This is a genomic window from Cupriavidus phytohabitans (genome assembly GCF_000426345.1).
In the GTDB taxonomy this organism is placed as follows: domain Bacteria; phylum Pseudomonadota; class Gammaproteobacteria; order Burkholderiales; family Burkholderiaceae; genus Cupriavidus.
In genome coordinates this window covers 1-54,916 of record NZ_AUFE01000043.1, presented here as the reverse complement: position 1 = coordinate 54,916, position 54,916 = coordinate 1, and the positions used below count along the sequence as shown (strand labels likewise).

Here is a 54,916-nt window from a genome sequence, read left to right as displayed (position 1 = left end):
GAAGCCGGCGCGAGCCGCTTTACCGATGCCGCCATCGACGCCACCAGCTTCCGCGACGCCTTGTCGCGTGCGGTCACCGCCGTGACCGTCATTGCCACCGACGGCGCAGGCGGCCGCGCCGGCGTCACGTGCTCGGCTGTCTGTTCAGTGAGCGATGCGCCGCCCACCGTGCTTTTCTGCATCAATCGCCGCAGCGCGGCAAACAGCGTGATCAAGTCCAACGGCGTGGCCAGCATCAACTGGCTCCACGCCAGCCAGACCGCGGTGTCCCAATTGTTTGCCGGAGCCGGAGCGGTGCCGATGGCGCAGCGCTTTGACGGTGACAGCTGGGGCGTGTTCGCCACCGGCGCGCCATACAGCAAATCCGCCATCGTCGCGCTCGACTGCAAGGTCGTCGACCAGTTCGAGATCGGCACCCACAGCGTCTTCGTCGCGCAGGTGCTCGGCAGTTCCGGCGCCGAAAGCAGCAACGACACGCCGCTGGTCTACTGCCGGCGCAGCTACGCCACCACGCAGCCAGTCGCGGCGTAAGGCGGGCTTCAGGCCGGCTTCAGGCGGGATTAAGGCGGGCTTAAGTCCGCATACGGCGGCCTGGCGCGCGCCAGGCGGCACCCGAAATTCCTATCCGCGTCCATATGCCCTTCCCCCGGGCAGGGACTGTCACACCCCGAAAATACCACCAAGGAGACCTCGCGATGATTCGCACTGGCAAGCAGTACCTGGAATCGCTCAACGACGGCCGCAACGTATGGGTCGGCAATGAGAAGATCGACAACGTCGCGACGCACCCCAAGACGCGGGACTACGCGCAGCGTCACGCTGACTTCTACGACCTGCACCATCGTCCCGACCTGCAGGACGTGATGACCTTCATCGACACCGACGGCGAACGCCGCACCATGCAGTGGTTCGGCCACTTCGACAAGGAACAGCTGCGCCGCAAGCGCAAGTACCACGAGACGATCATGCGCGAGATGGCCGGCGCTTCGTTTCCGCGCACACCGGACGTCAACAACTACGTACTGCAGACCTACATTGACGACCCGTCGCCGTGGGAAACGCAGACGATCGGCGCCGAGGGCAAGGTCAAGGCAAAGAATATTGTCGACTTCGTCGACTTCGCCAGGAAGCACGATCTGAACTGCGCGCCGCAGTTCGTCGACCCGCAGATGGACCGCTCGAGCCCGGATGCCCAGCAGCGCTCGCCCGGCCTGCGCGTCATCGAGAAGAACGACAAGGGCATCATCGTGTCAGGGGTCAAGGCTATCGGCACTGGCGTCGCCTTTGCGGACTGGATCCATATCGGCGTGTTCTTCCGCCCTGGTATCCCGGGCGACCAGGTCATCTTCGCTGCCACGCCGGTCAACACCCCGGGCGTGACCATCGTCTGTCGTGAGAGCGTGGTCAAGGACGACCCCATCGAGCACCCTCTGGCCGCGCAGGGCGACGAACTGGACGGCATGACGGTATTTGAGAACGTCTTCATCCCATGGTCGCATGTGTTCCACCTGGGCAATCCCGAGCACGCCAAGCTCTACCCGCAGCGTGTGTTCGACTGGCTGCACTATCACGCCCTCATCCGCCAGTCGGTGCGCGCCGAGCTGATGGCCGGCCTGGCGATCCTGATCACCGAGCATATCGGTACCAGCAAGATCCCGGCAGTGCAGACTCGCGTGGCCAAGCTGATCGGCTTCCACCAGGCCATGCTCGCGCACATCGTCGCCAGCGAAGAGCTGGGCTTCCATACGCCGGGTGGTGCCTACAAGCCGAACATCCTAATCTACGACTTCGGCCGGGCGCTCTACCTCGAGAACTTCTCGCAGATGATCTATGAGCTGGTCGATCTCTCCGGACGCAGCGCGCTCATCTTCGCGAGCGAAGACCAGTGGAACGATCAGGCGCTCAACAGCTGGTTCGAACGCATGAACAACGGTCCGGTGGGCAAGCCGCACGACCGCGTGAAGATCGGCCGCGTGATCCGCGATCTGTTCCTGACCGACTGGGGCAACCGCCTGTTCGTCTTCGAGAACTTCAACGGCACCCCGCTGCAGGCGATCCGCATGCTGACCATGCAACGCGCCGAGTTCTCGGGCGCGGGCCCCTACGGCACCCTGGCTCGCAAGGTCTGCGGCATCGAACTGAGCGAAGGCAACGAGAGCGAATACAAGGCCACCGCCGGCTACGCCAAGGCGCTGGATTCGGCGCGCCACCAGGAAAAGCTGGCCCTGAGCGGCACGATGACTGTGTGACCGCCTGACCGCCTGACCCTCCGGCCAGCGCTGCCTGGCCGGAACACCAGAAACATGCAAGGAGTGAAAGATGCAAACGAATGATCTGCTCGACAAGATTTTCCGCGGCGCACGCAGCCAGAACGGCTGGCTGCCCACGCCGGTATCCGACAGCAAACTGCGGGAGCTCTATGACCTGATGAAGTTCGGCCCTACCTCGGTCAACTGCTCGCCGGCCCGGCTGGTGTTCGTGCGGACGGAGGAGGGCAGGGCGAAGCTGCGTCCGGCACTGGCGCCGGGCAATGTCGAGAAGACCATGGCTGCGCCGGTCGTCGCGATCGTCGGCTACGACACCCGCTTCTACGAGCAGTTGCAGGATCTGTTTCCGCACAACCCGGCGGTCAAGGCGTGGTTCGAGGGGGACGAAAAGGTCGATTTCGCCAACACCACGGCGTTTCGCAACGGCACGCTGCAAGGCGGCTATCTCATCGCCGCGGCGCGCGCGCTGGGACTGGATTGCGGCCCCATGTCCGGCTTCAACAACCAGGCCGTCGACCAGGCCTTCTTCGCAGGCACCAGCATCCGCTCGAACTTCATCTGCGGCCTTGGGCACGGCGACCCCGAAAAGGTGTTCGCCCGCAGTCCGCGCCTGTCGTTCGAGCAGGCCTGCCAACTTGCCTAGTGGCCGGGAGTCCAGCGATGCAAGAGTATGACCAGCATAACCTGACCAAGGCCGTCATTGCACGGCTGGCGGATACGCCCAAGGCGCGCACGAAGGAGATCATGACCAGCCTGGTGCGGCACCTGCACGACTTCGCGCGTGAGGTACGGCTGACCGAGATCGAATGGAAGCAGGGGATCGACTACCTGACCGCCACCGGCCAGATGTGCGACGACAAGCGCCAGGAGTTCATCCTGCTCAGCGACGTGCTGGGCCTGTCGATGCTGACCGTGGCAATGAACCAGGAGAAGCCGGAAGGCTGCACGGAGGCTACCGTGTTCGGTCCTTTCCACGTCGAAGGCGCGCCGCATTACGAGCATGGCGCGGATGTGGCGAACGGCGCAAAGGGCGAGCCCTGCATGGTCTATGGACGGGTCACGGATGTGGACGGCCATCCGGTTGCCGATGCCGTGGTGGAAACCTGGCAGGCGGACGCTGACGGCCACTATGACGTGCAGTACGAAGGGCTTGAAGTGGCCCAAGGTCGCGGCGTGCTGAAGTCGGGCGCTGATGGCCGCTTCCATTTCCGCTCCATCGTCGCGCAGGCCTATCCGATTCCTGACGATGGTCCCGTCGGCCAGCTGCTGCGCGCCACCGGCCGCCATCCATGGCGGCCTGCGCACCTGCACTTCAGGATCAAGGCGCCTGGCTACGAGACGCTGGTCACGCACGTCTTCAGGCGCGGCGACAAGTATCTCGACTCCGACGCCGTGTTCGGCGTGCGCAAGTCCCTGATCGGCGACTGGGTCCGCCTGACCGACGGCACCCACCGGCTCGACTTCGACTTCGTGCTCAATCCGGCCCGCTAGCACCGGAACCCGGCGCGCCGCCTTCGCGGGCGGCGCGGCTGCAACCACGCACCGTGCCAGCCGGCCCGGTGTTTCGCGCGGTCAGGTGGCGCCTGGGGTAACTGGAAATCGGCAGATACAAGATGTGGAAGATTCCAAAGGAGTACAGCCATTTTGCGTTTGGCGCGATACAGGTTGGCGTAACGTGTGCGGTGGCATCAGCGATCGCAAGCATGCAGTTCGTCGCGGAGGGAACGTTTATTTCGCACTGGCTGCGTGCGTATTTCCTTTCCTGGGCGGCAGTGCTGCCCGTCGTCATCGTCGCGGCACCGCTCATTCACTGGCTCGCAAACCGGATCACACGTTGAACGCAGGCGGATCGCCAAAAGCCCTGGGATTCGAAGGACCTGCCCGCAATTTTGTGTGCGAGGCGGTTTTGAATCCTTGTTAGCCTCGGGCGGCGGTAAATCGCTCGCCAAACAGAATGACGAGCTGGTGCATGGCGGACTTCCAGTCATGGTTCGTGGGAACGGACTTGGCCAGCACGTCGTGCAACCAGCCACACATCTGAAAATCGCGTTGAACCTGCGGATCCGCCGACGCCCCCGTTGCAGGCGGCGTCGGCGGCATGTTTCGCACCTGCCGGACTAGTGCTCGACCAGGTGCTCGATGCGTATCGGCAGCTCCCGCACGCGCTTTCCGGTCGCGTGAAACACGGCATTGGCCACGGCCGGGGCCACGCCCACCAGTGCGATTTCACCTAATCCCTTGACGCCGAGCTCGTTCACATGGGGATCGACCTCGTCGACAAAATGCGCCTCCAGCCCCTGGATATCCAGGTTGACGGGCACGAGGTAATCCGCCATGTGCGCATTCACTGGTCGGCCATCGCGCGGATCCAGCGCAGTTCGCTCCATCAGCGCCATGCCGATGCCGCCGACCATCCCCCCCGTGCATTGGCTGGCTGCCAACCGCGGATTCACGATACGACCCGCACCATAGGCGCCGACGACGCGCCGGACACGGATCGTGCCGACATCGGGATCGATGGCGACTTCGACGAACACCGCACCGAAGGCATGCATGGAAAACCGGCTGCGCACCTCGGCATCGGGGCCAGCCGTGGCGCTGGCTTCGATGGCGCCATCCGTGCCATCCGCGCGTGCCTGGCGCTGGTCCAGCGCGGCCAGGCAGGCCGAACGCACCGCTGAGCCCACCGACGCGAGCGTCATCGAGCCGCCATGTGGCGGGGTCGGCGGGAAATCCGAACGGCCCAGGCTGAAGCGCACGCTGGCCATCGGCAGTCCCAGCGTCTCGGCGGCAATCTGGGTGATCGAGGTGTAGGTGCCTGGGCCCATGTCGCTGGCGGCGGCTTCCACTTCGGCCGTTCCGTCGGCAAGCAGACGCACGCGGGCGCTGGCCTGGCCATGGAACACGGGGTAGCTGGCACAGGCCATCCCCCAGCCGATACGCAGCCGGCCATCCCGCATCGAGCCCGGCTCGCGCGTGCGGCGCGACCAGCCGAACGCGTCGGCGCCGCGCGCATAGCAGGCCAGCATGGAGCGGCTGGAGAACGGCAATTGCATCCCTTCGTCGAGCTCGGGTTCATTGCGCCGTCGCAGTTCCAGCGGATCCATCTCGAGAGCGTGGGCCAGTTCGTCCATCGCGCATTCCAGCGCAAAGACGCCGGTAGCCTCGCCCGGACCCCGCATATAGGTCGGCGTGCCGATGTCCAGCGGCACCAGCCGGTAGCGGGTGCGCACATTGGGGCAGCGATAGAGGAACGGCGTCACCGAAGTGAGTGCCTCGGTGAACTGCTCGTACCGACTGGTTTCGCCGGTGCCTTCGTGCACGATGCCGGTCAGCCTGCCGTCGGGCGTCGCCGACAGCGCGATGCGCTGCACGGTGCGCGGCCGGTGTCCCGTCAGATGGAACATCTGTCGCCGCGACAGCACCAGCTTGACAGGCCTGCCTGCTTCGCGGGCGGCGAGCGCCGCCAGCGTGACGTGCGGCCAGGTGCGCAGGCTGGTGCCGAAAGCGCCACCGATGAACGGGCAGACGACGTGGACGTTCTCAGCGGGGATGCCGAAGATCGCCGCGATCTCGGCCTGCTCGTTCACCACGAACTGGCTCTTGCTCCAGAGCGTCAGCCGGTCGCCTTCCCAGGCGGCAACGGTGGCGTTGGGCTCGATCGGGAAGTGATTTTCGCGCGCGGCATCGTAGGTGACGTCGATGCTGACGGCCGCCGCGGCCAGCGCGGCCAGTGCGGCCTCTGGGTCGCCGCGGACCCGGTCCGCCGAATGAGGACCGGGCTCGCGTCCCGCCTCGGGCACCACGGCCTCGGCGCGCTGGTCCAGCGGGTCGGAGACCGGCCTCTCTTCTGCATAGCGAATCTGCAGCAGCCGAGCCGCGTGTTCGGCCTGGTCCACCGTCTGCGCCACGACTACGGCAACCGGCTGCCCGTAGAAGCGGACGCGATCGTCCTGCAGGACATGCAGACGTTCGCCGTGTTCAGGGTCGATAAAACCCTTGTGCGGGGCGTACGCCAGTTTCGGCGCGTTGTCGTGGGTCAGTACCGCCAATACCCCTGGCAGCCGGCGCGCGGCTTCGGCGTCGAGTGCGGTCACGCGACCCAGTCCGATCGAAGCGCCCACGATCACCGCGTAGGCCTGCCCGGGCTGGTTGAAGTCGGCGGCATACCGCGCGCTGCCGGTCACCTTGGCGCGCCCGTCGACGCGGGCATGCGGCTGGCCGATATGGTTTGCGTTCATCTGCCTTCTCCTGCGAGTTCGAGGGCTCGTACCACGGTTCGCTGCAGCAGCGCGACCTTGTAGCGGTTGCCTGGCAGCGGCGTGGCGCCTGCAATCGTGGCAAGCGCTGCCGCCTCGAAGCTGGCGCGCGTCGGCGGCTTGCCTTGCAGTGCGAGTTCGGCGGCGCGCATGCGCCACGGGCGGGTGCCAACGCCACCGCAAGCGAGGCGAGCGGCCTGGATCGCTCCATCCCTGACCTCGTATGCCGCCGCCGCCGATACCAGTGCGAATTCATAGGAGGCGCGGTCCCGCACCTTCAGGTAGCGCGCTGTCCGTGCATAAGCGAGCGGTGGAATCCGGACCTCGACGATCAGTTCGCCGGGCCGCAATGTGTGTTCGAGATGCGGCGTGGTGCCGGGCAGCAGGTAAAGGTCTTCCACGGCGAAGTGGCGCGCGCCGTGCGGTCCCCGTACATGGACCACCGCGTCCAGTGCGACCAGCGCGACCGCAAGGTCGGACGGATGCGTGGCGGAGCAATGGTCGCTGACGCCCAGAATGGCATTGCCCGCGTGCAGGCCGTCAATGGCGGCGCAGCCGCTGTCCGGTGAGCGCTTGTTGCAGGCGGCATCGAGCATGCGGAAATAAGGACAGCGTACGCGCTGGAGCAGGTTGCCGCCGATGCTGGCCATGTTGCGCAACTGGGGTGAGGCGCCCTCGACCAGCGACTCGGCGATCAACGGGTGTAGCCGGCAAACGTCGGCATGCGCGGCGACATCGGACATGCGGGCCAGCGCACCGATGACCAGCTCGTCGCCCTCCACGCGGATATGGTTCAGCGGCAGCGCGTTGATGTCGACCAGCTGCGCGGGCTGTTCCACGTGCTCGCGCATCAGGTCGACCAGCGTGGTGCCGCCGGCGATGAAGCGGGCCCCGGCCGCGGCCGCCGCCAACGCCTCGGCTTCCGAGCCGGCTTTCTGCAGTGTGAAGGGGATCATGGCAGCTTCCTCCCACCAACCTCTGCGATCGCCGCGACAACCCCCGGGTAAGCCCCGCAACGGCAGATATTGCCGCTCATCCAGAAGCGCACATCCTCGGCGGAGGTGGCATGACCCTCATTGATGCAGGCGACGCCGGACATGATCTGGCCTGCCGTACAGAATCCGCATTGGAAGCCATCGTGCGCGATAAACGCGGCCTGCAGCGGATGCAGGTCGCCGTCGGCCGATGACAGGCCTTCGATCGTGCTCACGTGGGCGCCGTCATACATGGCGGCCAAAGCCAGGCAGGCGTTGATCCTGCGCCCGTCCACCAGCACCGTGCAGGCCCCGCACGCGCCCTGGTTGCATCCCTTCTTCGTGCCCGTGAGGTCCAGGCGCTCGCGCAGTACGTCAAGCAGGGATTCGCGCGGATCGATATCGAGGCGATGCAGCATGCCGTTGACTGTCAGGCGCAGCGGCATGGTTGAGCCGCAACAATCACCAGAATGTGGTTGGCTACCGTCGGAACGAACAGAACTAGACATAGTCGACATTCCTCTTCTCATAGCCCAACGACTTGGGCGGTTAGGGACAGGGCCCGCATGGGAACCGAAAGGTGTGTGGCGACCTCGGACTGGTGGGACAGTCGTCGAAACGCTACAGGCACCGGCGGTCATCGCAATAGAACATCCTTGCGCTGCGGTGGACGATTCTTGCGCTGACGCGTTGGATGATAGGTTTGAAAAAGGGGACCGGCCGGCCTGGCTTGCGTCAGGTCCGGCGGATTGTGCAGGCCGGTTTACTTCGACCGGATTAATTCATATGCTTCGATGCGCGGCGGGGACCTGGCCCTTCCCCCGACGCAGCCGCCGTGGGCCCATCAGATAGGAAACTGCGTCGTCGATAGCACCTGCTTGAGCACCATGAATGACCGGATCTGCCTCACGCCCGGCAGGTAGAGCAATTGTTCCGCATGGAGGCGGTTGAAGCTCTCACTGTCCCTTGTGCGCACCAGCATGAAGTAATCGAATTCGCCGGTCACGACATGGCATTCCATGCAGCCGGATACCTTTTGCGCGGCAGACTCGAACAGCGCGAAGGATTCGGGCGTGGAGCGATCCAGCACCACGCCGATCATCACAAGCATTCCCGCATCCAGCGCAGCGGGGTTCAGCAGCGCCACGATGCCACGGATCAGCCCCATTTCCTTGAGTCGTTCCACGCGCCGCAGGCAGGCCGGCGGGCTCAGGTTGACCTTGGCGGCCAAGGCCACGTTGGAGATCGAGGCGTCCTGCTGCAGGGCGCGCAGGATCGCCTTGTCGGCGCGGTCGAGCGTGTCCACATGGGGTGCGGATGGGGGCGTTTGCGACGCAGCCCGAACTGGTGCATCGGGGGCGGATTTGGTGCGAAATTTTGTTTCTTTCATTTGATCTGTAAAAGAATTTTCGAAGGCTTAAACTTAGATCTGCATATTAATGGTGTTCAAAAGAACGCTTCTTTGCAAGCACGTTTCGTGGCTTTTTTTCTAGGATAGAGTCCGTCGCCGCATCGCCGGGTTGCTGTGAGGCACACCGATGACGGGACAACACCCTAACCCTGGAGTCGCCACCATGAATCTCAAGCGTTTCGCCCGCTATCCCCTGACGTTCGGCCCCACGCCCATCCAGCCGCTCAAGCGTCTCTCTGCCCATCTTGGCGGCAAGGTCGAGCTGTACGCCAAGCGCGAGGATTGCAACAGCGGCCTGGCCTTTGGCGGCAACAAGACCCGCAAGCTCGAATACCTGATCCCGGACGCGCTCGCGCAAGGCTGCGACACGCTGGTCTCGATCGGCGGCATCCAGTCGAACCAGACGCGCCAGGTGGCCGCCGTGGCCGCGCACCTGGGACTCAAGTGCGTGCTCGTCCAGGAAAACTGGGTCAATTACTCCGACGCGGTCTATGACCGGGTCGGCAACATCCAGATGTCCCGGATGATGGGTGCCGACGTGCGCCTGGTGGCCGACGGCTTCGACATCGGCATCCGCAAGAGCTGGGAAGAGGCCATGGAGAGCGTGCGTCAGGAGGGCGGCAAGCCGTATCCGATCCCGGCCGGCTGCTCGGAGCACCCGCTGGGCGGCCTGGGCTTCGTCGGTTTTGCCGAGGAAGTGCGCGCGCAGGAGGCCGAGCTGGGCTTCAGGTTCGACTACATCGTTGTGTGTTCGGTCACGGGCAGCACGCAGGCGGGCATGGTGGTGGGCTTTGCCGCCGACGGCCGGGCTGATCGCGTGATCGGTATCGATGCCTCCGCCAAGCCCGCCCAGACCCGCGCGCAGATCCTGCGCATCGCCAAGCATACTGCGGGGCTGGTGGAACTGGATCGCGACATCGTCGACGCCGACGTGGTGCTCGACGAGCGCTATGGCGGCCCCGAATATGGCCTGCCGTCCGAAGGCACGCTCGAGGCTATCCGCCTGAGCGCCAAGTACGAAGGCATGATGACCGACCCGGTCTACGAGGGGAAATCGATGCAGGGGATGATCGACATGGTCCGGCGCGGCGAATTCCCCGAAGGCTCGCGCGTGCTGTATGCCCATCTCGGCGGAGCACCGGCCCTGAACGCCTACAGCTTCCTGTTCCGCAACGGCTGACCGACGCACGGAGGTGCTGCGATGAATCCCACTCTACATTCGTCCCTGCGCAGAGCCTTCGTGGCGGCCCGGGCGCTGGCGCTGCCAGCGCTGGCGGTTGCCGCCGTCGGGGCCCACGCGGCATCGGCGTTTCCAGTCCGGCCCGTCACGCTGGTGGTGCCTTTCCCGGCGGGCGGGGCGGTCGACATGATCGGCCGGCTCGTCGGCAAGAGCCTTGGCGATGCGCTGGGCCAGCCGGTGGTGATCGAGAACCGCGCCGGTGCCGGCACCATCGTCGGGGCCGGCTACGTGGCCAAGGCCGCAGCCGATGGCTACACACTGCTGATCAGTTCGGGCTCGACATTCACCGTCAATCCCGCCATCAACGCGAGCCTGCCGTATGACCCCGTGAAAAGCTTCGAGCCCGTGGGGCTGGTGGCGCGCGTCCCGCTGATCGTGCTGGCGAACAAGGTGGTGCCAGTGGATACGCTGCCGCAGATGGTTGCGGCGGTCAACGCTGCGCCGGGCAAGTACGTCTATGGGTCCTTCGGTACCGGCACCACCGGGCATTTCGCAGGCGAGCTGCTGCTGGGCGCCACGGGCATGAAGCTGCAGCACATCCCGTACAAGGGCAGTGCGCCGGCTGTGGCCGACCTGATCGGCGGGCAGATTCCGTTCTCGGTCGATACGGTCGCCGCGTCGCTGCCCCATATCCGCAGCGGCAAGATCAAGCCGGTCGCGGTCATGGGCGCCCGCCGCGCCACGCTGCTGCCTGACGTGCCCACCGTCGCGGAAGCGGGTTATCCGGGCTTCGACGCCGACTCGTGGGTAGCCATTGCGGCGCCGCGCGGCTTGCCGGCCGACGTCAGGGCCCGGCTCGAAAAAGCGGTAGCGCAGGCGATGAAAGACCATGAGGTCCAGCAGAAGCTGCTGGCCAACGGGCTGGAGCCGAACTACGCGGGCCCGGGGCAGGTCAGTGCCATGATCAGCAAGGAACTGCCGCTGATGCGCGCCACTGCTCAGCGTGCGAACATCACGCCGAATTAGTGGTTTCCATGGTCTTACCTGGAGACAGCAGCATCCAAACGGGGACGACCCGAATCTTCGCGAATCAAGGGATTTCCTTGTTGGAGGTGCCCCAGCCGATTCGATGCCGCTCCTGTGTCGCCTCGTGCCGCGCATCCTCCTCGCTGTGCAGGTAGCCGCTGGTCGTGGAGATCGACGAATGCCCAAAATTATCCCTGACATAGCGCAGATCCACCTGCCGGTCGGTCATGTGCGAGCCGGCGGTATGGCGCAGCCAGTGGGCCGAGGCGCTCGCCAGGACATCGGCCTGCGCCGCCCATTCCGGCCCGCGCGCGCGCAGGCGCGCGGCCGCCAGGCCGAACACTTCCTTCAGGATCAGGTGTAGCGCCCCGCGTGACAGGCCTTTGTCATGGTGCTCGCGGCCCGCGCGTCCGATCACCGGCAGCAGCAGCGGGCGCGTTTCGCCGGGGTGCGGGGTGGGTGCCAGCCCGTGGGCGCGGCGGTAGCGCGCGAGTTCGGCGATCAGCTCGTCGGTGGTCGGCACCAGCCGGGTCTTGTTTCCCTTTCCGGTGACCTCGAGCCACCAGCGCTCGATGCCCTGGGCATCGCGCCGGCAGAAGAACGCCCCCATGGTGGTGCCGGTGACTTCCGCCGCGCGCAGTCCGCCCAGATAGAGCACGCTCAACAGCCAGCGGCAGCGCGCCGCATGCAGGCGCTCACGCGCGGTTTCCGTTGGCATGGCCTCGACCGTGTCCTTGACGGTTTCCCACAGTTCGTGGCTCAGGTACCGGGTGATGCGGGGCTGCGTCGGCGCGCGCCGCCGGCGCGCCAGCGCGAGCGGATTGCCGGCCAGGTAGCCGGCCTCGGTCAGCCAGGCGAAGAGGGCGTTCAGGATCACCAGCGCGTGGCGCACGCTCGCCGGCGACAGCGGCCCGGCAAACGGGCGCCAGTCCGGATGGCCGCGGCCGAGCTTCTTGCTGCCGGCGAGCACCCAGCGCGCGGCGGGCTGGGGGGCGGCCAGGAAGCGTTCATAGACCAGCAGGTCCTCGTGCGTCAGTGACGACAGCGGCTTGCCCAGTTGCAGCACGGCCCACAGCAGCAGCCGCTCGACCTCGCGGCGGTAGGCGTTCACGGTCGCCGCGCTGTCGGCATAGCGCGCGAGCCAGGCGGTGACGGCGGCCAGGTCGTCGGCCGCGGCGATGCGGGCGGCGGTGGCGGGCGCGCGGTTGCTGCCGTCGCGTCCGGACAGCGCCGCCGGCAGGTGCAACTGCTCCAGCGGCGTCGGCTGGGTGGCGAGGAGGCCGGAAGCGGGTGTGGCGGGCGGCGAGGCAGGAAGGTCCAAGTTCGGGAGCAGTGGCTGAGGTTAGTCTAGGTCGATATTATAGACATAAGCGTAATTATGTCTAAAATCTATCCCGCTATGTTGGATAGATGACGAATTACGTAGTAATATTTTCCGTCAAAATTCACTTTTTTATCCGATGGCCACTGCCGATCTGGAGTTGACCGACGCTGCGCTGCAGGCCGCCATGGCCGACGATATTGCCGAGCTGCGCGGCCGTTTCCCCGAGACCCGCGCGCTGTACCGCGAGGTCTGCGGCCTGCTGTTCTTCCGTTACGGCATCACGCCCACCGCCAACAAGCTCTATCAGCTGGTGCGCAAGGGCAGTATGGGCACGCCCGCCGAGGTGCTGCAGGCGTTCTGGCAGGAACTGCGCGGGCGCACCCGCGTCACCATCGACCATCCGGACCTGCCGCAGGCGTTGAAGGACATTGCGGCCGGCGCGGTGCAGACCATCTGGCAGGCGGCCAACGAGGCCGCCACCGCCGAACTCGCCACGCTGCGCGCCGAGGCTCGTGCGGCGTCCAGCGCGGCCGAAGCCGAGCGTGATGCGGCGCGGGCCGAGACCGCGCTCGCACGCGAGGAAGCCGCGACGCTGGTCGCGCAGCTGGATGCCGCGCGACAGGCCATCGAGGAAAGTCAGGCCGCGCTGGCGGCGGAGCGGCAGGCACACGCCGCCACCCAGGCCCGGCTGGAAGCGGGCAGGGCAGAGCTGGAGGCGGCGGGCCGGCAGCTGGCAGAGCTGCGGACCCAATTCTCGACCGAGCTCGAGCGGGCCCGCGAGCAGGTGGCCATTGCCCAGGAGCGGGCCGAGGCCAGCGAGCGGAGGGCACTGCGAGAGCTGGATCAGGAGCGCACCGTGCGCCAGAAGAGCGAGCGTGCCACCGAGGAGCTGCGCACGGAACTGGCGGCGGCACGCGGCGAAGCCCGCGACGCGGCGGTGGCGCAGGCCGAGGCCCGGGCCCGGCTCGAGACCCAGGTCACGGCGCTCACCGAGCAACTCACCACGCGGCTCGCGGCCGCCGACGCCGCCGAGCGCAAATCGGCCAACGATCTGGCCACGGTGCAGGCGGACCTCACCGCGGCGCAGCGCCGGGCCGAGCGCGCCGAAGCCGAGGCGGCGCTCGCGCGCCAGCTGCTGGCAGAATTGCGCCTGCCGCGCGAGCGGGAACGGCGGCGCAAATCCGCCGGCCCGGCACCGACCGATAGCGAAGCACCCAATGAAACGCCGGCCGACGAGCACGGGGCGCCTACCGCCTCGAACCCGGAAGATGGCAGCGACGGCAACGACAACCAAAACGATGACAGTAAGAACTGAGCGGGCGGCGGCGATCCGCTGGATCCGGGACCAGATGGCCGACTACGACCTGACCATGGAGGAACTGCGGGAGGCAGGGTGCTTTGATCCGCCTCCGCCGCCTCCACCCCCACCCCCACCCGCGCCACCGCCGGTGGTCTGCTACCGCGATGCCGCGGGCCACAGTTGGGACGGGACCGGGGATATGCCGGACTGGCTGCGGCGGGCGGTCAATGCGGGGCAAAGCGTGGAGTTTTTCCGGGTCGGATAGCTGCCGGTTACCAACAGGACCGCAGTATGATGAAGTGTGGCCTCTATTGTCGGCAGACGAAGTATTTGTCTGGGCTAGCCCTCGAACACGTGATTCCACAGTTCCTCGGTGGTGCTTATGCTCCTGAAGGTTTAAGAGTCGGGATGTTGCACGTGAACGGTGCAACAACAACTTTGGCGGGAAACGGGGCTGACGCGATCATGCAGACCAATGCAGGAGCCCTACTGTCATGAACATGCCGCGAACCACCCTTGAGCAATGGCGCGTGGTGCAGGCTATTGTCGAGCATGGCGGCTATGCGCAAGCGGCAGAGGTGCTGCACAGAAGCCAGTCTTCAGTGAGCTATATGGTGGCCCGGCTGCAAGAGCAGCTCGGCGTGGAGTTATTCTCTATCGAAGGCCGCAAGGCCAAGCTGACTGAAAACGGGGCGGCACTGCTTGCGCGCGCCAACGAATTGCTGGATGGTGCCTGCCGTCTGGAACAGCTGGCCGACAACCTGCAGCAAGGCTGGGAGGCAGAAGTCAGGCTGGCGGTGGACGCCGCACTGCCTCCAACGCTGCTGCTATCGGCACTGAAGGAGTTCGCGGGATTTGCGCCGCAGACGCGCGTACACCTGACAGAAGTGGTGCTCTCCGGCGCTGACCAGGCACTGCTGGAGCGGCAGGTCGATCTGGCCGTTGGCACGCGGGTCCCGACTGGACATTTCGGCGAGCGGCTGGTGGACATCCCGTTCATCGCCGTTGCCCATCGCGACCACCGGCTACACCGGCTTGGCCGCGAGTTAACCGCCGAAGACCTGAGCCACGAGATGCAGGTGGTGCTGCGCGACTCCGGTCACGCCAATCCGCGCGATGATGGCTGGCTCGGCGCCACGCTGCGCTGGACGGTGAGCAATATGGAATCCATGCGCATGCTGGTGGCTGGCGGGCTAGGCTTTGCCTGGCTGCCAGCGCACCTGGTGACCGGGCCGCTGGAGCAGGGCGCGGTGCAGCCACTGCCGCTGCGTGAAGGCCGCATCCGGCACGTGGTGCTCTATCTCGTCCACAGTCAACCGGTAGTGACTGGTCCTGCCACTCGACGCCTTGCGGATTTGCTGGCGAAGGCTGCCCAGGCCTTTGCCAAAGCGCTCTAACACCGCCTCCGCCAATATCGGCTAATCCGATCAGATTGCTCCGAATTTCAAATAATCGGCCGCTCGGTCGAGCCATATTATTCTGGAAAATCGAGTAAAAGCGGGCGTGCAGACCCGCCGCCGTCGGAGACAATATGAACCACTTTATTGCCATCGAGGCCTTCGTGCGCGTGGCGGAAACCTGCAGCTTCGCCGAAGCTGCGCGCCAGTTGGGAGTCGCCGGGTCCATTGTCACCAGCCGCGTGCAGCAGCTGGAGAAGTTCGTCGGCGCACCGCTCTTCCACCGCAACACCCGCCATGTGCGCCTGTCCGAGCTTGGTGAGGCGTACTACAAGGAATGCGCCGAAGCGGTGGCGCAACTGAACAGCCTCACTGACCAGATGCGCGACCTTAAGGGGACGCCCACTGGCCGGCTGCGCATCCACATGCTGCCCGGCTACGCGATCGGGCATTTTGGCGAGCTCCTCAATGGCTTCATGCAGCGCTACGGCGGTATTCAGCTCGACATTATCGTTAGCGACCGCGTAGTTGATCCGATCGAGGAAGGTTTCGATGTAGCCTTCCAGATCTTCCCGCCGATATCAAGCCTGCTGATTGAGCGGCGCCTGTTCCCCGTGCGGCGGCTGTTCTGCGCCACGCCGGAATACCTCGAGCGGCACGGCGTGCCGGTCGTGCCCACAGACCTGCTTGACCATACGACGGCGCTCTACGCCGGATATCCGTCACGCAACCGCTGGGCGTTTACGCGTGGCGACGAATCGGTGTCGCTCGAACTGCCAGGACAGGTTCGCTCCAATTCCGTGCACCTGCTGCGCGACTACGCCGAGTCCGGCGCCTGCATTGTCTGCCTGCCCACGTTGGTTGCCAGCGAAGCTCTGCGGAGCGGGCGGCTGCTACCAGTGCTGACGGATTACAAGCTGGCACCGTTCTCCTTCGCCGCCGTCTATCCGACCACACAGCGCCAGGCCATCAAGGTCAAAATGCTCGTGGACTTCCTTGCTGAGCGCCTTGCCGGAGAGCCGGAGTGGGATGTGCCGTTGCTCGCGCGCGGGTGGGTGAGCTGACGCGCTTGCGCGGCAATTCCTCCGTTTTTGCGAAGGCCGCATTCGCCGATTTCACGATTGTTGTTGCAATGCGATAGCCACTATCGTGTCTCCACGATCCACTGACAACATCAGGAGACAGTCGCGATGAACACCGTATCCAAGACCGCGTACAAGACCGTATTCGGCTCGCTCGGCAACTACCAGAAGGGCGGCATCGAAGTCACGCAGGGCGATGCCCGCCACTATGTGTTTTCCAACGTCTTTGAAGTCGCGGCGAAGTCGGTGCCGTACGAAAGGGTCGTGGTCGGCAAGAACCTGCAATACGTGGTTGAAACCGCGCGCGCCGACGGACAGTCGCCATGGTTTGCCTGCGCACATGACGAGTTCGCGATTGCCATGGACGGCGAAGTGCGCATCGACTTCATCGCGCTGGACCAGGCCCCTGCGCAAGCTGACGGCGCCGTGCTGGTGGAGCCCGCCGGCCGCAAGATGGGCCATGTGGTGCTGCGCCAGGGCCATCAGAGCCTGCTGCCGGCCGGATGCGCCTACCGCTTCAGCGCGGACCAGGCGTGCACGCTGCTGCTGCAGAGCAAGCTCGGTGCGCTCTCGGTGGAGAAGTGGGCCGAGATCTGCCTGCACTGATCTGCTTTGCGCCTTCCACTGACGCCCCCGAACCCGCATCCGATCCACGGTTTTTCCAGGAGCTCCACCATGGCCATGCTCGACCTCGCTGATAAGCCCGAAACCCTTGCCCAAGGCTTTGCCGCCGACAAGGTGCAGGCAAGCGCGCCAGACGCCGTTACCGGCTACCGCAGCTTCACGCTCGGCGCCTTCCGCTTCTCGCGCGATGCCTACTTTGCCACCATCCAGTGGCCGTCCCGCGGCCAGACCCGCACTCATGCAATTCCCGCCGATGCTTTCCTGCGTGCGCTGATGCGCGATGTCGCCTGGGGCTTCTTCTACGGCTGGGTCAATTTCGACCATGTCTTCGGCACGCGCAACCACTATGGCAAGGTGGATGTCTACGCGGGTGCCTTTAACGGCGTGATGAAGGAGGCCGGCGTGGACTATACCGAGACCTTCGACACGCCGCTGATCATGGCCACCTTCAAGGCCATTCTGCATGACTGGACCAACGAAGGCTTCGATCCGTTTGCCGCGCCCGAGGAAACCGGCACGGCCTTCGGCTCGAAGCACGGCGAGAATGGCGCCGCCATCGAGCGCACGCGCATCGCCACGCGCCGCATGCCGGGCCTGCCGGACGATTCCCCGCTGCGCGACGACCTGCCGGTCAACCGCGCGTTCCTGGACGTGCCGCAGGACGAGCCGGAGGTACATGTGGAGCCGGGCTTCGAAGGACAGCTCCATGCCTTTAACCTGTTCAAGTACCTGTCGCGTTCCGACGTGACCTGGAACCCATCGGTGACCTCCGTGTGCGGGCAGAGCCTGTTCTGCCCCACCACCGAGGAATTCATCCTGCCGGTTTTCCACGGCAACGACCGTGTCGAGTGGTTCCTGCAACTGTCCGACGAGATCATCTGGGACATCGGCGACAAGAACACCGGCGCCCCGCGGGCCCGCATCACCGCCCGCGCCGGCGACATCTGCGCCATGCCCGCCGATATCCGCCACCAGGGCTACTCGACCAAGCGCTCGATGCTGCTGGTGTGGGAGAACGCCACGCCGAACCTGCCCAAGCGCTACGAAAGCGGCGAGCTGAAGCCCTATCCCGTCGAATTCTAACGGTCGGGTTCCGACGCTCATCCCGAACGACTTCAAGAACACGACACATCATGCAGAACAAGCTATTTATCAACGGTCGCTTTGTCGATGCCCTGGGCGGCGGGACCATCGACGTGCTGAACCCGCACGACGGCAGCGTGATCACAGCCATCGCCGCAGCGGAAGCCGCGGACGTGGACGTCGCGGTGGAAGCCGCCACCCGCGCCTTCCCGGCCTGGTCGCGCACGGCGGCGGCCGAGCGCGGACGCCTGCTGCTCAAGCTCGCCGACAAGATCGAAGCCAACGCCGAAGCGTTGGCGCAGCTTGAATCGCTGGACACGGGCCACCCGATCCGCGATTCGCGCGCGCTGGACGTGCCGCGCACCGCGGCGTGCTTCCGCTATTTCGGCGGCATGGCCGACAAGCTGCAGGGCTCGGTGATTCCGGTGGAGACCGGCTTCCTCAACTACGTGCAGCGCGCGCCCATCGGCGTGGTCGGCCAGATCGTGCCGTGGAATTTTCCGCTGATGTTCACCAGCTGGAAGATGGGCCCGGCGCTCGCTGCGGGCAATACCGTGGTGATCAAGCCCTCGGAACTCACGCCGCTGTCCTCGCTGCGCATTGCCGAGCTGATGGCCGAAGTCGGCTTTCCGGAAGGTGTGGTCAATGTGGTGCCGGGCTACGGCCACACAGCCGGGCAACGCCTGGCCGAGCACCCGGGCGTGGGCAAGATCGCGTTCACCGGTTCCACGGCCACGGGCCGCCGCATTGTCGAAGCGTCCAAGGGCAATCTCAAGCGCGTGCAACTCGAACTGGGCGGCAAGGGTGCCAACATCGTGTTCGAGGACGCGAACCTCGATGCCGCTGTCAATGGCGCCGCCTGGGCCATCTTCCACAACCAGGGGCAGGCCTGCATTGCAGGTTCGCGCCTGATGCTGCATGAGCGTATCGCGGACGAATTCCTCGAACGCTTCGGCACCCTGGCCGGCTCGATCCGTCTGGGCAATCCGCTCGATCCGGAAACCGAGATGGGGCCGCTCACCTCTGCACAACACCGCGACCGCGTATTGGCCTATGTGGACATCGCGCGCGAACAGGGTGCGCGTGTGCTGACCGGCGGCAAGGTGCCGGCAAGTGCCGGGCTGTCGGGCGGCTACTACGTCGAACCGACCATTGTCGAGGCCAGGCCGCACGATCGCGTGGCGCAGGAAGAGGTGTTCGGCCCATTTGTCACCGTGCTGCGTTTCGGCAGCGACGACGAGGCACTGGCCATTGCAAATGCCACGGAATACGGTCTCGGCAGCGGCCTGTGGACACGCGACCTTGCCCGTGCCCACAAGGTGGCAGGCGCCATCCAGGCTGGCATGTGCTGGATCAACTGCTACAAGCGCGTCAACCCGGGCAGCCCCTTTGGCGGCGTGGGCCAGTCGGGCTACGGCCGCGAGATGGGCTTCGAGGCCATGCACGACTACACCGAAGCGCGCTCGGTCTGGGTCAATGTGGACGCCGTGGTGCCGCCCCACTTCAAGCGCTGAGAGGCTGGGAGGCGATGATGGAATCCTTTGTCTACCAGTCCGCGCCGTCGCGCGTCGTGTTCGGGCAGGGCGCGCTGGCGCAACTGCCCGATGAGGTGGTCCGCCTCGTCACGTTGCCGCTGCCCGCCGATGTTTCCGCCGCGTCCGGCATGAACGCGATGGCGCATGCCGTGGAAGCGCTGTATGCCCAGGATGCGAACCTGATCATCAGCCTGATGGCGGAGGAATCGACAATCCGGCGCCGGTCGAGCGCGCGCCCATCCTTGCGCTGCTGGGCCGTGCCTGGCGCGGCGGGATGCCGGCCTGACGGTGGCTCGGCCAAGGCGTCCGGAAAACCACCGGTTTTGCCCGGATAAGCCGCAAGGTGGTCCGCAACCCGCCAATCACCGGGAGACAACGATGAACACGCCCCACACGGCTGTCGAGGCGGCGCTTACCGATCAGGTAGTGGCGCGCTTTGCCGACACACCCGACGCGCGCCTGAAAGCGCTGATGCAGGCGCTCGTGCGGCACCTGCACGCCTACGTCCGCGAAGTGGAACCGACCGAGAAGGAATGGTTTGCCGCAATCCGATTCCTGACCGATACCGGCAAGCTGTGCGATGGCCTGGTGCGGCAGGAATTCATCCTGCTGTCCGATACGCTGGGCATTTCCATGCTGGTCGACGCCATCAACCACCGGCAGTCCGTCGGCGCCACCGATACCACCGTGTTCGGGCCGTTCTATATCGCCGGCATGCCTGAGCGTAGCTGCGGCGAAAACATGGCCGTTACACCCGGCACGCCTGCGGTGGTGCACGGCTATGTGCGCGACACCAACGGCGCGCCACTGCGCGGCGCCGTGCTTGATATCTGGCAGACCGCGGACAACGGCATGTACTCGGGCCAGGACACGGCGCAGCCTGTCGGCAACCTGCGCGGCCGCTATCACACTGATGCCGACGGCTACTACGCGATACGCACCATCGTGCCGGTCAGTTACCCGATTCCCACCGACGGCCCGGTCGGCCGCATGCTCGCTGCCACCAACCGCCATCCGTGGCGGCCGGCGCACCTGCACTTCATGATCGACGCGCCGGGCCATCGCAAGCTGGTGACGCACCTGTTCAACCAGGGCGATCCCTATCTCGATTCGGATGCCGTGTTCGGCGTCAAGCCTTCGCTGCGGGTCGCATACGAGGAACGCGCCGCCGATCATCCGCTGGCGCGGCGCTTCGGCCTTGACGGTCCGTTCCGGGAGGCGCGCTACGACTTCGTCCTCGAGCCACGGTGAGCACCATGTCACGCTTCTACGCCATTTTCGCCACCGACAAGCCCGGCATGCGTGCCGTGCGCGAACGCATGCGCCCGGCCCACCGCGCCTACCTGCGTGCTGCCGCCTCACAGAGCGTCTTCGTGAGCCTGGGCGGGCCGACGCTGGATGCGCACGACGATGCAATGAACGGCACGCTGCTGGTGGTCGAGGCAGAGCGCCTCGAGGACGTCGAGCGCTTCTTGCTCGAGGACCCCTATATGCACGCGGGCCTGTTCGAGCGCATCGAGATCCGCCCGTGGGACTGGAGCCTGGGCAACCCCGAGCGCAGGGTGTAGGCCATGGACCGCGTCTTTCTGTGCCGCCTCGATGCCGTGCCGGATGGCGGCGCGCACGTGGTCGAAGCCGATCGCTTCGATGGCACCTCAGCCGTCGTGGTGGTCCGCCGAGGCCCCCAGGCGTGGGCCTATATCAATCGCTGCCCGCATTTCTCGGTGTGCCTGGAATATGGGCCGGGCGATGTGCCTACCTATGACGCGCAAGTGCTGATGTGCGCCCACCACAGCGCGCTGTTCCGCTTCGAGGATGGCTACTGCATCGAAGGCCCCTGTGCCGGCGCCGCGCTGACGCCCGTTGCGATCCGGGTGGTCGACGGCGAAGTGCAATGCGCCCTGGGCATGCCCGCCGTGCCCTGACCGGATAGCGTCCGCGCAGGCGGGCGAAACCTTCACACGCAAGCAGCAAGGGGCAGTCAGCCCCGCAGGACGGAGCCAGCGCAACTGGCCCCGCAGGGAAGCGTTTTCCCTAATACAACGACAGGAGACAGGAAACCATGGATGCGCATCAGTTCAGCGGAAAGCGCCGCACCCTCGTGAAGCTGGCGGCCGGCAGCGCCGTTGCCGCGGCCACGCCGCTGCTTTCGCCATGGGTGCGGGCAGCGGGAAGCCGCACCCTGAAAATCGGCTACGTCTCGCCGCAGACGGGGCCACTTGCGGCGTTTGGCGAGGCCGACCGCTACATGATCCAGCAGATGCAGGCCGCGCTGAAGAACGGCACCACGGCCGGCGGCAAGAATTACCCGGTCAGCATTCTGGTGAAGGACAGCCAGTCGAACCCGAACCGCGCAGGCGAGGTGGCGAGCGACCTGATCCTGAAGGACAAGGTCGACATCATGTTGGTCTCAGGGACGCCGGAAACCGCCAACCCGGTGTGCGATGCGTGCGAGCTGAACGAGACCCCGTGCGTGTCCACCGTCGTGCCGTGGCAGCCCTGGTTCTTCGGCCGCAAGGGCGACCCGAAGAAGGGTTTCGACTTTACCTACCACTTCTTCTGGGGGCTGGAAGATGTCGTCAGCGTTTACACCGCCATGTGGCAATCGGTGCAGACAAACAAGGCTGTGGGCGGCCTGTTTCCGAATGACGGCGACGGCAATGCCTGGGGCGATGCCAAGGTGGGTTTTCCGCCTGTGCTTACGCAGAAGGGCTTTACGCTCAAGGATCCCGGGCGCTTCCAGAGCATGACGCAGGACTTCTCCGCGCAGATCACGGCGTTTCGGCAGGCCAATGCGCAGATCATCACCGGCGTAGTGATTCCGCCCGATGCCAAGAACTTCCTCGTGCAGGCGCGCCAGCAGGGATTTCGGCCCAAGGTCATCTCGATCGGCAAGGCCTTGCTGTTCCCCAGCGCCATCGAAGCGCTTGGCGACCTGGGCAACGGCTTGTCGACGGAGGTCTGGTGGTCGCCGTCGCACCCGTTCAAGTCGTCGGTGACCGGCCAGTCAGCGCAGCAGCTTGCCGCCGACTACGAGAAAGCCACCGGAAAGCAGTGGACCCAGCCGCTGGGCTTTGCCCATGCGCTGTTCGAAGTGGCCATCGATGTGCTGAAGCGCGCCAGGGACATCGATTCCAACACCGCCATCCGCGACGCCCTGGCAGCAACGAAGCTGAACACTATCGTCGGCAACGTAGCCTGGGGCAGCGGCCCGGTCAGGAACGTGGCCAAGACGCCGCTGGTGGGCGGGCAATGGGTCAAGGGGCAGAAGCACAAGTTCGACCTTGCCATCGTCAGCAACCAGCTCGCGCCGAGCGTGCCGCTGAGCGGTCCGCTGAAGCTGATCGGCTGATCCGGCGATCGATAGGGGAGTTCGACATGAGCTGTGTGCTGGAACTTGACCGCGTCTCCAAGCGCTTTGGCGCGCTGACAGTCACGGACGATATCAGCGTCTCGGTGCAGGCCGGCGAGACCTACGGCATCCTCGGCCCGAACGGCGCGGGCAAGACCACGCTGTTCAACCTGATCAGCGGCGATGTCCGTGCCGACAGTGGATCTGTCTCATTCAATGGCGCGCAGATCGGCCACCTGCCGCCGCACCGGCGCTGCGTGGCGGGCATCGGCCGCTCCTACCAGGTGCCGCGCCCGTTCGGCGGCATGACAGTGTTCGAGAACCTGCTTGTGGGCGCCACCTTTGGCGGGGGCGTGCCCGAGCGCGCTGCCTATGACGTGTGCGTGGACGTGCTGGCGCGCACCGGGCTCAAGGCCAAGGCCAACCGCCTGGCGGGCAGCCTGACGCTGCTCGACCGCAAGCGGCTGGAGCTGGCGCGCGCGCTGGCTACGCAGCCCCGGCTGCTGCTGCTCGACGAGATTGCCGGCGGCCTGACTGAGCCGGAGACGCATGAACTGGTTGACGAAATCCGGCAGGTGAAGGCGGCCGGAGTCAGCATCGTCTGGATCGAGCACGTGGTGCATGCCTTGCTCGCCGTGGCCGACCGGCTTCTCGTGATCAACTTCGGCCGCAAGCTGGCCGAGGGCGCGCCGGGGGAGGTCATGGACAACCCCGAAGTCCGCCGCGTCTACCTTGGCCTGGAGGCCTGACCATGACCACATTGCTTCAAACGCAGGGCCTGACCGCAGGCTACGGCGACTTCCAGGCGCTCTTCGGCATCGACGTTGCCGTCGGCGCCGGCGAAGTCATTGCGCTGATCGGTGCCAATGGCGCGGGCAAGTCAACTTTCCTCAAGACCATCGCCGGCCTGCTGCGCGCGGCGCCAGGGCAGGTGATCTACAAGGGCGCGCCGATCGGCAGCCTGCCAGCTGCCCGGATCGTCGGCAAGGGCATTGCGCTGGTGCCTGAGGGCAGGCGCCTTTTCCCGAGCCTGAGCGTGGAAGAGAACTTGCAGCTCGGCGCATACTGCGGCCGGCCTGGGCGCTGGAACCTGGAAACGGTGCTCGAACTATTCCCCGCGTTGCGCGAGCGCCGCCACCATCCGGCCACCGCGCTGTCGGGCGGGCAGCAGCAGATGGTGGCAATCGGCCGCGCGCTGATGAGCAACCCGGAGCTACTGATGTGCGACGAACTCTCGCTTGGCCTTGCGCCCGTGGTCGTGCGTGAAATCTACGCGGCGCTGCCGGCCATCGTCGCCGATGGCATGAGCGCCATCATCGTCGAGCAGGACGTGCGGCTGGCGCGCCAGGTTTCCTCCCGCTTCTACTGCTTCCAGGAGGGACGCGTCTCGCTGGAGGGCGAATCCGCCAGCGCTTCGGACGAGGCGATCACGCAGGCCTATTTCGGGGTCCAGGCATGACTACGCTCATCAACATCCTGGTACAGGGCGTGCTGCTCGGCGCGCTGTACGCGCTCTTTGCCATGGGGCAGTCGCTGGTGTTCGGCGTGATGCGGCTGACCAATATCGCGCACGGCGATTTCATCGTACTGCTGGTGTTCGTGCTGTTCGCGCTGACGGCCATGGCGCACCTGCCGCTGATGGCGGCGCTCGTGCTGCTGGTGGCCATCGCCTTCGCCGCCGGCTACGCGCTGCAGTATGTGCTGCTCAACCGTGTCAGCAGCCGCGACCCGCTGCCATCGCTGATGGTGACCTTTGGCCTGTCAATCGTGATCCAGAACGTGTTGCAGGAGCTGTTCTCAGCCGATCCGCGCGCCATTGCCACGGGCGGCTTCGAGTCGCAAGGCGTGTTGCTGCCCGGCGGCATCAACGTGGGCTACCTGCCGCTGCTGACCCTGCTGGCGACGGTGGCGGTTACGTTTGCGCTGCAATGGCTGTCTGGCAGGACCGCACTCGGGCGCGCATTCCGCGCCACCTCCGACGATCGTGAGACCGTGCAACTGGTGGGCGTGTCGCACCGGCGCACCTATGCATTGGCCATGGCCATGGCTTTTGTCCTGATCGCGGTGGCGGCGGCGCTTTACGCCACGCGCACGGCGGTTTCCCCGTCCGACGGGCCCGCGCTGCTGTTGTATGCGTTCGAGGCCGTGATCATCGGCGGCATGGGTTCATTCTGGGGCACCTTCCTGGGCGGCATGGCGCTGGGCGTGGCGCAGCAGGCGGGTTTCTACTTCGATCCGGGCTGGGGCATCTGGCTCGGCCACGTGATGTTCCTGGCGGTGCTTGTCGCCAGACCCCAGGGCTTGCTGCCAAAGACTGCATAGAGGTGCCGAGATGGAAAGAACTGTAAACAGCCCCTCGCAGGGCTTTGAAGTGCGGCGCGCCACGCGCGCCAGCAAACTTGCGGTGCTTGGCCTGCTGCTGGGCGCCGTGGTCATCGCCAGCATGCCGTACTGGGCCGGGCGCGACACGCTGCGCGATCTTACGCAGATCGCCGCTTACCTGCTCTTCGCCATGATGTGGAACTTGCTGGCCGGCTACGGCGGCATGGTGTCGATCGGCCAGCAGGCATTCTTCGGCATCGGCGGCTATGCCATGCTGGTACTGGCCAATTTCTGCGGCGTGTCACCATTCCTGGCGGTGCCGCTGGGCGCAGGCCTTGCCATGCTGGTGGCGGTGCCCGTCTCGCGCATCGCGTTCCGGCTCGAAGGGGGCTATTTCGCGGTCGGCACCTGGGTCATCGCGGAAGTCTTCCGGCTGAGCGTGGCCAATGTGTCCGCGCTAGGCGGTGGCTCGGGCACCAGCCTGACGGCGCTGCAAGGCATCCCCCGGTCAACACGCGAATCGCTGACGCTGTGGCTGGCCCTGGCCGCAGTCGCGGGCGGGATTGCGCTGCTCTACTGGTTCCTGCGCGCCAGGCCGGGGCTCGCGCTAACCGCCATGCGTGACAATGCCGCGGCGGCCAGCAGCCAGGGCGTCGACGTCCGGCGCGCGCGGCTCGTGGTGTATCTGGTCGCGGCGGGTGGTACCGCGTTTGCCGGCGGCCTCTACTTCCTTGGCAATCTGCGCATTTCTCCCGATGCCGCGTTCTCGGTGAACTGGACCGCGTTCGGCATCTTCATCGTGCTGATCGGCGGGCTGGGCACGCTGGAGGGTCCCATCATCGGCGCGCTGATCTTCTTCCTGCTGAACAAGTTCCTGTCCGACTACGGCACCTGGTACCTGATCGGGCTGGGCATTGTGGCCATTGTTGTCGCGCTGTTCTTCCCGCAGGGCATCTGGGGCTATCTGTCGCGACGCTTCGGCCTGCAGTTGTTCCCGGTCGGGCGGCGGTTGGTGTTTGGCGATCCCGCCCCCCAAAGACCTGCACCGGCAGGGAGGCTTCCCGACAGTGCATCGGTCGCACGTTCGGCAAGGGACGCAGCATAGCAGCAGACGTCAGGACGAGACATCTGTCATTACGATAGGGAAAATGCGCGAAGTCGAGGCACGCTTCGGTGCAGTTTCTGCAGGACGCGCCTCGCCGCGTCTAAACGCGAGCCGCCACCACGCATTGAAGTCGTACACGCGGAAGAAGGTCTGGTGCTCGCGCAAAGCGAATGGGGACATTACTGGCCCGCGCGCGCCAGACGGCGCCATTGCCCCGGCGTCATTCCCATCGTGTCGGTGAACACACGCCGGAACGCTGCCACGGATCGATACCCGACTGAGTCGGCCACGGCCTCGGTGGTCATCGTCGGCTTCTTCAGTTCGTTGGCGGCCAGGCTCATCCGGATATCGGTCAGCAATTCGATGGCTGAACGCCCCAGCTTGTCCTGGAAGTGCCGCATGAAGGTGGCACGTGACATGCTGCACAAGTCGGCCAGATCAGGCAGTTTCCAGGGTCGCGCCGGATCGGCGAACATGGCTGAAATGGCCGGAGCCAGTCGTGGATGGCCGGCAAGCGCCAGCAAGCCTGCCGGGGCCTGCTCGGATTCGCTTGCTGCGCGCAGTACCAGTGTGAACAGCGCCGAGGTAAGCGCGTTGAGCATGGCGTATCCGCCCAGTTTGTCGCTGGCGGATTCCATGCGCATCAGCCCGACGAGACTGGCCAGGTGGTTCGAAGCGGACCCGATGGCCTCTTCACCATGGCCGTCCACGGCCCGTACCACCAGATTCGTGGGCAGATAATTGTGAATCAGCCGATCATGGGGCGGCTCGATGAAGAATCGTCCGCACAACAGGTCCAGATGCTCGCCCTGGCCATCATTCTGGCTGAGCATCCATCCTGCAGAACCTTGGCGATTGTAGGTAAGACCCGGCGCATGTCCGCTGCCATCGTGCAGCACGTGCGCCGACCCGTGAGGCAACAGCACTATATCTCCACCCACCAGCTCCATGGTCGTCTCCGTCTCCGGACTCTCGATAATGGCCCGGCCCTTGAGCACGACGTGGTAGGGAATCTCGTGCGCCGCGGACTGAGGCCAGGCCACACGCCATGGCGCACCGTAGGCGCAACGAACCTCCAGCTGGCCAGTGATGGTGATCATTTGCAGCAGTTGGCTCAGCCAGTCGACTTGGGGCATAGGACCTCGGGAACTTGAACCTCAAGCATCATATTGCAATTGCACACCGGGTGTACGACGCTCATGGCCTCAGTGCTCGAGCCGATCGGACACGTAGCGCGCTAAGCCCGTCGGGGGAACCGGACGGCAAGGGATTCCTTCGCGTGCGCATCGACGTCAAAGACGTTGCGCACCGGCCGGGCTGCTCGACGGCAACCATCTGTCGCTACCTCGCCAGGATCACTGAGGACGACGATACGCGACCGAGTCCTGATCCTCCAGCATGATGCCGACCTTCACGCCGTTGGGTGTCGGTAAGAAAAAGAGTTGCAGCCGATCGGGGTACTGCACCGGCCAGCGCGTGAAAATTGGGTGATCGAGTGTCACATTCTTTCTCCTTGACTTGTCGGGTCATACGAAAAGCCCGGATGGATCTCTTCTTGCCTGGGTGCATCCGGGTTTTCGTGTTACGTTCGCATCAACCCTCCGAGCACCATCGGAGAGGATCGATGCGACTGGATAGCGTTCAGATCGAGCCAGCCGGCGTCACGGCGGGAAAGTCCTTCTCGGGATCGAACACGTTGTTGAAGAAATTCGTCAGGGAATACATGGCGACCAGCGCGACGATCTCCATGACGTTCGCGTCCGTGTAGCCGGCTTCGCGGACGGCTTTCAGATCGGCGTCAGTGACGTTGCCGCGGGCCTCGATGACTTTGCGGGCAAACTGGACGGCGGCGTCGCGCTTCGGGTCGCTGGCATGCCCCTTCCGAGCGAGAATGATTTCATCGGCCGGCAGCCTGGCCATATGCTCGGCCGTAAAGCTGTGAACTGTCAGGCAGTAGTTGCAGCCATTCACTTCGGAGACAGCGAGGCCGATGCTGTCACGCGTCTTCACGTCGAGCGCCTTGCTCAAGGAGCCGAGCAGGGTGGCCCATGAGTTGAACGCGATCGGGCTCTGCGCGAAAGTCGCCATCATATTTGGGGTGAACCCGATGTTCCTGGTGATTGCATCGAGGGTCGGTTTCGAATCGGCCGGCACCTGTTCCGGCTTTAGAGCAGCAGTTCTTGGCATCGTAGTCTCTGTAAGTTACTGGTTTCACTCATTGGGGAAAGTCCATGTGGGAACCATCCCTCGGCTTACTTCGTGCCCAGGTCTTGGGTCGAAGCTGGTCAGGCCTTCAAGTGGGAGGTACCTTGTGTTTGCGTGTTTGCCTCTCACTTGGCAGCCGCTTAGTCGTCCGGCGTAATCACTGCCGCGGCGACGCACCTAAACCAAATCCAACACATCTGCCACCGGACGGCGCGGCTTCTGCGGCCAGTTTCCGGGGCGCTCTGTCCCTACGGACAACAGCATGACCGGCACTTCGTCGTCGGCCAGCCCGAACTCGCGGTGCACCGCTTCGGCATCGAAACCGATCATCGGCGTCGAACCCAGGTCCAGCGAGCGGGCCGCGTAGATCATCGCCGCCGCGCCGAAGGTGCCGGTGCGTACTGCCTCGTCGCGCTGGCGCTGCGGGTAGTCCATATACAGATTGCGTGCGGGGATTTCCCATTCCGGCACCATCTCTGCCGGCATGACGCCCGCCTCCACCAGCGGCGCCAGGCGATCTGGTATTACGCTCGAATCGGCCAACTGGCCGCAGACGATGAAGGTAACGGCCGCTTCGGTGATCGCGGGCTGGTTCCAAGCGATCGGACTCAGCCGAGCCTTGGCTTCAGGCGAGCGCACGGCGATGAAGCGCCAGTTCTGCATGTGGAAGGATGTCGGCGCGCTGGTGCCGATTCGCACCAGCTCGCGGACCTGGTCGTCGCTCAGGGTGGCGGCAGGGTCGTAGTACTTGGCGGCGCTGCGGCTCAGGATGCATTCGATGACGGCATTGGTCCTGGTGGTTTCGTTGGTCATGGGTATCTTTCGTCAGGTGGTTAAGAGCCTCCACTTTAGGTCCACCAGGTACGGATTTCGAGACTATATTTGATCAATAAGATGCTCAAAAGGATCAAAACAACGAGGCAATCCAGCCCGCATCCGCATCCGCGGCGCGGCGCAAGTCGCCTCGTCGGGAACGACATCGAGATCGAGATTCAGGTGCTGTTCAGATGTGCTCGTCGCGAGTCGCTCGTGCGAAGGAGTGGTCGCCCCGTGTGGGGTGCAATTTCCAATACAGGCCGTGTATTGGCGTTTCATGACTGGGACTCAGAGGCGACAGAGCAGATCGATACAGGGGAACACGGCTTGCCGCCGCCGCAGGTTTCCGGGAGGTAAGCCTGCAACGCATTCATGGTCTCGGAATGGGGCCATGTAAATGATCGGGCGACCAGTCCTGGCGACTGGGATAGCAGGCCGGCGCGGTGTAATTCCTTGACGTGAAAGGACAACGATGACGCCGGCATCTCCATCAACTCGGCGATGCGGCCGGCGGGAAGTCCGCTGGGGCTGGCCTGCACGAGCATCCGGAACACGGACAGGCGTATCGAATGGGCGAGCGCGGCAAGCGCTTCAAGGGCAAAGCCATCGCTTCGAACGCCGCGGCCATGCGCAACACAGCAAGATCGCGGAAGCCGAACGAACGCTATCCAGCGCGCGCGGGCCGATCGGCGATGCTTGCGCCGCTCTCAATTGCCGAAGCGGGCCGGATCATACGGGCGGGCATCCACATAAGGCGTCTCGCCGTCGATCAGTTCGGCGAGCAGCCGCGCCGTGGCGGGGCCGAGGGTAAAGCCCTGGTGCGCATGTCCGAAGTGGAACCACAGGCCTGGATGGCGCGGGGCCCGGCCCACTACCGGGCGCATGTCGGCCACGCAGGGCCTCGCGCCCAGCCAGGGGGTGTCCTCGACAGGTGCGCCGAGCTGCAACAACTCGCCGGCATAGCGCTCGGCCCGCAATAGCTGCACCGGCGTGGGCGGCGCATTGTGGCGGGCGAATTCCGCGCCGGTGGTGAGGCGCAGGCCCCGCTTCATCGGCGCCAGCAAAAGGCCATTCTCGGTATCGAGCAGTGGCAGCCTGGGCATCGCCGGGGCCGCATAGTGGCGGTGGTAGCCTCGCTTCACGAACAGCGGGATCCGGTATCCGAGCGGCCGGGTCAGCGCCGGCGCCCACGGGCCCAGCGCAATGACTGCATGCTGCGCCGTGACCACGCCGTCGTCCGTCGACACGCTCCATCCGCTGCCGGCAGGCTTCAGCGTGCTGGCGTCGCCGCGGCTGAGGATGCCGCCGGCGTTCTCGTAGCAGGCGGCGTAGCGGTGGACCAGCTCGCCGGGGTCGGCGACGGTCCACGGATCGCGCCAATGGACAGCGCCGGCCAGTGACCCGTGCAGGGCTGGCTCCGCGGCGGCGAGGGCGGCGCCGTCCAGGATCTGGCAATCGAGGCCGTGCTCCCGTGAGACCGCTGCTGCCTTTGCCGCCTCGCGGTCGAACGCCGCGCTGGTGCGGTAAGCCTGCAGCCATCCCTGCTTGCTGACCAGGTCCTGCGCGCCCGCCAGCGCGATCAGGCGTTCGTGCTCGGTCAGGCAGTGCCGGATCAGCGCGCTGTATGCGGTGACCGTCGCCGCATAGCGGCTGGGTGCCGATTCGTGCCAGTAGCGGGCCAGCGCCGGCAGCAGGCCCGCGAGCGCCCGCGGATGGTAATGGACATCGTTGCCCTGGCGCGCCATCACCCGCAGCACGGCGGTCCATTCGCGCGGGAAGGCATAAGGCTGCACCGCCTCGCGCTGGATGATGCCGGCATTGCCGTAAGAGGTTTCACGGCCGGGCGCCTGCCGGTCGACCACCACCACCGAGTGGCCGCGCTGGCGCAGCGCCAGCGCCGTGCAAACGCCGACCATGCCGGCGCCGAGTACCAGGATGTCCTTGCTCATGCGATGGGTCTGCCTTTCCTGCAACGTTGATCCGATGCCCCGATTCTGCAGCGCCGGCGTGCCGGGCGGAACTGGCATCGGGAGCAATTATTTGAATGGTCGATTGCTGCTTCGGCAATCGATACTGCATTGCCCTGCCGATCACTTATCGGCATCGATGCGGGTGATGGCTTGCGCCAGGTGCTGGACGAAGGCGCGGCCCGCGGGGGGCAGGTTGCGCCGGGCCAGCGTCTGGATCTCGATATAGCGCTCGTTCATTTCGCGGTCGCGCAGCGGTATCGCGGTAACGATGCCGGCCTTGAGCCGCCGCCGCACCGACAGCTCGCCATAGAAGCTGATGACCTCGCCCCCGGCCGCGGCAAAGCCGACCAGCGAATCCAGGTGATTGCTGGAGAACACGGTCTGGTAGCTCAGGCCCTGGCGGCTGCAGCTGGTGTCCAGCAATTGCCTCAGCGAACTGTCCTTGGGCGGCAACGCAAGCGGGTAGCCGATGACCTGGGACAGCGACAGCTGGCGCTGGCCGGCCAGCGGATGGGTGGGCGCCATGACCGCGAGTATGGGTGCGGGATGGCGCAATTCCACCTCGATATCCAGTTCGGGCAACCCGCTCAGCGTGATGCCGATGTCGGCCTCGCCATCGCGGATGCGCCGGGCGATGTCGCCTTGCGGACAGACGTCGAGGTCGAAGCGGATGCCACCGTACTGTTCCCGAAAGCTCGCCGCCAGGGCGGGGATGAAATCGTGCGTCAGGCCTTCCACGCTGGCCAGCCGCACCTGGCCGACGCGCAGGCCGCGCAGCGCCTGGATGTCGCCGGTGACGCGGTCGATCTCCTGCTGGGCTCGCTTGGCATGCGCCGCCAGCAGCTCGCCGGCTGCGTTGGGGACCAGGCCGCGTGCGCGCCGGTCGAACAGCAGCGTGTCGAGCTCGCTCTCGAGCTTGGCGATCTGCCGGCTGACCGCCGAAGGCGCCACATTGAGCTTCACGGCGGCGTCTTTGACCGAGCCGGTGCGCACCACTTCAAGGAAGTAGCGCACGGCGGTTTCCTGCAGGATGCGGTAGGACATGGGTGGGTAGGGGCGGCTAGGGCGGCTAGGGGCTGGGCGCGGCAGAATCATTCTAGCGATTGCGTTTTTGGCAATCAATCTTTCGAAACATTGCTACGATTTTCACACCGGATCGGTCGTACGATGGAATCACGCCGCGCCCTGCAGTCTTGCTGCGCTGCGCCAATTCCTACTCTGCCGGAGCATCTACATGCGATCCCCCGTTCCCCGCACCCTGTTCCTGCTTGCTGCCTACAGCGTCTGCGCCGTGGCCTCGCTGGCGCCAGCCACTGTCGCCGCGCAAGGCGGGTATCCGTCCAAGCCGATCCAGCTGGTCCTGCCGTTTCCGCCGGGCGGCGCCACCGACATGGTCGGCCGCACCATCGCGCGCAAGCTCGGGGAGGGCCTCGGCCAGACCGTGGTGGTCGAGAACCGGCCCGGGGCCGGCACCATCGTCGCGGCCAGCTACGTGGCCAAGTCGGCGCCGGACGGCTACACGCTGATGGCCACGTCGGGAACGACGTTCACGGTCAACCCCGCGGTCTACGCCAAGCTGCCGTACGACCCGCAGAAGAACTTCGAGCCGATCGGCCTGATCGGTTCGACGGGGCTGATCCTGCTCGCGAACCGCGACGTCCCGGTGAACAACCTCAAGGAGTTCGTGGCGGCGGCCAAGGCGGCGCCGGGCAAGTATTCCTACGCGTCGTTCGGCGCCGGCACCACCGCTCACTTTGCCGGCGAGGAACTGCTCAACCTTACCGGCACCAGGCTGCTGCATGTCCCGTACAAGGGCAGCGCGCCGGCCATGACCGACCTGATGGGTGGGCAGATCCCGTTCAGCGTGGATACCGTGGCAGCGGCGATCCCGCAACTCAAGGCCGGCAAGATCAAGGCGATCGCGGTCACCACGGCGAAGCGCTCGGCGCTGCTGCCGAATGTGCCCACCGTGGCGGAAAGCGGCTACCCCGGGATGGACACCAGCACCTGGATCGCGCTGGTTGCGCCGCGCGGCATGCCGGCCGAGGTCAAGGCGAAGCTGGAGAAGGCGCTGGCCGACGCCATCGCCGATCCGGCCACGCGCAAGCAGCTGGCCGAGAGCGGCATCGAACCGTTCTACGCGCCCGGCAGCCAGGTCGCGACCATGATCGACAAGGAAATCCCGCAGATGCGCGCCATCGCGCAGCGCGCGCATATCAAGCTGGACTGAGCTGGATCACCACCCCTATCTCTCCCGATGCCTGCCGCCCGCTGCGGCGGCAGGCATGGCCACCGACATTCTGATCCCATGAACGCGCAAGACCAACTGACCTCGACTTCCGCGGTCGAACTCCGCCGCCTGATCGGCACCCGCGAGATCTCGCCGGTAGAACTGCTGGAGGCGTGCATCGCCCGCATCGAGGCCTACAACCCGGCCATCAACGCCATCACGGCGACCTGCTTCGAGCGCGCCCGCAAGGAGGCGCGCGTGGCCGAGCAGGCCGTGCTGCGCAACGAACCGCTCGGCCTGCTGCACGGGTTGCCCCTTGGGGTCAAGGACCTGGAGGCGACCGAGGGTTTGCTGACCACCTATGGCTCGCCGCTGTTCCGCAACCATGTGCCGGCGTCGGACAACGTGCTGGTGGCGCGGCTGCGCGCGGCCGGCGCCATCGTGGTGGGCAAGACCAACATCCCCGAGATGGGCGCCGGCGCCAACTCGCGCAATGCGGTCTGGGGCGCGACCGGCAATCCGTTCAACCCCAACCTCAACGCGGGCGGCTCGTCGGGAGGCTCGGCGGCGGCGCTGGCCGCGGATTTCCTGCCGGTGTGCACGGGCTCGGACACCGGCGGCTCGCTGCGCATTCCGGCGGCGAAGTGCGGCGTGGTGGGCTTCCGGCCGTCGCCCGGCATCGTGCCCAATTCGCGCAAGCTGCTGGGCTGGACGCCGATCTCGGTGGTCGGCCCGATGGGGCGCACGGTTGCCGATACCTGCCTGCAGCTCGCCGCATCGGCGGGTGTGTCGGTGACCGATCCGTTGAGCTACGCGGTGGACGCGGAGTCCTTCCGCCTTCCGCCGCACGTGGACCTGTCGACGTTGCGCGTCGGCTATACCGAGGACTTCGGCTGCTGCGCCGTGGACGACGGTATCCGCCGCGTGTTCCGGGGCAAGATCGCCGCGATGCGCCACCTGTTCAAGCGCTGCGACGAGGTCCGCTTCGATCTGGGCGATGTGCACCGCTGCTTCGACGTGCTGCGCGCGGAAAGCTTCGTCGCCGGCCTGCACGACGCCTACCAGCGCGACCCCGACGCACTCGGGCCCAATACGCGGGCGAACTACGAGATGGGCGCGAAAATGTCGCTGGCCGACAGTTCCTGGGCGCAGGCGGAGCAGAACCGGATCCTGCAGCGCTTCCAGCAGGCCTACCAGCAATACGACCTGATCCTGTCGCCGACCACGCCGGTTTCGCCGTTTGCATGGACTAGCCTGTATGCCGGCACCATCAATGGCGAGGAGCAGGAGAACTACTATCGCTGGCTGGCATTGACCTATGTCGTGACGCTGACCACGCATCCGGCCATCTCGCTGCCGTGTGGTACGGACGAAGCGGGCATGCCGTTCGGGCTGCAGGTGACCGGGCGCTTCCGGGGGGATCTGGAGACGCTGGCTGCGGCGCAGGGGATGGAGACAGCGTTTGCCGCGTCGCCTGTATTGAGGCGGCCGGTGCCGGATCTGGCCAGGATCGTGCCGGCCACGCCTGCGCTGCGCTCCATTGTCACGGCACCGCCGGGTGATGGCCCAGGGGTGCAGGCGGGTGGGGTTTCAGCTGTATAGCGCCGAGCCCGCGACAGCCCGACACGCACACTAGGTGCCAAGTCGCGTCATATTGCATATTCTGGGAAAGACTTCTGTACGCCAGCAAGGGCCAGAAAACAGATCATAATGACCGCAACGTGGCACCGTAACGTGGCGCTTGCCTGGCAGGGCGATACCTTGGCACAGATCGTGGGCCGCATGGGTCTGTCCGCAGCCAGAGATTTCATCGCACTCACCTTCAATGGTGAGTAATGCGGTCGTACGAATGTCTTGTGGTCGCACGGCATGCCCTTGCACCTGCCATGTCCCCAGGGGCAAGTGGAAGTTCTGGAACACTGTGCTGATGGTATCCAGGTAGAACTCTGCTGCCATGTCGAGTACAGCGCTATAAGTCTCCAAGGCTTGCCAATGCCTGTGCGCAAGCTCCGCGTCGCCGCGCGCGAGACTGAAGCAGAAGTCCCAGTATAGTGTCGTCAGGGAGGATGACTCCGCCGCGGCCAAGCCGGCGACTTGTACGAAGCTTGGGCAAACCTGACGTCCGACGCCCATGTACGGCGCGGGCACCACATGAATCAGATTGCGTTGAAACCACTGCAGGGAATGACGCGACGCGAGATTCCCGATTGCAGTAGGACTGCGACGCGCATCGATTGGGCCGCCAATCAGAGTCAAGCTCCGTGGTGTTGGCTCATCCTCGCTCGCCAGCAGCGCAACGGCGGCCAGCGTCGGCACGGTGGCCTGGCAGATGGCGAGGACATGAAGCGACTCTGCTTCGATCTGATGGATAAAGCGCTTGATGTAAAGCACATAGTCGTCCAGATGGAAGGGGCCATCGCTCAGGGGTACGTTACGCGCATTGCTCCAATCCGTAACATAGACGATATGGTCATGCAGCAACGACTCCACGACCTCGCGAAGCATGACGGCATGGTGGCCGGCCAACGGTGCGCAGAGAAGTATTGACCGAGAAGGTTGTCCAGCTTCATGTTCGGCGGCAACGGCCGCGAAGCGCCGCAGGCGGCAAAACGGGCTGTCTAAAAAAATCGTCTCCTTCACCAGGACGACACGGCCGCGAAGTTGAATAGATGTAATGCTAAACGTCGGCTCGTTGCAGGGCGTGCCGACTCGACTGAGCATTTCCCAGCAAGCAGAATAGTCGCTTGCGCCAGGCAGATAAGAAAACGGGTTCAGAGGGTTGACAAACGCACGGCTCGATTGAATCGCGAACGCCGCCATTGTTGCCCGCTGATACTCCACAATCTGATAGAGCATATCGACCTCACGTCGAACTTGATTTGCCAGGCAATCACCGCTACGAGCGCAGAACATAGCTCGGCCGGCGATGCCTCGGCTCCGAACCACTCCAGCATAGTTCAGGCGGGTGCAGCTGATGACTCCCCTGTAAGCGCGGGTACGCGAAGGGCTGCATCATCACGGGGCCACGTTATCCGGGGAGTGATGCCGGTTCAGGCGAAACCATGCTGCGACTTCACAAGTGCCCGGCTGACGTGCTTCATGGGCAACTATCGAGAGGGTGGCATGTAATGCAAAGTTGTTGGCATCCTTTGCATGGCGGGCAGCCTCCTGGCGCCGTTAGGCTACGCTACGTAAGCCATGACCGAAAGCAACGCGGGTCCAGCCCCGCGAGGCGTTGCCGGCATGTCTTGTGTCGCAATCATTGGAGGGAGGCAACCAGCATGACTTATTCGCTCTCGCGCTCTGAAGTGGACAGCATTACCGAAGACGACGTGAAGTGCAGTACCATGAAACTGCTGCCGGCATGGGACGACATCCCGGCGGATTTCCGCAACGGCAATCTCTACACCCACCTGGCAGAGGCGCGCTTGCTCGACTACCAGTTACCCGGTATCTCGATTTCATTCCTGCCAGAGTTCGATGACGCCGCGGCTTGCCAAGCGATCGATCGTTGCATCAACGCCCATCTGAACGCCTTTGCGCCCCGCCACCAGCACCGAATCGCCGGTGTGGGATACATGATCTCGAAGGTCTGCACAGTGACACGCGTCGGGTCCGGGGATGCGAATGCCGAGCATCACGCTTGCAATGGAGCCTGAAGAAGGCCGGCCTGTCGCCTGAGTGGGAACGGCAAGCAGCGCGGCGCCGCGGGTGCGTCGCCAGTTGAGCAGGCTCTCCGGCGACGCTATGCTGAAGTGGGAGCGCCAGCGGACATGCACCATCCACACCTTCAGCCTGGCACACTTTGGCCGGCCATCGTCCAACGGACAGCGCACGCCTTGCGCAGCGGGGCGTTATGTCCGATCGAAACCGTCCGGACCGTAATCGAGGACGGCGGGGTGCGTTTCCTGGTGTGCGAAGCGTTGAGCCTGCGGAGCAAGGACAAGGCGCGCAAGCCGGGCAGTGCCGGCGGCAACCCGTTCCTGCCCTATGACGGTGAACTGTTTGTCACGGATATCTCCGACGACCATGTGGTCCTGCTGAACAAGTTCAACGTCGTCGAACATCACCTGCTGATCGTCACCCGCTGCTTCCAGCCACAGGAGTCGCTGCTGACCGTCCCGGACTTCGCCGCGCTGCTCGCGTGCATGGCGGAGTTCCCGAGCCTGGGCTTCTATAACGGCGGAGCCGCCGCGGGAGCGAGCCAGGGGCACAAACATCTGCACCTCGTGCCGCTGCCTCTCGCCCGGGATGGTCCGTCGATGCCGATCGATACCTTGCTGCGGTCGGCACAAGCCGGCGCTCCGGGCACCGTCGGCGCGGTTCCCGGCCTCGCATTCGCGCACGCATTCGCGCCGCTGGACCTGATCGCAGCGCCACGGCACGAGATGGCGCACGCGGCCTACGAGCGCTACCGCATATTGCTCGATGCGGTTGGCGTGCGGGCGCTGCCTGTCGATGGCGCATTGCTTCAGTCGGCGCCATACAACCTGCTGGTCATGCCTGCCGGACTGCTGGTGGTGCCCAGATCCAGGGAGTGCGTGGAAGGCATCTCGATCAATGCTCTGGCGTTTGCGGACGGTTGAGAAGCTTGGCCCGATGAATCTGCTGCGGCGTGCCGCGGCAGCCGGAGAGCCGGGTGGGGCGGGACCATACGCTGCTGATACGAACCCACCGCTGGCGTGAACCCGGTGATGATCGAGAGCCTGATCGCGCCGCTGCGCGACATCAATGCTCAATACGCTGGTGGTCGTTCGGCCAGCAGAAGCTGCTCGAGATCGCCTTGGCCCTGATGAACGCATCCAGCGCACATAGCGGGTCTCGCCGAACAGTACCCCAGCTTCAGGGTGCCGTTCTGCAGTTGGCTGATGATGGGGTTCTTCAAGGCGGTGCCGCGCGACATCGAGGAAGCCGCGACGATGGACGGGCTGAGCCGCTTCGGCGCCTTCCTGAACGTGGTGGTGCCGTTGTCGTCGAGCGGGATCCTGACCGTGGTCATCTTCAGCGCCACGCTGGCAATGCAGGAGTTCGTCTATGCGCTGACCTTCATCACAAGTTCGTCGCAGTACACGGTGAGCGTTGGCGTGCCGACCTTCCTGGTGCGGGGCGATGTGTACTTCTGGGGCTCGCTGATGGGTGCGTGCCTGATCGTCAGCGTGCCGGTGGCTGCGCTCTACAACAGCTTCCTTGACCGCTTCGTGGCCGGGTTTACCGTTGGTGCGATCAAGTGATCCGGCAGCAGCGGAGCTTGCTGATCACCCGCGCCGCCACCGACAGCAGGATCGCTCTGCCTGATCGGATCATGGTTCTAGGTGCCTCCCAGCCCGGGCAGATGGTGCACGAGCCAGATCGATGCCGATACCGCGGCAATGGCCCAGAGCGTCACAATCACCAGCGCTGCAACGTGGCTGACGGGACGGTTGAGGGTCGCTGCGGCCGTTGCGCGATGCTGGCGCATCACTTCAAGCGGAATTAACCGTATTGCCAGCAACAGGCCGAGAGGCACCAGCACGACGTCGTCCAGGTAGCCGAGCACGGGAATGAAATCGGGGATCAGGTCAATGGGCGACAAGGCATAGGCGGCGATCAGCAAGGCTAGCGCTTGCGCATGCCATGGCGTGCGGGGATCTTGTGCAGCCAGCCACACGGCGTGCGCCTCATTCTTGACTACCCGAGCCCAACGCCGGGAGCGTGCGGCCAGATGAGCCAGCAGGTCCCTGCGCCATAAATGCTGACGGACATCGTCCAGCACCGGGACTGCCGCGAGGGCGAGCAGCAGCGTTGCCAACGCAAGCGTGGCGCTGAACCCGATGTGCTTGAATCCCAAGGCGCCAATGACGCCTCCAGCGAAGAACAAGGTAACCAGCGTAATGAGTACTCGCAGCTTGCGCCGGTTGGCGAGCACTGGCGGCTTGCTCGAGTCGGCTCTGGACAGGTTCCAATAGAAGAGCTTGCCCAGTTCAATGCCGATGTCCGTAACCATGCCAGTCACGTGCGTGGTGCGGATCTCGGCATTCGACAACTTGGTGACCAGAGCATTTTGCAAGCCCATGATGAAACAGAGCACCATGACCGTTGCCGGCACGAACAGCCATTCGTGATGCTCGAGATTGCTTCCAAGCAGGCCAAAACACACTAACAACGCGGCCTCCAGCATGAGCGGCAACGCGTATTCGCTTTGCAGGCGCTCGCGGCGGCCCCAGTTGACCAGGACTGCCGAGCAGGCGGCACCAGCCAGGAACGACAGCAGAGCCCCCAAGCCATCCAGCATCAGCCAGAGACTGCCCAGTGCCAGGTTGTCGGCCATGGCGGACACGATGCCAGACATGTGCGAGGTGTACTGGTGCACCGCCAGGAAGCCCCCGGCATTGGTCGCTCCGGCAACAAAGGCCAGATAGCAGGCCAGTTGCCGATTGCTTCCGGGATTGCGCTCCTTCCCGGTTAGCTTGCGCAAGTACAGGATTGGCATGGTTGCGTTGGTCAGGAGGCTTGCGCAGGAAGGGGCTTGTCAATACCGGATCTGCAGCTTTGCCGGCCTGGGCCAGGAGGCGCGATCCAGGGCAACGCGCTCGCCGCGTTTCAGCCGTCGGGCTGCCGCGGTCAGGTTCAGCGGATGCGCGGTTTCCAGGGTGCGCGCACGCGCCAACAGTGCATCCAGGGAGGGCAGCTTGTGCGGTCCTTTCCAGGCGAACAGCGTGTAGTTGGCACTGTCTTCGGCAAGAGAGAGCGACATCGACTGGCCGAATGCGGTGCCGGCCTCCTCCAGGTAAAGCGGGATATCGGGATCGCTATCGAGAAAATTCGCGACCAGCACGCCGTTATCGGCCAGGCGGGCATGACAGGCTGCATAGAAATCCGCAGTGCCAAGCTGTACCGGCATGCCGTCGGCCAGGAAGCCGTCCACCAGGATGACGTCCGGACGTGCATTCTGGTTCGCGACATACTCGGCGCCATCCGCGCAGACCACCTCGAGTCGTTCGTTGTCCGGCGGGATCTGGAACTGCTCGCGCAAGGCGATGACCGCCGGATTGATCTCAATTACCACAACCCTGGTGTTGGCCAGATGCCGGTAGCAGTATTTGGCAAGTGAGCCGCCACCCAAGCCGATCATCGAGATCCTGGCGGGAGCAGGGTGCAACAGCAGGAATCCCATCATCGTCCGGGTGTAACCCAGCACGAGCTTGTCGGGATCCTTGCGCGACATGAGGCTTTGGGTGGCCAGTGCGTCGAAATGCAGCGACAGCGCGTGCCGGGTTTCCAAGACCTGGGGCGTACCGTCGCTGCTCGCCTCGGCCAGGAATTTCAGATAGGCCTCGAACGAGGGGCGGTCGGCGTGCATCTTGTCGGTTTCCATCAGGGTGACTTGGGGAGCGCTTCCCCCCTCAGCAATGCTGCGATGGTGACCAGGGCGGCCGCCTCGTCCGGCCCGACAGTCTGGATGCGTATTTGCGTGCCCGCCCGGGCGGATAGCCGCATGACCTCCATCACGTCCTTGGCATTTGCGACCCAGGCGCCGCTGGCGAGCAGGATCTCGCACTCGAACCGATTGGCAGTGAATGCCAACCTGGCGGAATTCCGTCCCTGAAATGCGTCCCTCGCATTCAGTTCGATCGTCACTTCTACCACTGAACCCTCATCAAGAAATTGTGCACCTCAGGACTGATCTGGCGCCGCGCGGCGCCGGCGGGAGGCACAGTAGCATTGTAGTTGTATAGTATGATAATACAATTATTATACAGTGATACTCAAAAGCGCATGGAATCCAAGACCGCACGCCTGACCGTATTGATTGACCCGGTGAAGAAGAAGGCCTTTGAAGCGCTGTGTGCTGCACAGGACCAGACGCCATCACAAATCGTTCGCCAGATGATTCGCGACTACTTGCAGAAGCACGAGGTGGACTACGCCACCAGGCCGAAGCACGGAGCGCCTGCGCTGGCGGGGAACACGGGCGACACGCAGTAACGCAGTCGGAAAGCGGCCAGCGCCCGGGTACCGGAGCTGGCACGCGCCTGCGGCGCGCACGGAGGCCAGCGGTGGTGCCCGTCGCGCCATATTGGCCGCGTTCAGTTCGCGAGCAAGATCGCTAGGGCCGTGCGGATTTGGTCCGCCGAACGGCGCTGAGTATTCCGCGCAGGATCTCAATGGGTGGCGGCGGACAGCCGGGTACGGTGACGTCGACCGGGATGACATTGGCGACACGGCCGCAACTGGCGTAGCTCTCCCCGAAGATACCGCCGGTACAGCCACAGTCGCCTACCGCCACCACCAGTTTCGGCTCCGGGGTTGCCACGTAGGTGCGCCGCAAGGCCTCCTCCATATGGCGCGAGACGGGTCCGGTCACCAATAACATGTCGGCATGGCGCGGGCTGGCAACGAATTTGATGCCCAGGCCCTCGATGTTGTAGTAAGGATTGCCGAGTGCGTGGATCTCCAGCTCGCAGCCATTGCACGATCCGGCATCGACCTGCCGGATCGTGAGCGCCTGGCCGAGAATGTCGAGCAATTCCTGGTGGATGCGCTGGATGGTGGCGGCCTCGCCCGCCGCGCTGGGCGGCGCAGGCTCGGTAACGATGCCGGTGCGGGCGATCTGCCTGAGGATTTGCCACATAGGAGTCTAAAGGTCGTGCCCCGAATAGCTGAGGTTGAAGGATTTGTTGATCAGCGGGAAGTCCGGCACGATGTTGCCGATGATGGCATGCTCCAGCACCGGCCAGTTCTGCCACGACGGGTCGTGGCAGTGGCAGCGGAGGATGCGGCTGTCATCGGCAAGTTCGAGCGCGACCAGGACTTCCCCACGCCAGCCCTCCACCCATCCCGCGCCGATGGCGGCGCCGGCGGGCGCTTGTGGCACGATTCGCGTGGCCCCGTCCGGCAGGGCTGAACAGATCGCACGAATCAGTCGCAGCGACTCAAGTACCTCATCGAACCGCACAGCCACGCGGGCGGCAACATCGCCGCCGCGGTACGTGACCAGTTTCACCGCGAGGCTGTCGTAGGGCAGCCAGGCATGGTCACAGCGCAGGTCGGCCGCGTGGCCGCTGGCGCGTCCGGCCAGGCCGGTCAGCCCAAGCCGGGCGGCAAGCTCGGGCGTGACTTGGCCCGCCCCCAGAAAGCGGTCCTGCAGGCCCGCGTGTTCGTCGTACACTGCACGCAGCACGTGTACTTCCCGCTCGATGACGTCGCACTGCTGCCGCAGGCAGTCAACCATGGCTGGCGTCACGTCCCGCGCAACGCCGCCCGGCACTACGGCATCCATCATCAACCGGTGGCCGAAAGCCTCTGCCGACAGCCGCTGCCAGTCTTCGCGCAGGCGAGAGAATTGCGCCAGGCCGAAGGCCAGCCCCGCATCGTTGCCGAGCGCCCCCAGGTCACCGAGGTGATTGGCGACCCGCTCGCGCTCGAGCATCAGGGCGCGCAGCCAATTTGCCCGTGGCGGGGGCGTATTGTCCCAGGCGGACTCCAGCGCCATGCAATAGGCCCAGGCATAAGCCACGGTGGAATCGCCTGAGACCCGGCTGGCCAGCCGGTAGCCCTCGAGCGGCGCCAGTTCGGTGAAACGCCGCTCGATGCCCTTGTGCGTATAGCCCAGGTGTTCCTCCAGCCGCAGCACCTTCTCGCCGACCACGGAAAAGCGGAAGTGGCCGGGTTCGATGATCCCGGCATGCACCGGGCCGACGGCGATCTCGTGGACCCCGTCACCCTCCACGCGCACGAAAGGGTAGTCGGCGGGGAGTCTGCCGGCCGGAGCCGGGGCCGGGGCCGCCCCCGCCTGCGCGCCGCATTGCAGCGGCCGCGCGCCCGGCGGCCACAGGCCGTGGTCTAGCCAGGGCCGGACATCGCGGCAGCCCTGCACGTTGATACCCACCATGTCGGTCATGGCACGCTGCATCCGGCCTGCGCATGGGAATACGCTGCTCAGATCCGGCACAGCGAGCGCGGCACCATCCAGCCGCAATTCGAGCCAGATCAGTCCCCGCGGCATGGCGTACGTCACGCATGCCGCCAACACACCGCCTATGGCACGCCGGTCGACGCCCCACAGCGCAACGACCCGGCCGCCCGCGTCCGCCACCGAACGGGCCGTCGCGATCCAGCCGTCCTGCCCGACCTGACCATGCCAGACCGGCAGCGGCGCGGGCAGGCGTTCCAGGTCGAGGCTGAGATCTGACGCTGTCATCGGTTCAGTTCCCCAGCATTGCGGCCGCCTGGCGGTACCAGGCGTCGAGATAGGGCGGGATGTAGAGCCCCAGTATCAGCCCCAGGGCGAGGTGCGCGAAGACCGGGACCAGCGCCGGCGGGTGCGCCAGCGGCTTGAGCGTCGTGTCGCCGAAGACCATTGGTTGCACCCGGCTGAACACCGCGGCGAATGCCAGTCCAAGCGCGATCAGCAGGAAGGGCGTGGCCCACGGCTGCTCGCGCATGGCGGTCGTGACGATCAGGAACTCGCTGGCGAAGACCCCGAACGGCGGCATGCCCAGGATGGCGAGCGCCCCCAGCATCAGGCCCCATCCCACCGTGGGGCTGACGCGAATCAGTCCGCGGATGTCGTCCATGACTTGCGTACCGGCCTTCTGTGCGGCGTGGCCGACCGCGAAGAAAATCGCTGACTTGACCAGCGAATGCACCGTCATGTGCAACAGGCCAGCATAGCTGCCGATCGGCCCGCCCATGCCGAAGGCGAAGGTCATCATGCCCATATGCTCGATGGACGAATACGCAAACATGCGCTTGACGTCGCGCTGCCGGATCAGGAAGAAGACGGCCGCTACCACCGATACCAGGCCAAAGCCCATCATCAGGCGGCCGGTGAGCTGGTTGCCCAGCGCCGCGTCGGTCAGCACCTTGCAGCGCAGCACCGCATATAGCGCCACATTGAGCAGCAGGCCGGAGAGCACGGCGGACACCGGGGTCGGACCTTCAGCGTGGGCATCGGGCAGCCAGTTGTGCAACGGGACCAGGCCGACCTTGGTGCCATAGCCGATAAACAGAAAGGCGAACGCCAGCGTGATGATGTTGGGATCGAGCTGGCTTTTGACTGCGTCCAGATTGGTCCACAGCAGCGCGCCGCCTTCCGGGCCAATAACCTTCTCGGCCGCCATGTAGAGCAGGACCGTGCCGAACAGCGCCTGTGCAATTCCGACGCCGCACAGGATGAAGTACTTCCATGCCGCCTCCAGGCTGGCAGCAGTGCGGTAGACACTGACCAGCAGCACCGTCGTCAGCGTGGCGGCCTCCATCGCCACCCACACGATGCCCATATTATTGGTCGTCAGCGCCAGCAGCATGGTGAAGGTGAAGAGCTGGTACATGCTGTGGTACAGGCGCAGCCGCGGTAGTGTCATCTTGCCGTGATCGTGCTCCACCCGCATGTACGGCCGCGAAAAAATCGAAGTCGTCAGGCCCACGAACGCGGTCAGCGCGACCAGAAAGACGTTCAGGGCATCGATGTAGAACTCCCGGCCCCATGCCAGCATGGGACCATCGGCGATGATTTCCGCCGTCAGCACGCAAGCCGAGAGGAAGGTGCCCAGACTGAAGGCGACATTGATGTCGCGTGCGCGCTCGCGATGTCCCGTCAGAGCCAGCGCCAGCCCACCGACGAGCGGAAATCCGAGCAGGAATGCCAGCGCCATCAACTCAATCCTCCTTCAGTTTCTCAAGGTGACGGATGTCCAGGCTGTCGAACTGTTCGCGGATCTGGAACATGAACACACCCAGGATCAGCACGCCGATCAGCACATCGAGCGCTATGCCCAGCTCGACCACCATCGGCATGCCATAGGTCGCTGCGGTGGCAGCGAAGAAGAGGCCATTCTCCATCGCCAGGAAGCCGATGACCTGCGGCACCGCCTTGGACCGCGTGATCATCATCAGGAAAGACAACAGCACGCAGGCCAGCGCGATCCCCAGCGTGCCGCTCGCGAGCTTCGGAGACAGCCGCGAGATCGGCATGGTGAGGTTGAAGGCGAAGATCACCACCAGGATGCCGATCAGCATGGTGGTGGGAATGTTGATCAGCGTCTCGACGTCCCGGCGGATCTGGAGACGATCGATAACGCGGTGCAGCAGGTAGGGGATGAGTAATACCTTGAGAATCAGGGTCAAGCCGGCCGACAGGTAAAGGTGCGGCTGACCGGTCACGTAGCCGACGACGGCGGTGGCCAACGCCAGGGTCGCCCCCTGCAGCGTGAACAGGTTGATCAGCGACAGAATTCGTCGCTGCGAGATCATGGCGAAGGCGAGAATCAGCAGCACCGCGCCAAGGAGGTTGACGAACTGGGTCAGGAGCGCAGTCATTGCCGTGTTCTCAGTGAGCCAGCAGCAAGTGGACCAGCATCCCGATCACAGCCAGGAGAAAGGCGGTGGCCAGGAACTCCGGCACACGGAAGATGCGCATCTTGGCGCTCACCGTCTCCAGCACCGCCAGCAGGACCCCACCCACGATGAGCTTGAGCAGCAGCGCGGGCAGCGCCAGCAGCATGGCCAGGGGAGCGTGCGCTTCGGCAACGCCCCAGGGAAAGAACAGCGCCAGGCCGATGCAGGAATAGGCGAACAGCTTGAGGCTGGCCGCCCATTCAAGAAGCGCCAGATGCCGGCCCGAGTATTCGAGAATCAGCGCCTCGTGGATCATCGTCAGCTCGAGGTGAGTGGCGGGATTGTCCACCGGTATGCGGGCGTTCTCGGCCAGAGATACCATGGTGAACGCAACGCCCGCAAACGCCAGGCCCGGGTAGATGGCCAGATCCCGGTGAGCGATCGTCTCGACAATAGTGGTGAGCGAGGTCGACTTGGAGATCAGCGAGGCGGAGAACAGCACCATCAGCAGCGCCGGTTCCGCCAGGAAGCCGATCAGCATCTCGCGCCGCGCGCCCAGCGTTCCAAAGGCGGTGCCGACGTCCATCGCCGCCAGCGAGATGAAGACCCGCGCCAGCGCGAACAGGCCGACGAGGGCGATAGCGTCGGCAGCCGGTGCCAGTGGCAGGTCCGTGGAAACGGTAGGGATGATAGAGCAGGCGAGCGCCATGCAGCCGAACACCACATAGGGCGTGGCACGGAACAGCGACGACGCGTTATCTGCGACCACCGATTCCTTGTTGAACAGCTTGTGCAACATTCGATACGGTTGCCAGAGGCTGGGCGCCGACTTGTTCTGCAGCCAGGCCCGCCACTGGTTGACCCAGCCGATCAGTAGGGGCGCCAGCGCGATCGAGATCACAATCTCCAGCAGCTGTGACAGGATACCGGCCAGGTTCATGTCAACCTCATCACATCACGGCCAGGAGCGTGGCGGCCAGGGTCAGGAAGCTGTACAGGAGGTACGCCGAGATGCGTCCCTGTTGCATCAGGCCGATCAGCCGGGCCAGATACGACGCCAGATCGATCACGGGGACATACATCCAGCGCCAGAAATGGTCCGCCACCGTGACCCGGTAGTGCGGCTGCTCATCGAATGGTGTCGGCAGGTCGCGGCGCATCCGGAAAAACGGCTCAAAGATCTGGCGGATCGGTTGGCCGAAACCCTCGGCCGTGTCCTGCATGCGCGCAGTGCCCCATGGGAAGCCGCAAGCCCAGGGCGGGCTGCGGCGCAGCCGGCCGTGATAGAAGCGGCGCACCAGCAGGTAGGCGAGCGCAAAGCTGGCCAGAATGCCTGACAGGAAAATGACCGGCCCATAGCTGGCCTGGGCCAGGCCATTCGGCGCCAGCAGCCAGCCGCCGGCCGCAGCCCGGGCGCCGAATCCGCTCGCCACCAGCTGCTGCGTGACCGGATCGATCAGCTGGACGAATTGGGTCGGCAGCAGGCCAAGCGCGATACAGCCCAGCCCCAGCCACAGCATGCCCGCGCGCTCCCAGCGGCCGGCGTCGTGCGCGTGCGCCAGCTTGGGCTCACGGGGCTGGCCGAGGAAGATCACGCCGAAGAACTTGACCATGGTGTAGCCGGCCAGTGCTGCCACCAGCGCGATCAGCGCGGCGACCACCGGGATCAGCATGGTCAATATCGGTTCCGGGAGACCAGGCGTGAACAGGAAACTCTGCAGCAGCAGCCACTCCGAGACGAAACCGCCGAGCGGCGGCAGCCCGGCGCTAGCCAGCACGCCCAGCAGCGTAAGCCAGCCCACCCATGGCATATAGCGAATCAACCCGCCCAGCTTGCCCAGGCTTCTCTGCTCGGTGGCATGTAGCACGCTACCGGTTCCCAGAAAGAGCAGGCTCTTGAAGAAGGCATGGCTGGCAACATGGTAGAGCCCGGCCGTCAGGGCCAGGGCGGCCATTGGCTTCATACCGTAGGCCGAAAACAGCAAGGCCAGGCCCATGGCAACGAAGAGCAGGCCCATGTTCTCGATCGACGAATAAGCAAGAAGCCGCTTCATGTCGGTTTGTACCGCGGCAAAGACCACGCCGAACAGCGCCGTGGCCAATCCAATGGCCAGCAGCAATCCGCCCCACCACCACAGGCGCACCTGCAGCAGGTCGAAGGACACCCGCAGCAGGCCATAGACGGCGGTGTTGAGCATGACACCGCTCATCATTGCAGACACCGGCGAGGGCGCCGCCGGATGCGCCTCCGGCAGCCAGACGTGCAGAGGCAGGATGCCGGCCTTGGCGCCAAAACCGAACAAGGCGAGCAGGAAACCGACCGAGGACCAGAACGGCGTCAGTACCTGGGCTCGCATGTTGGCGAACGTATAGTCGCCGGTGTTGGCCTGCAGCACGCCAAAGCACAGCAGGATCGCGATCGCGCCGATGTGCGCCATCGTGATGTAGAGATAGCCCGCTGCACGCACTTCGGCGATGCGATGGTTGGCGGTCACCAGGAAAAACGATGACAGTGCCATGGTTTCCCACATCACCATGAACGAGTAGGCGTCATCAGCGAGGATCACTCCCGCCATGCTGGCAAGGAACAGGTGGTATTCAAGACAAAGCAGGCCCGGCGGCGTGCCTTCCCCCTTGCGGAAGTAGCCGGCCGCAAACGTCGATATGCCGGCCGCCGCGCCGCCCATTACCATCAGGAAGTAGACCGACAGGCTGTCGAGCCGGACGTGAAATGGCAGCGCGGGCAGGCCAATGGGCAGCACGGCAGCCTCAGGCGTACCGAGCACGGCGTGGAGCGCCAGACCAAAGAGCGCCAGCCCTAATAGTCCCCCGATGGGGAATAGCACGTGGGCTACCAGAGCAAGCCGATGCAATGCCAGGATCCCAGCCACGCCGACAAGCAGCCACGCCCCGACCACAATCAGCATCCAGTCGAGGTGGAGCCATTGCGTGAGAGGGGGCACGCTGCTCATGGGTCAGGCTCCGCGGCGGGTAGCACGGCGCTTGGCGGGAGATGCCGCACCGCGCCGCGACGGCGCCCCCACCGGTGACCTCTCATTGCCGATGGCTTCCGCCTTGTCCATGTCCACGCCGCTGGGAACATACTGGACGCCATGCTGGGCCAGGTAGTCGCGGATAAGACGCCGTATCACCTGCGAGGCAGTCAGATCCTGCTGTGCACAGAGGCGCTCGAAGGCAGCCTTCTTATTGGGATCGATGAGCAGCGTAAGCCGAGCGGTCTTTTGCTCCATGGGAGCCTCAAGATGGCAATACGATGATTACATGAATCACATCATAGATGATGCACATGCGAATCCAAAGGGCTAAACGGCACCATGACTTGACCGCCGGCCCCGGGCGCTGGTGGTGCGCCTGGGCCGCGCGACGCCGCCGTGTTTGCTCATGCTGGGGGTGGCTTTCGGGGCCGAGATCCGGTGTGCCTGGGTCGCGAGCCAACTCGAGCGCGCTAAAGGTCTGGATGCCGGGAGCCGGGTGGAATCAGGCTTCGCATGCGAGCCGGCACGGCGGCCGCGCGAATGACCCCGTCGGGCATTGACCGCCACGGCATCCTATGTCGCCAGCTCCCTGATCTTCTCGACGACCTCAGGATTGGCGAGCGTGGACACGTCGCCAGGCTCCTGCCGGTTGGAGATCGCCGCCAGGATGCGGCGCATGATCTTGCCCGAGCGTGTCTTGGGCATGTCGGGAACAATCACTACCCGATGCGGACGCGCAATGTCACCGATCTGGGACACCACCGAGGCCGAGACCTTGTTTGCTATCTTGGTGGAAGGCGACAGTCCCGGCTTGAGCGACACATAGAGATCAGGCACCTTGCCCTTGACCTCGTCGGCCACCGGCACCACCGCCGCCTCGGCGACGTCGGGCACCAGCAGGGCGGCCGATTCGATCTCCTTGGTGCCGAGGCGATGGCCGGAGACGTTGATCACGTCGTCGATGCGGCCCAGGATCCGAAAGTAGCCGTCCGCCGCCTGCATTGCGCCATCGCCCGCCATGTAGGGCCAGTCGCGCCAGTCCTTGCTGTCGGGATTCTTGCAGTAGCGCGCATAGTACTGGCGTACGTAGCGGTCCGGATCCTTCCAGACGGTCTGGAATATACCCGGCCAGGGATTGCGGATGCAGATATTGCCCGCCTTGCCGGAGCCGGCCGGGACTTCCTTGCCTTCCTCGTCAAAGATCACCGGATGAATGCCCGGGATCCCCGGGCCCGTGCTGCCGGGCTTCATCGGGTGGATGCCCGGCAGCGTGCTGCAGAGGAAGCCGCCATTCTCGGTTTGCCACCAGGTGTCCACGATGGCCGCCTCGCCCTTGCCGACCGCACGGTGGTACCACTTCCAGACTTCGGGCTCGATCGGCTCGCCCACCGTGGTCATGTGCTTGAAATGGTAGTTGTACTTCGCCGGCTCGTCGGGCCCGTTGCGCCGCAGCGCGCGGATTGCGGTGGGCGAGGTGTGGAAGATATTGACGCCCAGGCTTTCCGCAATACGCCAGGGTCGGCCGGCGTCGGGCCAGGTCGGCACGCCCTCGTAGACGACAGACGAGGCGGCGAGGGCGAGCGGGCCATAGACGATGTAGGAATGCCCCGTGATCCAGCCAATATCGGCCATGCACCAGTAGACGTCCTCGGGGTGGATATCCTGGATGTACTTCGAGGTCCATGCCACATAGGACAGGTAGCCGCCGGTGGAATGCTGGCAGCCCTTGGGCCGGCCCGTGGTGCCGCTCGTGTACATCAGGAACAGCGGTGCCTCCGCCGGCATCGGCTCGGGCTCGACACGCCTGCCGCGGAACCCGGCGAGCACGTCATTAAGAATGACATCGCGCCCCTTCACCAGTTTGGCGGCACTGGAATACTTGCCCGCGTAGCGCTGCCAGATCAGGACCTTCTCGACCTGCTGGCCGGCGCTGGTGGCCTCTGCCACGGCGATGTCGGCCTTTTCCTTGTGATCGAGCAATTCACCGCCGCGGTGATAGGCGTCCATGGTGATCAGCAGCCGGCTCTCGGAGTCCGCGATGCGATCGGCGCAGGCTTTGCCGCTGAAGCCGCTGAATACCTGTGAATGAATCACGCCGATGCGCGCGCATGCAAGCATGGTGATGGGCAGTTCGGCCACCATGGGCATATGCAGCGTGACGCGGTCGCCGGCCTTCAGGCCGCAGAACTCGCGCAGCAGCGCGGCCAGTTCATTGACGCGAACAAAGAGCTCCTGGTAAGTGAGGTGATGCACCGCCTCATGCTCCGGCTCGGGCACGAAATGAATCGCGGTCTTGTTCCTGTACGCAGCGAGGTGGCGATCCACGCAGTTGTGGCAGGCGTTGATCCTGCCGCCGACAAACCAGCGCCAGAAAGGCGGGGCGCTGGTATCAAGCGTCGTTTCCCAGTATTTGTACCAGTCCAGCAGGTCTGCGAACTCCTTGAAGCACTCAGGGAAATGATCGAGGGAAAAGCGTTCGAAAATGCGCGCGTCAGTCAGGTTGGCCTGCGCAATGAACTGGCCGGGCGGAGGGACATAGTCCTCCTCGGGCCAATGGACCGCGATTTCGGCCTCGGACACATCGGCCGATTCCTGCCGTGCAGCATGGCGTGGCGATTTGCCTTCGGGCATGACAATTCCCCTTCACTTCCCATGACATCCATCCAGGTAGTGCCGGTGCCACTATCCTGCGATAGCTGCCTGAAATAACGACTAGTCCATATTAAGTCCGGGCACGGGGAGTTGCCAGGAAATCGGCCTGCCCTGCGCGGGGATCAGGGCTTGCCTGCCGGCCGCCATACGCTAGATTCGTATAGGGGGCGTGGAGGATGAGCAATGGCCAATGACCTTCTTGTGGAACGCGTGGACGTGTGGGCGGCAACCATACCGGACCGGCCCGGCGGCCTCGCCGAGGTACTGGAGACCCTGCGCGATGCCGGCGCGGACCTGCAATTCGCAATTGCGCGCCGCACGCCTGAGGACCCCGGCAAGGGTGTCGTGTTCGTGACACCGCTGCAGAACGACAGGGAAATCCGTGCAGCTGCCCAGGTCGGCTTCAATGTCACGCACAGCCTGCACTCGGTGCGGATCATGGGCGGGGACCGGCCCGGCATCGTGGCGGAGCTGACCCGCCAGCTTGCGGAAGGCGGAATCAATTTGCGCGGATTCTCTGCCTCCGTCATCGGGGTACAGTTTGTCGCGTACGTGTCGATGGACTCGCTCGACGATGCGAACAAGGCAATGGCGATCCTGGGCAAGGGCTGAAGCTTGCCCGCGGGGCGAAACACCGGCGATCCCAAGCCATCCCGTCATCTGTTATCAGGGGGACTTATGCGCGTACTGGTCATAGGAGCCACAGGGCTCCTTGGGAAAGAAATTACGGCCTTGCTATCGGAAGAGCACGACGTGATAGGGGCCAGTCGTAGCACTTCGGCGCTCTCAGTGGACATTTCCGACAAAGAATCGATTCTGGCGATGTACAAAAAACTGGGCACGGTTGATGCCGTGGTCTGCGTAGGAGGCACCGCGAAATTTGCCCCACTGGACGCCCTGACCGACGATGATTTTTCATTCAGCCTCGCCAATAAGCTGATGGGGCAGGTCAACCTTGTGCGGTATGGGATTCCCTACATCTCCCAGGGCGGGTCGGTAACGCTCACGAGCGGTACCCTCGCGCAGCATCCAATGCTCGGTGGTGCTGCCATGAGCACCGTGAACGCCGGCATCGAGGCGTTCGGCCGGGCTGCAGCGCTCGAAATGCAAGGCAAGATTCGTGTGAATGTCGTCAGCCCCGGATGGGTGTGGGAGACGCTCGAAGCCATGGGACGCGACCCTGCCAAGGGAGTTCGGGCAGCGGTGGTTGCACAGGTTTACCAGAAATGTATTCTGGAAGACATTTCCGGGCAGGTGGTGTCGGTTACCCACTGAACCTGTGCTCGCTATTCTTCACCACTAAGCTGCTCGATGCGCCGACGGAAATCCCGAGGAGATTCGCCTGCTTCACGTTTAAAGAACCTGGTGAAGTAGGCGGGATCTGAGAAGCCGATGGCGTATGAGAGCTCGCTGATAGACATCGACGTGTACGCCAGGCTCCGCTTGGCCTCGAGGAGTAAGCGTTCGTGAACCAGGTCCAGGGCCGACTTCTGCGCAATGCGGCGGCACAAAAGGTTGAGATGCGCAGTAGTAATGCCAAGCTCCTTGGCATAGTTGTCCAACGAGCAGTGCTTATCCCACCACTGGTCCAGCAAGTCGGTGAAGCGTAGATAGAGCGGGTTATCCTTGACTCCGCGCGCACCTTGCGGTCGACACTGCTGAATTTTCCTTGCCAACATCACGATAACTGTGGAGAGCAATGACTCCACCAGTAAGTGCCGGTGTGGTGCGCTACCTCGATACTCGCGAACGAAGGCAGAAAACGCAGAGATAAGGCAAGTGCTGTCCTCGTCGCTTCCGACGGTGTGTAGGACCGGGTGTGAGAACCAGCCTGGTCCGCCCTCCATTGTCTGTGCCAGTCTGACGACGAACGGATAGGCGACGGTCACGACGTAACCAAGCGCGTCAGGACTGAACTTGAAGCCATGGACGAAATTTTGCGGAACGAGGAGCATTCTTCCGCTTTCCATATCGCTCTCCTCTCCATCCAAGTGGAGTTGCGCGATTCCCCGCTGCAGATAGAGAACCTGCAGCAGACCAGCGTGTTGGTGCGGCTTGATGTGCCAGTCGTGAAGGCGGCTTCGTGCCTCAATAGACTCGCAATGCATCATATCCGGCATGGGCCAGACATCCTGTTCGCCGTAGAGCATGTAAATGGGGACGCGCGTGCTTTTCATGTTCCTCCTCCGTTTCCGATCTTGGCGGCGGTTTCCCGACGATAACTCCTATCGAGGCAAGCCAGTACTGGGATGTTCGAAAAGTGCAAGTGATTGGGTCGAATGTGCAAGTCGAACGTCCTGACAAACGTGACTGTCTTCCTGCATACGCCGTCGATATCTGGCCAGGAAAGTGCGCCATAAGGTGGGTGCGAAGGCGCTTTGGGCTTGCCGTTCAGAAATTTTCGGAGAAGCCTTGGGTCCCGAGAGAGCGACAGACCTCATGTGGACGCCTAGCTCGGCAAGCCATTTCCAGGTCGTAGGTATGGCCACGAAAAGTACAAGTTTTCGTCTTGATCGTACATTCCAGTTGATGCTCTCGGGTGCAAGAATTCATCAACACACAAGAGGCTGCGTCCCCCTCAGATTCGCATCGAATGCAGGTCATCCGCATCTGCCGCGCGATCGATACGCAAGCCGCCATTATTAATACAGCCGGAGACATCTGTGCGCACCCAGGTAGGCATCATTGGCGCGGGCCCTGCGGGCCTGCTGCTATCGCAGCTTTTGCATCTTGCAGGTATTGAGTCCGTCGTCCTTGAATCCAGAAGCCGGGACGCAATTGAAGCCACGATTCGGGCTGGCATTCTCGAACATGGCACCGTCGATCTCATGGAGCGCATTGGCGCTGGGGAGCGCCTGAAGCGCGAGGGCTTCCGACACGACGGCATCCATTTGCGCTTCGACGGTCGGACGCGGCGCATCGATTTCCCCGAGCTGACTGGCGGAAAGTCGGTGTACCTGTATCCGCAGCATGAAGTCATCAAGGATCTTGTGGCGCTCCGTCTGCGGTTGGGCGGCGACATTCGCTTCGAGGTAAAGAACGTCACACTCCACGACCTCGACACAACCGCGCCGCGGCTAAAGTACGCGAATAGCCAGGGAGCCGTAGAAGAAATTCATTGCGACTACATCGTAGGCTGTGATGGTACCCACGGTGGGGACCGTGGGGAGCTAAAGTCGAAACTGGTGTACAGGCGGGGAATTTGAGGCGCGGAGTAGAGGGCGGTGGAGCTTTCCGCTGAGAATCTGATTGTCGAGATCGGAAACCAGCACAAGAAAGGTCCACCATGAGCAAGGATAAAGGGAAAGAAGCAGTCGGTCTATCGGAAATCGGGCTTGGGCTCGAGGAGCTGATCAGGCGCGGGGCCCGACGGGTCATCCAGGAGGCGATTGAAGTGGAGCTGGCAGAGCTGCTTGAGCAGTTCAGTAACGTCAAGACGTTGAGCGGGCAGCGTGCCGTGGTTCGCAATGGCTACCTCCCGGAGCGCG

55 protein-coding genes and 4 pseudogenes (1 of these 59 cut by a window edge) are annotated in these 54,916 nt (G+C 64.5%); 33 read left to right on the top strand and 26 right to left on the bottom strand.

The window, feature by feature from the left end; all coding sequences use genetic code 11:
* The 5 genes from K309_RS0124640 to K309_RS0124620 all read left to right on the top strand — a co-directional run.
* Window positions 1-531 carry the 3' portion of a flavin reductase gene (locus tag K309_RS0124640; RefSeq protein ID WP_029048884.1) on the top strand. It extends 21 nt beyond the left edge of the window, so only the last 531 of its 552 coding nucleotides appear in the window; its start codon lies beyond the left edge, outside the window; it ends in the stop codon at window positions 529-531.
* Between the two features lie 164 nt (window positions 532-695).
* Window positions 696-2,249 carry a 3,5,6-trichloro-2-pyridinol monooxygenase TcpA gene (gene tcpA / locus K309_RS0124635; protein WP_029048883.1) on the top strand — a complete coding sequence of 518 codons (1,554 nt, stop codon included), beginning with the start codon at window positions 696-698 and terminating at the stop codon, window positions 2,247-2,249.
* Window positions 2,250-2,319: 70 nt separating this feature from the next.
* Window positions 2,320-2,910 carry a malonic semialdehyde reductase gene (locus K309_RS0124630; RefSeq protein ID WP_029048882.1) on the top strand — a complete coding sequence of 197 codons (591 nt, stop codon included), beginning with the start codon at window positions 2,320-2,322 and terminating at the stop codon, window positions 2,908-2,910.
* A gap of 17 nt (window positions 2,911-2,927) precedes the next feature.
* The gene (tcpC, locus tag K309_RS0124625; protein ID WP_029048881.1) at window positions 2,928-3,758 is read left to right on the top strand and encodes a 6-chlorohydroxyquinol 1,2-dioxygenase; all 831 of its coding nucleotides are present in this window, start codon (window positions 2,928-2,930) and stop codon (window positions 3,756-3,758) included.
* Window positions 3,759-3,880: 122 nt separating this feature from the next.
* Window positions 3,881-4,105 (top strand): DUF2798 domain-containing protein, encoded by a 225-nt coding sequence (locus tag K309_RS0124620; RefSeq protein ID WP_029048880.1) that lies wholly within the window; start codon window positions 3,881-3,883, stop codon window positions 4,103-4,105.
* 79 nt (window positions 4,106-4,184) lie between these two features.
* Here the strand turns inward: K309_RS0124620 and K309_RS37305 are convergent, their stop codons facing one another.
* The 5 genes from K309_RS37305 to K309_RS0124595 form a co-directional block, all read right to left on the bottom strand.
* A complete protein-coding gene (locus K309_RS37305) occupies window positions 4,185-4,367 on the bottom strand; it encodes a hypothetical protein (RefSeq protein ID WP_035878325.1) in 183 nt (60 codons plus the stop codon).
* Window positions 4,368-4,384: 17 nt separating this feature from the next.
* Complete coding sequence (locus K309_RS0124610; RefSeq protein ID WP_029048879.1) at window positions 4,385-6,508, bottom strand: xanthine dehydrogenase family protein molybdopterin-binding subunit; 2,124 nt, start codon at window positions 6,506-6,508, stop codon at window positions 4,385-4,387.
* Window positions 6,505-7,482 carry an FAD binding domain-containing protein gene (locus tag K309_RS0124605; RefSeq protein ID WP_029048878.1) on the bottom strand — a complete coding sequence of 326 codons (978 nt, stop codon included), beginning with the start codon at window positions 7,480-7,482 and terminating at the stop codon, window positions 6,505-6,507. The genes K309_RS0124610 and K309_RS0124605 overlap by 4 nt, the downstream gene beginning before the upstream one ends.
* Window positions 7,479-8,009, bottom strand: a complete 531-nt coding sequence (locus tag K309_RS0124600) for a (2Fe-2S)-binding protein (protein ID WP_064737469.1) — start codon at window positions 8,007-8,009, stop codon at window positions 7,479-7,481. Before K309_RS0124600 ends, K309_RS0124605 begins: the two co-directional genes overlap by 4 nt.
* Before the next feature lie 335 nt (window positions 8,010-8,344).
* The gene (locus K309_RS0124595) at window positions 8,345-8,890 is read right to left on the bottom strand and encodes an Lrp/AsnC family transcriptional regulator (protein WP_064737468.1); all 546 of its coding nucleotides are present in this window, start codon (window positions 8,888-8,890) and stop codon (window positions 8,345-8,347) included.
* Between the two features lie 184 nt (window positions 8,891-9,074).
* Between K309_RS0124595 and K309_RS0124590 the strand changes: the two genes are divergently transcribed.
* Both K309_RS0124590 and K309_RS0124585 read left to right on the top strand, forming a co-directional pair.
* Complete coding sequence (locus tag K309_RS0124590) at window positions 9,075-10,091, top strand: 1-aminocyclopropane-1-carboxylate deaminase (RefSeq protein ID WP_029048875.1); 1,017 nt, start codon at window positions 9,075-9,077, stop codon at window positions 10,089-10,091.
* Between the two features lie 21 nt (window positions 10,092-10,112).
* Window positions 10,113-11,117: a Bug family tripartite tricarboxylate transporter substrate binding protein gene (locus tag K309_RS0124585; RefSeq protein ID WP_035878321.1), complete on the top strand. Its 1,005-nt coding sequence runs from the start codon at window positions 10,113-10,115 to the stop codon at window positions 11,115-11,117.
* A gap of 64 nt (window positions 11,118-11,181) precedes the next feature.
* Here the strand turns inward: K309_RS0124585 and K309_RS0124580 are convergent, their stop codons facing one another.
* The gene (locus tag K309_RS0124580) at window positions 11,182-12,438 is read right to left on the bottom strand and encodes a tyrosine-type recombinase/integrase (RefSeq protein ID WP_029048873.1); all 1,257 of its coding nucleotides are present in this window, start codon (window positions 12,436-12,438) and stop codon (window positions 11,182-11,184) included.
* A 139-nt stretch (window positions 12,439-12,577) separates the two neighbouring features.
* On the opposite strand from K309_RS0124580, the gene K309_RS0124575 reads away from it, so the two are divergent.
* The 16 genes and pseudogenes from K309_RS0124575 (at window position 12,578) to K309_RS37300 (ending at window position 26,241) form a co-directional block, all read left to right on the top strand.
* A complete protein-coding gene (locus tag K309_RS0124575; RefSeq protein ID WP_029048872.1) occupies window positions 12,578-13,756 on the top strand; it encodes a DNA-binding protein in 1,179 nt (392 codons plus the stop codon).
* Entirely contained in the window at window positions 13,740-14,006 is a 267-nt protein-coding gene (locus K309_RS40315) for an H-NS family nucleoid-associated regulatory protein (protein WP_084402531.1), read from the top strand. The genes K309_RS0124575 and K309_RS40315 overlap by 17 nt, the downstream gene beginning before the upstream one ends.
* A gap of 229 nt (window positions 14,007-14,235) precedes the next feature.
* Window positions 14,236-15,138, top strand: a complete 903-nt coding sequence (locus K309_RS0124570; protein ID WP_029048871.1) for a LysR family transcriptional regulator — start codon at window positions 14,236-14,238, stop codon at window positions 15,136-15,138.
* 134 nt (window positions 15,139-15,272) lie between these two features.
* A complete protein-coding gene (locus K309_RS0124565; RefSeq protein WP_029048870.1) occupies window positions 15,273-16,202 on the top strand; it encodes a LysR family transcriptional regulator in 930 nt (309 codons plus the stop codon).
* Window positions 16,203-16,328: 126 nt separating this feature from the next.
* Window positions 16,329-16,826 (top strand): cupin domain-containing protein, encoded by a 498-nt coding sequence (locus tag K309_RS0124560; RefSeq protein WP_029048869.1) that lies wholly within the window; start codon window positions 16,329-16,331, stop codon window positions 16,824-16,826.
* A gap of 75 nt (window positions 16,827-16,901) precedes the next feature.
* The gene (locus tag K309_RS0124555; RefSeq protein WP_369796499.1) at window positions 16,902-17,927 is read left to right on the top strand and encodes a hydroxyquinol 1,2-dioxygenase; all 1,026 of its coding nucleotides are present in this window, start codon (window positions 16,902-16,904) and stop codon (window positions 17,925-17,927) included.
* A 50-nt stretch (window positions 17,928-17,977) separates the two neighbouring features.
* Window positions 17,978-19,441 carry an aldehyde dehydrogenase family protein gene (locus tag K309_RS0124550; protein ID WP_029048867.1) on the top strand — a complete coding sequence of 488 codons (1,464 nt, stop codon included), beginning with the start codon at window positions 17,978-17,980 and terminating at the stop codon, window positions 19,439-19,441.
* 107 nt (window positions 19,442-19,548) lie between these two features.
* Window positions 19,549-19,707, top strand: a pseudogene (locus K309_RS43100) (maleylacetate reductase); the annotation flags it as partial.
* 133 nt (window positions 19,708-19,840) lie between these two features.
* Window positions 19,841-20,713, top strand: coding sequence for an intradiol ring-cleavage dioxygenase (locus tag K309_RS0124540; RefSeq protein ID WP_029048865.1), 873 nt, complete (start codon window positions 19,841-19,843; stop codon window positions 20,711-20,713).
* A 5-nt stretch (window positions 20,714-20,718) separates the two neighbouring features.
* On the top strand, window positions 20,719-21,030 hold the full coding sequence (locus K309_RS0124535) for a YciI family protein (protein WP_029048864.1): 312 nt from the start codon (window positions 20,719-20,721) through the stop codon (window positions 21,028-21,030).
* A gap of 3 nt (window positions 21,031-21,033) precedes the next feature.
* A complete protein-coding gene (locus K309_RS0124530; RefSeq protein ID WP_029048863.1) occupies window positions 21,034-21,387 on the top strand; it encodes a Rieske (2Fe-2S) protein in 354 nt (117 codons plus the stop codon).
* Window positions 21,388-21,524: 137 nt separating this feature from the next.
* Complete coding sequence (locus tag K309_RS0124525) at window positions 21,525-22,814, top strand: ABC transporter substrate-binding protein (RefSeq protein ID WP_029048862.1); 1,290 nt, start codon at window positions 21,525-21,527, stop codon at window positions 22,812-22,814.
* 26 nt (window positions 22,815-22,840) lie between these two features.
* Window positions 22,841-23,563, top strand: coding sequence for an ABC transporter ATP-binding protein (locus K309_RS0124520; RefSeq protein ID WP_029048861.1), 723 nt, complete (start codon window positions 22,841-22,843; stop codon window positions 23,561-23,563).
* Between the two features lie 2 nt (window positions 23,564-23,565).
* A complete protein-coding gene (locus tag K309_RS0124515) occupies window positions 23,566-24,273 on the top strand; it encodes an ABC transporter ATP-binding protein (protein WP_029048860.1) in 708 nt (235 codons plus the stop codon).
* Window positions 24,270-25,136 (top strand): branched-chain amino acid ABC transporter permease, encoded by an 867-nt coding sequence (locus K309_RS0124510; RefSeq protein ID WP_029048859.1) that lies wholly within the window; start codon window positions 24,270-24,272, stop codon window positions 25,134-25,136. The genes K309_RS0124515 and K309_RS0124510 overlap by 4 nt, the downstream gene beginning before the upstream one ends.
* Window positions 25,137-25,146: 10 nt before the next feature.
* A complete protein-coding gene (locus K309_RS37300; protein WP_051320587.1) occupies window positions 25,147-26,241 on the top strand; it encodes a branched-chain amino acid ABC transporter permease in 1,095 nt (364 codons plus the stop codon).
* Window positions 26,242-26,420: 179 nt separating this feature from the next.
* Here the strand turns inward: K309_RS37300 and K309_RS0124500 are convergent, their stop codons facing one another.
* The 7 genes and pseudogenes from K309_RS0124500 to K309_RS0124475 all read right to left on the bottom strand — a co-directional run bounded on the left by K309_RS0124500 (window position 26,421) and on the right by K309_RS0124475 (window position 32,276).
* Window positions 26,421-27,377, bottom strand: a complete 957-nt coding sequence (locus tag K309_RS0124500; RefSeq protein ID WP_029048858.1) for an AraC family transcriptional regulator — start codon at window positions 27,375-27,377, stop codon at window positions 26,421-26,423.
* Window positions 27,378-27,629: 252 nt separating this feature from the next.
* Window positions 27,630-27,743: pseudogene (locus K309_RS41905) on the bottom strand (glutathione S-transferase); the annotation flags it as partial.
* A gap of 139 nt (window positions 27,744-27,882) precedes the next feature.
* Window positions 27,883-28,428, bottom strand: coding sequence for a carboxymuconolactone decarboxylase family protein (locus tag K309_RS0124490; protein ID WP_029048857.1), 546 nt, complete (start codon window positions 28,426-28,428; stop codon window positions 27,883-27,885).
* Window positions 28,429-28,623: 195 nt separating this feature from the next.
* Entirely contained in the window at window positions 28,624-29,259 is a 636-nt protein-coding gene (locus tag K309_RS0124485) for a nitroreductase family protein (RefSeq protein WP_029048856.1), read from the bottom strand.
* A 278-nt stretch (window positions 29,260-29,537) separates the two neighbouring features.
* Window positions 29,538-29,828 (bottom strand): annotated as a pseudogene (locus K309_RS40310) (ArsR/SmtB family transcription factor).
* A 141-nt stretch (window positions 29,829-29,969) separates the two neighbouring features.
* Window positions 29,970-31,211: an NAD(P)/FAD-dependent oxidoreductase gene (locus tag K309_RS0124480; RefSeq protein ID WP_029048855.1), complete on the bottom strand. Its 1,242-nt coding sequence runs from the start codon at window positions 31,209-31,211 to the stop codon at window positions 29,970-29,972.
* Between the two features lie 141 nt (window positions 31,212-31,352).
* Window positions 31,353-32,276, bottom strand: a complete 924-nt coding sequence (locus K309_RS0124475) for a LysR family transcriptional regulator (RefSeq protein ID WP_029048854.1) — start codon at window positions 32,274-32,276, stop codon at window positions 31,353-31,355.
* Window positions 32,277-32,466: 190 nt separating this feature from the next.
* On the opposite strand from K309_RS0124475, the gene K309_RS0124470 reads away from it, so the two are divergent.
* Window positions 32,467-33,462 (top strand): Bug family tripartite tricarboxylate transporter substrate binding protein, encoded by a 996-nt coding sequence (locus K309_RS0124470; protein ID WP_029048853.1) that lies wholly within the window; start codon window positions 32,467-32,469, stop codon window positions 33,460-33,462.
* Between the two features lie 78 nt (window positions 33,463-33,540).
* Window positions 33,541-35,064: an amidase gene (locus tag K309_RS0124465; protein WP_029048852.1), complete on the top strand. Its 1,524-nt coding sequence runs from the start codon at window positions 33,541-33,543 to the stop codon at window positions 35,062-35,064.
* Window positions 35,065-35,094: 30 nt separating this feature from the next.
* On the opposite strand, the gene phaZ is transcribed toward K309_RS0124465, so the two are convergent.
* A complete protein-coding gene (gene phaZ / locus K309_RS40305) occupies window positions 35,095-36,318 on the bottom strand; it encodes a polyhydroxyalkanoate depolymerase (RefSeq protein WP_084402529.1) in 1,224 nt (407 codons plus the stop codon).
* Window positions 36,319-36,743: 425 nt separating this feature from the next.
* On the opposite strand from phaZ, the gene K309_RS37295 reads away from it, so the two are divergent.
* The 3 genes from K309_RS37295 (at window position 36,744) to K309_RS37285 (ending at window position 38,693) form a co-directional block, all read left to right on the top strand.
* Window positions 36,744-37,121, top strand: coding sequence for a hypothetical protein (locus K309_RS37295; RefSeq protein WP_051320586.1), 378 nt, complete (start codon window positions 36,744-36,746; stop codon window positions 37,119-37,121).
* Between the two features lie 114 nt (window positions 37,122-37,235).
* Window positions 37,236-38,048, top strand: coding sequence for an ATP adenylyltransferase family protein (locus K309_RS37290; RefSeq protein ID WP_369796497.1), 813 nt, complete (start codon window positions 37,236-37,238; stop codon window positions 38,046-38,048).
* 261 nt (window positions 38,049-38,309) lie between these two features.
* Window positions 38,310-38,693: an ABC transporter permease subunit gene (locus tag K309_RS37285; protein WP_255360125.1), complete on the top strand. Its 384-nt coding sequence runs from the start codon at window positions 38,310-38,312 to the stop codon at window positions 38,691-38,693.
* A 77-nt stretch (window positions 38,694-38,770) separates the two neighbouring features.
* Here the strand turns inward: K309_RS37285 and K309_RS0124435 are convergent, their stop codons facing one another.
* The 3 genes from K309_RS0124435 to K309_RS37280 are packed head-to-tail and all read right to left on the bottom strand — an operon-like array spanning window position 38,771 to window position 41,079.
* Window positions 38,771-39,931, bottom strand: a complete 1,161-nt coding sequence (locus K309_RS0124435) for a DUF1275 domain-containing transporter (protein ID WP_029048850.1) — start codon at window positions 39,929-39,931, stop codon at window positions 38,771-38,773.
* 39 nt (window positions 39,932-39,970) lie between these two features.
* A complete protein-coding gene (locus tag K309_RS0124430) occupies window positions 39,971-40,801 on the bottom strand; it encodes a fused MFS/spermidine synthase (protein ID WP_035878330.1) in 831 nt (276 codons plus the stop codon).
* Between the two features lie 14 nt (window positions 40,802-40,815).
* Complete coding sequence (locus K309_RS37280; RefSeq protein ID WP_232232474.1) at window positions 40,816-41,079, bottom strand: HPr family phosphocarrier protein; 264 nt, start codon at window positions 41,077-41,079, stop codon at window positions 40,816-40,818.
* A 138-nt stretch (window positions 41,080-41,217) separates the two neighbouring features.
* On the opposite strand from K309_RS37280, the gene K309_RS0124420 reads away from it, so the two are divergent.
* Window positions 41,218-41,427 (top strand): ribbon-helix-helix protein, encoded by a 210-nt coding sequence (locus tag K309_RS0124420; protein ID WP_029048848.1) that lies wholly within the window; start codon window positions 41,218-41,220, stop codon window positions 41,425-41,427.
* A gap of 121 nt (window positions 41,428-41,548) precedes the next feature.
* On the opposite strand, the gene K309_RS0124415 is transcribed toward K309_RS0124420, so the two are convergent.
* The 8 genes from K309_RS0124415 to acs form a co-directional block, all read right to left on the bottom strand.
* On the bottom strand, window positions 41,549-42,073 hold the full coding sequence (locus K309_RS0124415; RefSeq protein WP_029048847.1) for an NADH-quinone oxidoreductase subunit B family protein: 525 nt from the start codon (window positions 42,071-42,073) through the stop codon (window positions 41,549-41,551).
* A gap of 6 nt (window positions 42,074-42,079) precedes the next feature.
* Window positions 42,080-43,642, bottom strand: coding sequence for a hydrogenase large subunit (locus K309_RS0124410; RefSeq protein WP_029048846.1), 1,563 nt, complete (start codon window positions 43,640-43,642; stop codon window positions 42,080-42,082).
* Between the two features lie 4 nt (window positions 43,643-43,646).
* Window positions 43,647-45,098: a hydrogenase 4 subunit F gene (locus tag K309_RS0124405; protein ID WP_035878328.1), complete on the bottom strand. Its 1,452-nt coding sequence runs from the start codon at window positions 45,096-45,098 to the stop codon at window positions 43,647-43,649.
* Window positions 45,099-45,102: 4 nt separating this feature from the next.
* The gene (locus K309_RS0124400) at window positions 45,103-45,762 is read right to left on the bottom strand and encodes a formate hydrogenlyase (protein WP_029048844.1); all 660 of its coding nucleotides are present in this window, start codon (window positions 45,760-45,762) and stop codon (window positions 45,103-45,105) included.
* 10 nt (window positions 45,763-45,772) lie between these two features.
* The gene (locus K309_RS0124395) at window positions 45,773-46,720 is read right to left on the bottom strand and encodes a respiratory chain complex I subunit 1 family protein (protein ID WP_029048843.1); all 948 of its coding nucleotides are present in this window, start codon (window positions 46,718-46,720) and stop codon (window positions 45,773-45,775) included.
* Window positions 46,721-46,730: 10 nt separating this feature from the next.
* The gene (gene hyfB, locus K309_RS0124390; RefSeq protein WP_029048842.1) at window positions 46,731-48,752 is read right to left on the bottom strand and encodes a hydrogenase 4 subunit B; all 2,022 of its coding nucleotides are present in this window, start codon (window positions 48,750-48,752) and stop codon (window positions 46,731-46,733) included.
* A gap of 3 nt (window positions 48,753-48,755) precedes the next feature.
* Window positions 48,756-49,031, bottom strand: a complete 276-nt coding sequence (locus K309_RS0124385; RefSeq protein ID WP_029048841.1) for a ribbon-helix-helix protein — start codon at window positions 49,029-49,031, stop codon at window positions 48,756-48,758.
* Between the two features lie 318 nt (window positions 49,032-49,349).
* On the bottom strand, window positions 49,350-51,407 hold the full coding sequence (gene acs / locus K309_RS0124380) for an acetate--CoA ligase (protein ID WP_029048840.1): 2,058 nt from the start codon (window positions 51,405-51,407) through the stop codon (window positions 49,350-49,352).
* A gap of 204 nt (window positions 51,408-51,611) precedes the next feature.
* On the opposite strand from acs, the gene K309_RS0124375 reads away from it, so the two are divergent.
* Complete coding sequence (locus K309_RS0124375) at window positions 51,612-52,040, top strand: ACT domain-containing protein (RefSeq protein ID WP_029048839.1); 429 nt, start codon at window positions 51,612-51,614, stop codon at window positions 52,038-52,040.
* Between the two features lie 66 nt (window positions 52,041-52,106).
* The gene (locus tag K309_RS0124370; RefSeq protein ID WP_029048838.1) at window positions 52,107-52,703 is read left to right on the top strand and encodes a short chain dehydrogenase; all 597 of its coding nucleotides are present in this window, start codon (window positions 52,107-52,109) and stop codon (window positions 52,701-52,703) included.
* 11 nt (window positions 52,704-52,714) lie between these two features.
* On the opposite strand, the gene K309_RS0124365 is transcribed toward K309_RS0124370, so the two are convergent.
* The gene (locus tag K309_RS0124365; protein WP_029048837.1) at window positions 52,715-53,605 is read right to left on the bottom strand and encodes a helix-turn-helix domain-containing protein; all 891 of its coding nucleotides are present in this window, start codon (window positions 53,603-53,605) and stop codon (window positions 52,715-52,717) included.
* A 486-nt stretch (window positions 53,606-54,091) separates the two neighbouring features.
* Here K309_RS0124365 and K309_RS37275 point away from each other — a divergent pair, with 486 nt between their 5' ends.
* Together K309_RS37275 and K309_RS0124355 are read left to right on the top strand one after the other, a co-directional pair.
* The gene (locus tag K309_RS37275; protein WP_051320585.1) at window positions 54,092-54,634 is read left to right on the top strand and encodes an FAD-dependent monooxygenase; all 543 of its coding nucleotides are present in this window, start codon (window positions 54,092-54,094) and stop codon (window positions 54,632-54,634) included.
* An 80-nt stretch (window positions 54,635-54,714) separates the two neighbouring features.
* Window positions 54,715-54,916, top strand: a pseudogene (locus tag K309_RS0124355) (IS256 family transposase); the annotation flags it as partial.

What these genes read in the sequence shown, in the direction of transcription:
- tcpA (WP_029048883.1), top strand. Translation starts at nt 696, where the DNA reads ATGATTCGCACTGGCAAGCAGTACCTGGAATCGCTCAACGACGGCCGC.
- K309_RS0124630 (WP_029048882.1), top strand. Translation starts at nt 2,320, where the DNA reads ATGCAAACGAATGATCTGCTCGACAAGATTTTCCGCGGCGCACGCAGC.
- tcpC (WP_029048881.1), top strand. Translation starts at nt 2,928, where the DNA reads ATGCAAGAGTATGACCAGCATAACCTGACCAAGGCCGTCATTGCACGG.
- K309_RS0124620 (WP_029048880.1), top strand. Translation starts at nt 3,881, where the DNA reads ATGTGGAAGATTCCAAAGGAGTACAGCCATTTTGCGTTTGGCGCGATA.
- K309_RS37305 (WP_035878325.1), bottom strand. Translation starts at nt 4,367, where the DNA reads ATGCCGCCGACGCCGCCTGCAACGGGGGCGTCGGCGGATCCGCAGGTT.
- K309_RS0124610 (WP_029048879.1), bottom strand. Translation starts at nt 6,508, where the DNA reads ATGAACGCAAACCATATCGGCCAGCCGCATGCCCGCGTCGACGGGCGC.
- K309_RS0124605 (WP_029048878.1), bottom strand. Translation starts at nt 7,482, where the DNA reads ATGATCCCCTTCACACTGCAGAAAGCCGGCTCGGAAGCCGAGGCGTTG.
- K309_RS0124600 (WP_064737469.1), bottom strand. Translation starts at nt 8,009, where the DNA reads ATGTCTAGTTCTGTTCGTTCCGACGGTAGCCAACCACATTCTGGTGAT.
- K309_RS0124595 (WP_064737468.1), bottom strand. Translation starts at nt 8,890, where the DNA reads ATGAAAGAAACAAAATTTCGCACCAAATCCGCCCCCGATGCACCAGTT.
- K309_RS0124590 (WP_029048875.1), top strand. Translation starts at nt 9,075, where the DNA reads ATGAATCTCAAGCGTTTCGCCCGCTATCCCCTGACGTTCGGCCCCACG.
- K309_RS0124585 (WP_035878321.1), top strand. Translation starts at nt 10,113, where the DNA reads ATGAATCCCACTCTACATTCGTCCCTGCGCAGAGCCTTCGTGGCGGCC.
- K309_RS0124575 (WP_029048872.1), top strand. Translation starts at nt 12,578, where the DNA reads ATGGCCACTGCCGATCTGGAGTTGACCGACGCTGCGCTGCAGGCCGCC.
- K309_RS40315 (WP_084402531.1), top strand. Translation starts at nt 13,740, where the DNA reads ATGACAGTAAGAACTGAGCGGGCGGCGGCGATCCGCTGGATCCGGGAC.
- K309_RS0124570 (WP_029048871.1), top strand. Translation starts at nt 14,236, where the DNA reads ATGAACATGCCGCGAACCACCCTTGAGCAATGGCGCGTGGTGCAGGCT.
- K309_RS0124565 (WP_029048870.1), top strand. Translation starts at nt 15,273, where the DNA reads ATGAACCACTTTATTGCCATCGAGGCCTTCGTGCGCGTGGCGGAAACC.
- K309_RS0124560 (WP_029048869.1), top strand. Translation starts at nt 16,329, where the DNA reads ATGAACACCGTATCCAAGACCGCGTACAAGACCGTATTCGGCTCGCTC.
- K309_RS0124555 (WP_369796499.1), top strand. Translation starts at nt 16,902, where the DNA reads ATGCTCGACCTCGCTGATAAGCCCGAAACCCTTGCCCAAGGCTTTGCC.
- K309_RS0124550 (WP_029048867.1), top strand. Translation starts at nt 17,978, where the DNA reads ATGCAGAACAAGCTATTTATCAACGGTCGCTTTGTCGATGCCCTGGGC.
- K309_RS0124540 (WP_029048865.1), top strand. Translation starts at nt 19,841, where the DNA reads ATGAACACGCCCCACACGGCTGTCGAGGCGGCGCTTACCGATCAGGTA.
- K309_RS0124535 (WP_029048864.1), top strand. Translation starts at nt 20,719, where the DNA reads ATGTCACGCTTCTACGCCATTTTCGCCACCGACAAGCCCGGCATGCGT.
- K309_RS0124530 (WP_029048863.1), top strand. Translation starts at nt 21,034, where the DNA reads ATGGACCGCGTCTTTCTGTGCCGCCTCGATGCCGTGCCGGATGGCGGC.
- K309_RS0124525 (WP_029048862.1), top strand. Translation starts at nt 21,525, where the DNA reads ATGGATGCGCATCAGTTCAGCGGAAAGCGCCGCACCCTCGTGAAGCTG.
- K309_RS0124520 (WP_029048861.1), top strand. Translation starts at nt 22,841, where the DNA reads ATGAGCTGTGTGCTGGAACTTGACCGCGTCTCCAAGCGCTTTGGCGCG.
- K309_RS0124515 (WP_029048860.1), top strand. Translation starts at nt 23,566, where the DNA reads ATGACCACATTGCTTCAAACGCAGGGCCTGACCGCAGGCTACGGCGAC.
- K309_RS0124510 (WP_029048859.1), top strand. Translation starts at nt 24,270, where the DNA reads ATGACTACGCTCATCAACATCCTGGTACAGGGCGTGCTGCTCGGCGCG.
- K309_RS37300 (WP_051320587.1), top strand. Translation starts at nt 25,147, where the DNA reads ATGGAAAGAACTGTAAACAGCCCCTCGCAGGGCTTTGAAGTGCGGCGC.
- K309_RS0124500 (WP_029048858.1), bottom strand. Translation starts at nt 27,377, where the DNA reads ATGCCCCAAGTCGACTGGCTGAGCCAACTGCTGCAAATGATCACCATC.
- K309_RS0124490 (WP_029048857.1), bottom strand. Translation starts at nt 28,428, where the DNA reads ATGCCAAGAACTGCTGCTCTAAAGCCGGAACAGGTGCCGGCCGATTCG.
- K309_RS0124485 (WP_029048856.1), bottom strand. Translation starts at nt 29,259, where the DNA reads ATGACCAACGAAACCACCAGGACCAATGCCGTCATCGAATGCATCCTG.
- K309_RS0124480 (WP_029048855.1), bottom strand. Translation starts at nt 31,211, where the DNA reads ATGAGCAAGGACATCCTGGTACTCGGCGCCGGCATGGTCGGCGTTTGC.
- K309_RS0124475 (WP_029048854.1), bottom strand. Translation starts at nt 32,276, where the DNA reads ATGTCCTACCGCATCCTGCAGGAAACCGCCGTGCGCTACTTCCTTGAA.
- K309_RS0124470 (WP_029048853.1), top strand. Translation starts at nt 32,467, where the DNA reads ATGCGATCCCCCGTTCCCCGCACCCTGTTCCTGCTTGCTGCCTACAGC.
- K309_RS0124465 (WP_029048852.1), top strand. Translation starts at nt 33,541, where the DNA reads ATGAACGCGCAAGACCAACTGACCTCGACTTCCGCGGTCGAACTCCGC.
- phaZ (WP_084402529.1), bottom strand. Translation starts at nt 36,318, where the DNA reads ATGCTCTATCAGATTGTGGAGTATCAGCGGGCAACAATGGCGGCGTTC.
- K309_RS37295 (WP_051320586.1), top strand. Translation starts at nt 36,744, where the DNA reads ATGACTTATTCGCTCTCGCGCTCTGAAGTGGACAGCATTACCGAAGAC.
- K309_RS37290 (WP_369796497.1), top strand. Translation starts at nt 37,236, where the DNA reads ATGCACCATCCACACCTTCAGCCTGGCACACTTTGGCCGGCCATCGTC.
- K309_RS0124435 (WP_029048850.1), bottom strand. Translation starts at nt 39,931, where the DNA reads ATGCCAATCCTGTACTTGCGCAAGCTAACCGGGAAGGAGCGCAATCCC.
- K309_RS0124430 (WP_035878330.1), bottom strand. Translation starts at nt 40,801, where the DNA reads ATGCACGCCGACCGCCCCTCGTTCGAGGCCTATCTGAAATTCCTGGCC.
- K309_RS0124420 (WP_029048848.1), top strand. Translation starts at nt 41,218, where the DNA reads ATGGAATCCAAGACCGCACGCCTGACCGTATTGATTGACCCGGTGAAG.
- K309_RS0124415 (WP_029048847.1), bottom strand. Translation starts at nt 42,073, where the DNA reads ATGTGGCAAATCCTCAGGCAGATCGCCCGCACCGGCATCGTTACCGAG.
- K309_RS0124410 (WP_029048846.1), bottom strand. Translation starts at nt 43,642, where the DNA reads ATGACAGCGTCAGATCTCAGCCTCGACCTGGAACGCCTGCCCGCGCCG.
- K309_RS0124405 (WP_035878328.1), bottom strand. Translation starts at nt 45,098, where the DNA reads ATGGCGCTGGCATTCCTGCTCGGATTTCCGCTCGTCGGTGGGCTGGCG.
- K309_RS0124400 (WP_029048844.1), bottom strand. Translation starts at nt 45,762, where the DNA reads ATGACTGCGCTCCTGACCCAGTTCGTCAACCTCCTTGGCGCGGTGCTG.
- K309_RS0124395 (WP_029048843.1), bottom strand. Translation starts at nt 46,720, where the DNA reads ATGAACCTGGCCGGTATCCTGTCACAGCTGCTGGAGATTGTGATCTCG.
- hyfB (WP_029048842.1), bottom strand. Translation starts at nt 48,752, where the DNA reads ATGAGCAGCGTGCCCCCTCTCACGCAATGGCTCCACCTCGACTGGATG.
- K309_RS0124385 (WP_029048841.1), bottom strand. Translation starts at nt 49,031, where the DNA reads ATGGAGCAAAAGACCGCTCGGCTTACGCTGCTCATCGATCCCAATAAG.
- acs (WP_029048840.1), bottom strand. Translation starts at nt 51,407, where the DNA reads ATGCCCGAAGGCAAATCGCCACGCCATGCTGCACGGCAGGAATCGGCC.
- K309_RS0124375 (WP_029048839.1), top strand. Translation starts at nt 51,612, where the DNA reads ATGGCCAATGACCTTCTTGTGGAACGCGTGGACGTGTGGGCGGCAACC.
- K309_RS0124370 (WP_029048838.1), top strand. Translation starts at nt 52,107, where the DNA reads ATGCGCGTACTGGTCATAGGAGCCACAGGGCTCCTTGGGAAAGAAATT.
- K309_RS0124365 (WP_029048837.1), bottom strand. Translation starts at nt 53,605, where the DNA reads ATGAAAAGCACGCGCGTCCCCATTTACATGCTCTACGGCGAACAGGAT.